A 45,912-nucleotide genomic window follows, 5' to 3' on the forward strand; every position below is an offset into this window, starting at 1 on the left:
AACTCGAAGCCCTCGGGTACTCCGTCACCTTGACACCGGCCGCCTGACCCGCACCACGACACGCCCGCTCCGCCGGGAGCTGGCACGTGTTCGCACCCGTGCGCAGGTCACCTCATTTTCGGATTAGCGGCAGTAGTTGTCGGCGACCGTAGTCGCCGGCATCGCTAGTTTCGGCGGCGGGGCAGCCGCACCACCTGGACGAAGAACTCGTCGATCTGCCGGACCGCCCCGATGAACTGGTCGAGGTCCACCGGCTTGGTGACGTACGCGTTGGCGTGCAGCCGGTAGCTGCGCAGGATGTCCTCCTCGGCGGCCGAGGTGGTCAGCACCACGACCGGGATGTCGGACAGGTCCGGGTCGGACTTGATCTTCTCGAGGACCTGGCGTCCGTCGTACTTGGGCAGGTTGAGGTCGAGCAGGATCAGGTCGGGACGCGGCGCTCCGACGTGCTCGCCGCGCTGGTACAGGAAGTCCAGCGCCTCCTCGCCGTCGCGGACGACGTGCAGCTCGTTGCCGATCTTGTTGTCCTCGAAGGCCTCACGGGTCATCAGCTCGTCGCCCGGGTCGTCCTCGACCAGGAGGACGTCGATGGGTTCTGCGGGGGTCATGCGGGGGCTCCTTCGAGATCGGTGTCGGCCGGGGCGTGCTCTTCGGGTTCTTCGTCGGGCAGGGCGGGCAGGGTGAAGCAGAACCGGGTGCCGCCGGTGTGCTCGGTGTCGATCCAGATCCTGCCACCGTGGTACTCGACGATCTTCTTGCACACCGCCAGGCCGATGCCGGTGCCGGTGTAGACGTCGCGGCCGTGGAGGCGCTGGAAGATGACGAATACCTTCTCGGCGAACTCCTCGTCGATGCCGATGCCGTTGTCCGTGACGCACAGCTGCCAGCGGCCGGCGCCCGCCCGGTCACCGTGGTCCTCACCGTCGATCCGGTCGCACGTGATCCGCACGACGGGTGCGCGGTCGGGGTGGCGGAACTTGATCGCGTTGCCCAGCAGATTCTGCCAGAGCATCGTCAGCAGGGTCGGATCGCCCGTGATCTCGGGGAGCTGCTCGGGCCGCTCGATGCGCGCCCCGGACTCGTCGACGGCGGCGGCGAGGTTGGCCACTGCCTTGTCCAGCGGCTGATCCAGATCGACGCGCACGTGGGCGTCGTTGACCCGGCCGACGCGGGAGAACGCCAGCAGGTCGTTGATGAGGACCTGCATGCGCTTGGCGCCGTCGACGGCGAACGCGATGTACTGGGTGCCCCGTTCGTCGAGCTTGTCGCCGTAACGCTTCTCGAGCAGCTGGCAGAAGGAGGCGACCTTGCGCAGCGGCTCCTGCAGGTCGTGGGAAGCGACGTAGGCGAACTGCTCGAGTTCGGCGTTGGAGCGGCGCAGTTCCTCGGCCTGGGCGTCGAGGTCCGCCTTCTGGCTGGCGAGGCGCTGGTGCTGGGTGTGGGCGGCCGCGAGCGCGAACACGATGCGCCCGCGCATGGCTTCGACGTCCTGGGCCAGGGCCCGGATGTCCTTCGGGCCCTGGGGGCGGATGTGCTGGTCGAAGTTGCCGTCCGCGACGACGCGCCGCGTCGCCGCGCGCAGGCTGACCAGCGGCATGGCGACGAGGTTGTGCACGAGGATCACCATGAGCAGGCCGGTGAGCAGGAATCCCGCCACCATCGCCACGAGCACGGAGTTGCGGATCGTCCGGGCGTGGATGAGGTCGTCGTAGCCCTCCGCGCGGGCCTGGACGAGTTCGGCGTTCTGCGCCTCGAAGAGGGTGCGCATGGCGTCGAACGTGGTCCGGCCCCGCTCGGTGCTCGCGGGATCCACGGGCTGGGGGACGCCGGGGACGACGCCCGCGACGAGCGGGTCGGCGTAGTCGGCGCGCCACGCCGCCGCCGCCGCCTCGATCTCGTCGACGGCGGCGAGCAGTTCCGGATGGCCGGCGGTGAACTCCCGCATCCGGTCCGCGGCCTCCTGCTCGATCCGCTTGCCCGTCAGGTACGGCTCGAGGAATTCGACGTCGGCGGTGGCGGCGTAGCCGCGGGCGCCGGTCTCCTGATCCAGCAGCGCCGCCTGCAGGCGGTACGCCTCGGCGCGGGCCGGCTGGATCTGGTCGACCAGTTCGTCCGTGATCTGGACCGTGCGCTGGATGAAGTAGCCGCCCACGATGGTGCCGAGAACGACGAACACGGCAAGGACCGCGAAGGCGACCTGGAACCAGCTCTGGACCGTCAGCCGCGAGCGCACCCGCTCGACCTTGGGTTCGGGCATCGACGGGTCTCTCATGACTGCTTCGTCACCTTCTCGCTCCAGCGCACGTGTACCACGGCCACGTCGTCGGCGAGTCCTCCGTGACTCTCCGCCAGCGCCTCGGCCCGGTCGATCAGGGTGTCGACGAACGCTTCGGGCGCCAGGTGGCCCTCCTCGCGGGCCAGCCGCAGCAGGCCCTCCTCGCCGAGGCGTTCGCCGCCGTCGCCGATCCGGCCTTCGAACAGCCCGTCGGTGAACATCATGATGCCGCCGCCTTCCGGCAGTTCCAGCTCGTGCACGGGCCACGTCGAGACGCCGGGCAGCAGTCCGAGGGCGGGTCCGCCGGGCGCCTCGACCCAGTCCACCCCCTGGGAACTGTGCAGCAGCAGGCCCGGATGCCCGGCGCGCATCACCCGCACCCGGCGCCGGTCCGGCGACATGGCGAGGCTGGTGAGGGTGGCGAAGTGCCGCTCGTTCGCCCGTTCGGCGACCATGATCTGCTCGAGCTTCTGCAACTGCGCGACACCGGTGACGCCGGTGACCACGAGGGTGCGCCAGGCGATCCGAAGGCTCACCCCGAGTGCGGCCTCGTCGGGGCCGTGCCCGCTGACGTCGCCGATGAGCACGTGCACCGTGCCGTCCTCGGTCTGCACGACGTCGTAGAAGTCGCCGCCGAGCAGGGACTGCTCGCGCCCGGGCCGGTAGCGGGCCACGACGTCCACGTCGCCCGTGCCGCGCAGCATCGGCGACGGCAGCAGGCCGCGTTCGAGGCGGGCGTTCTCCCGCGCCTGCAGCCGGCTGGCCTGCAGCGCGACGGCGGCATGCTCGGCCTGCTTGCGCTGGATCGCGTAGCGCACGGTCCGGCCGAACATGTCCGGCTCCACCCGACCCTTGACGAGATAGTCCTGCGCGCCGGCGGTCACCGCCGCCAGCCCCGTCTGCTCCTCGGCGAGGCCGGTGAGCACCACGACCGGAACGCCGGCGGCGTACTGCTGCACCCGGGCCAGCGCGTCCATGCCCTGCGCGTCGGGCAGATGCAGGTCCAGCAGGATGCAGTCGGGCAGTCCGTCGGCCAGCTCCGCGCGGGCCGCGGCCATCGTCTGGACCCATTCCAGGCGCATGCCCTGCGCGCTGTCCGCCACCAGTTCCTCGACGATGAGTGCGTCGCCGGCGTCGTCCTCGATCAGGAGGACCGACGGCTCCTCCCGGTCCCAGTCGGTCTCCAGAGCGACCGATGTACCTTTGCTGCTACTTCCTGGTGGTGCGCCGGCAGGCCCGTGCTGCTCGGAGAACATGGCCCCTGCCCTTCGATCTCGCGTGCCGTGATCCCGGATCCCTCACTCCGGACGACAACAGAGGAAGAATACCTATCGTTCGCCCGCCCGCCGTCGCCCGCGGACGACGAACCGGTCACCGGGCATGGCGGCCCTTGCGTGCGACGGGCTCGGGGGCGCCGGGCCGGGCCAGCAGCGCGGCGATGCCGGTGGTGAGCGGAACGGACAGAGCGAGCGCGATGCCGCCCACACACGCCCGCACCACCTCGATGGCGACGGCGTCGCCGGTGAGGACGTCCGAGATGGACCGGCCGGCGACGCTGAACAGCAGCAGCAGGGGCAGGGCGCCACCGGCGTACGCCAGCACCAGGGTGTAGACGGTGCTGGCGATGTGGTCGCGGCCGACCCGCATCGCGGAGGAGAACACCTTGCGGCGCGAGGCCGTGGGATCGAGCGCCGCCAGCTCGAACGCCGACGCCGCCTGGGTGATGGTCACGTCGTTGAGGACGCCGAGCGAACCGATGATGAAGCCGGCGAGGAGCAGGCCGGTGATGCTGACCTGCTCGAGGTACAGCTGCACGTCGGTGTTCTGTTCCTCGGACAGCCCGGTCAGGTGTGTCATCCAGATCGCGAGGTACGAGAGCAGGGCGGCGAGCAGCATCGACGCAAGGGTGCCCAGCAGGGCCGAGCTGGTGCGCAGATTCACCCCGTGCGCGAGATAGAGCACCGCGTAGAGGATGATCGCGCCGCCGACCAGCGCGACGGGCACGGCGGGTTTGCCGTCGAGCAGCGCGGGGAGCATGAACACCACGAGCACCCCGAACGCGATCAGCAGGCCGATCAGGGCGCGCAGGCCACGCCACCGGGCCACGGCCACGATGACCACGGCGAACGCCGTGATGATCAGCGCGAGGGGGAGCCCGCGGGAGTAGTCGTAGAACGAGTACTGGGTGGCGCCGGACGGGTCGACCTGCCGCACCAGCCGGATCTCCTCGCCGACGCGCAGGTCCGGCTGCCCCGGGCCGGGCCCGATCTCGAGCAGGGTGCGGGTGCCCTCGTTGGGGCCCGAATCGATGGTGACGATGCTGCGCTGGCACTGGTAGGCGTCGGTCGCTGGGGGAACGGGGTCGCCGGTGAACGGGCGGCCGGCCGAACTGCTCCCGCACGGGCCGATGTCCTGCTCGACGACGGTGCCGGCCTCGGTGACGACGGCTCCGCCGCCGGTGGTCTGGAACGGGGCCGGAATGTCGACCGCCTGCCCGCTGGGCCACAGCGCGACGGCGCCGGCGAACACGGCGACGCCGATCGCGACGAGGAGTCCGACGACGACCTTCGCAGCGGTGGGTCCGACCGGGATCGGCCCGGAGAAGTGGCCGTGGCCGTGGCCGTGTCCGTGTCCGGGGGGCTCTGAGCGAGTCACCGCATCAGGGTAACGACGAGATCGCGGCGAGGTCGCATCGCGGAAGACCGGCCGCATCCGGGGGACAAGGGCTGGTGGTGGCGGGGAGCAGGGGGGGTGTCCCCGCCACCTTCGACCTGATCTCGCACAGGGGGGATGGCGATGATCAGGGAGCCCAGCACGCTGAGGTGCCGTAGACAAACGTACTGGCTCTGTCGGCCCCCGGGGTAGTACCTACAGTGTGTCGGTCCTCACCGGGGTCGGGCCGCACGCTCGTTTTCGGGGGGAGTCGACGGCTCTGCCTGCGGTGACGCCGTTCGTTCGTCGCAACATATACTTTCGACAACGGTCGGCGTGTCGTGCATCCCGGGCGTGTCGCGAGGAGGTCACCGCGGTCACTGCTTGTAGCTGGACAGGAAGTTGCCGAAGCGTTCGATGGCCACCGCCAGGTCGCGGGCCCACGGCAGCGTCACGATCCGCAGATGGTCCGGATCCGGCCAGTTGAAGCCGGTGCCCTGCACCATCAGGATCTTCTCCTGCAGCAGCAGGTCCTGGACCAGCTTCTCGTCGTCGTGGATCTCGTACACCTCCGGGTCGAGGCGCGGGAAGGCGTACAGGGCGCCGCGCGGCTTGACGCAGCTGACGCCGGGAATCGAGTTCAGGCGTTCCCACGCGACGTCGCGCTGCTCGAGCAGCCGGCCACCGGGCAGGATCAGGTCCTCGATGCTCTGATGCCCGCCGAGCGCCACCTGGATCGCGTGCTGGGCCGGCACGTTGGGGCACAGACGGGTCGAGGCGAGCAGGTCGATGCCCTCGAGGAACCCGCCGGCGTGGTCCTTCGGGCCGGTGATCGTCATCCAGCCCGACCGGTACCCGGCGACCCGGTAGGCCTTCGACAGGCCGTTGTAGGTCAGGCACAGCAGGTCGGGCGCGAGGGTGGCCAGGGAGATGTGCTTGGCGTCGTCGTAGAGGATCTTGTCGTAGATCTCGTCGGCGAGCAGCAGCAGCTGGTACTTCCGGGCCAGCTGCACCAGCTGCTCGAGCACCTCGAGCGAGTACACGGCACCCGTCGGGTTGTTCGGGTTGATGACCAGCAGGGCCTTGGTCTTCTCCGTGATCTTCGACTCGATGTCCTCGATGTCGGGATTCCAGTCGTTGGACTCGTCGCACAGGTAGTGCACCGGCGTACCGCCGGCCAGGGACGTCATCGCCGTCCACAGCGGGTAGTCCGGCGCCGGGATCAGCACCTCGTCGCCGTCGTCGAGCAGGGCCTGCATCGTCATCGTGATCAGCTCGGAGACGCCGTTGCCGAGGTAGACGTCGTTGATGTCGAGCTTCGGGAAGCCCGGCACGAGCTCGTAACGGGTGACGATGGCCCGGCGCGCCGACGCGATTCCCTTCGACTCGGAGTAGCCCTGGGCGTTGGGCAGCGCCGCGATCATGTCCTGCACGATCGTCTCGGGTGCCTCGAACCCGAACGGCGCCGGGTTGCCGATGTTGAGCTTCAGGATGCGGTGCCCCTCCGCCTCGAGCCGCGCGGCATGCGCGTGCACCGGCCCCCGGATCTCGTACAGCACGTTCTGCAGCTTCGCGGACTGCTCGAGCTTGCGGGTGATGCGGTGATGAAGGTGGCCCTGTTCTCCTGTACTCACGGCGTCCATGGTGCCACCCGGCCGCAACCGGGTTTCAGCCGGATTTCGCCTGCATCGCCGCGTCCACCGCGACGATCGGCCCGAAAAGTGCAATCATGACCACTTGTGACCGTTGCGTCGGGGTGACGCGCGGGTGGATTGAGGAGTCGCACGGTATGGCACAGGGAACTGTGAAGTGGTTCAACGCCGAAAAGGGTTTCGGCTTCATCGAGCAGGACGGCGGTGGACCCGACGTGTTCGTCCACTACTCGGAGATTCAGGGCTCCGGCTTCAAGTCGCTGGACGAAGGTGCCCGGGTCGAGTTCGAGATCGGGCAGGGACAGAAGGGCCCGCAGGCCCAGGGAGTCCGTCCCATCTGAGCGGGTCGTCCCGACGGTTCGACGGCGCTGCACCTACGGTGCGGCGCCGTCGCTGTATTCGGACCGGTCACAACTTCGTGGGGGTTCGTCTCGTTTGTCCTACTATTCGGTAACATCCCGGCGCGTTGCGGACATATGGGATGTAAGAACCGTGATGTTCGGGGGACGGGCGAGACAACCAGGGGGTTGGTGTACATGGTGGGGGACGGGAGCGCGGGGGCGCGCTGGAAGGACCGGAAACGGTACCTGTGGCTGTGCGGGCTCGCCGTCCCGCTGAGCCCGTTCGTCGCGTGGCTGTTCGTCGAGTACCTGCACCTCGGTGTCTTCTGGGCGTTCGGTGCGCTGCTGATCGCGGTGATCGTCCCGCTCGTCGACCGATTCACCGGCGTCGACAAGGCCAACCCGCCGGAAGAGGTCGTGCGCGAGCTCGAGGAGGACCGGTACTACCGCTGGTGCACCTACCTGTACCTGCCGCTGCAGTACGCGGGGCTCGTCTTCGCCTGCTGGGTGTGGACCGTCGCGCCGATGGGCTGGCCCGAGCGGTTCGCGATGGCCGCCACCGTCGGCGTGGTCGGCGGCGTCGGCATCAACGCCGCGCACGAACTCGGGCACAAACGCACCGACCTCGAACGCCGGCTCGCCAAGATCGCCCTCGCCCAGTCGGGCTACGGGCACTTCTTCGTCGAACACAACCATGGTCACCATCTGCGCGTCGCCACCCCGGAGGACGCCGCGACGGCGCGGTTCGGCGAGACGTACTGGGAGTTCCTGCCGCGCTCGGTGTTCGGCGGCCTCCGGTCGGGCTGGCGGTACGAGCGCGAGCGCCTGGCCCGTCGCGGGCTGCCCTGGTGGAGCCCGCGCAACAACGTCCTGAACGCCTGGGCACTGACCGTCGTGTTGTACGCCGGGCTGATCGCGGTCTTCGGATGGTCCGTCGCGCCCTGGCTGGTGGTGCAGGCCGTGCTGGCCGTGATGTTCCTCGAGGCCGCGAACTACCTCGAGCACTACGGTCTGCTGCGCGGCACGCATCCGAACGGCACGTACGAGCGCGTCGCGCCGCGGCACAGCTGGAACAGCGACCACAGCTGCAGCAACCTGTTCCTCTACCACCTGCAGCGGCACAGCGACCACCACGCGAATCCGCTGCGGCGCTACCAGACGCTGCGCACGATGGAGGAGGCGCCGCAGCTGCCCGCCGGCTACGCCGTCATGATCCTGCTGTCGTTCGTTCCGCCGTTGTGGCGCAAGGTGATGGACCCGCGACTGCTCGACCACTACGACGGTGATTTGTCGAGAGTGAACGTCGACCCGCGCCTGTGGGAATCGCTTGTCACTCGGCGCGACATGTGAGCAAAATCCGCCGGAGAACTGTTGGACGCGACCTGTACGCTATCGTTCGCAGTCGCGAGTCCGCGGCTCGAGGATTCAGTGGGTAGCACACACGAGGCAACTCGATGTGCAATGACGCGATCAGGGGTGTCTACGGATGGAATGGCATCGCGCCCGGTTCGGCCGGAGGTACACCGGTCGGCGCACGAGCGTGCTGGCCGCCGCGGCCCTGTGCTTCGCGTCGGTGTTCATCGCTCCTACTCAGGCCACGGCCGCTCCCGTACGTGCCGGGGTCCCCGCAGTCGTCGAATCGCTCGAGCACATCAACGGCAATCTCTGGAATTTTCGGGTGTATTCCCCCTCGATGAACCGAGCGATCCCGCTGCTGATCATTCGTCCCGCCGATACCTCGGTCCCCCGTCCGACGCTGTACATGCTCAACGGGTCGGGCGGTGGTAAGGACGGTTCGAACTGGCTGAATCAGACCGATGCCCTCGAGTTCTTCGCCGACAAGAACGTCAATGTGGTGGTTCCTCTCGACGGTGAGTCCAGCTACTACACCGACTGGATCGAGGACGATCCGAGGATGGGACGCCACAAATGGGCGACCTTCCTGACCCGGGAACTCCCGCCGGTGATCGACGCTGCTCTCGGCACCAACGGCGTCAACGCCATCTCCGGAATGTCGATGTCGGCCACATCCGTCCTGAATCTCGCCATCCAGGCACCGGACCTGTACAAGGGGGTGGCCGCGTACAGCGGCTGTGCCCAGACCAGTGACCCGCTCGGACAGGCCTTTGTCCGCACCGTAGTCGAGCTCCGCGGTGGCGGCGACCCCACCAACATGTGGGGGCCGTACGACGGACCGGGCTGGAGGGCAAACGATCCGTACCTTCATGCCGAGAAGCTGCGGGGTCTGTCGCTGTACATCTCGACCGGCAGCGGCCGCCCAGGACCGTACGAGACTGCACTGGCAGAAGCGGCGCAGACCTCGGAGCTCATGGATCAGACCCTGGTCGGCGGCATCATCGAGGTCGCGACCAACGTCTGCACCCGCCACCTGGCGGACCGGCTCGACGAACTCGACATTCCCGCGACTATCACCTTCCGGGGTGTCGGAACCCATTCCTGGGGTTACCTGCAGGACGAGCTGCATGCGTCGTGGCCGCAGCTGGCCGCGTCGCTGGGATTGGCGCCTTAGCACAGGTCCAGCAGCAGCACTTCCTTCTCTCCTCGTCCCCTCCGGGGGACGGCGGTCGGTTAGCCTTTCGTTGGGTGGGGATCCAGGGAGGGGCTAAACAAATGCATTCTGGGCACGATCGGGGTGGTCCGAAGGCAGTTTGTGCCGGCGGAACTGAGGGATCGACGAAGACCTTCCCCCTCTCATCGGCACAGCGCGGCATCTGGTTCGCCCAGCATCTGCTCGGCGACGTGCCCATCGCGATCGCCCAGTACGTCGATCTCCGTGGCGACTTGGACTTGTCTGCGCTGACAGCCGCCGGCGCGGCGAGTGCACGCGAAATCGGCACAGGCATGCTGCGGATCGTCGAACGGGACGGTGAACCGTTCCAACTCGTCGACGAGACCCTGACTGACCGGATCACCCACCTAGACCTGAGGAACGAGGCGGATCCCGAGGGCGCCGCCCACGCATGGATGCGCCGTGAGTACTCCACCCCCGTCGACATGCTGCACGACCGGCTCATCGAGACGGTGACACTGCGCATCGCCGACGACCGGTGGTTCCTGTACTCCCGAATTCACCACATCGCGCTCGACGGGTTCGGAGCAATGACCTTCACGAGCCGCCTTGCCGAGCGGTACACGGCCGCCGTCGAGGGCCGCGAGCCCGGGGCGGTCACCGTCAGTGCCCTGCCCGCGATCGTCGAGGACGAGGCGCGGTATCGCACGTCCAGCAGGTTCGAAACCGATCGCACATACTGGGCCGAGCATTGCCGAGGTCTGCCACCATCGATCAGCCTCGCCGGTCGCGCTGCCGACATCGGGCCGCATTCGGTGGTGGTCGGTACACCAATACCCGATCGGGTATCCACCGCGCTCGACCGCGTCGTCGAACCCGACTCCGGGGTAACGTTTGCCGCGGTTGTGGTCGCGGCGTTCTCCGCCTACCTGTCGCGGTTGACCGGGGAGGCGGACGTCGTGCTCAGCCTGCCGGTCACTGCACGAGTTACGGCGAAGCTACGGCGATCGGGCGGTATGGTGTCGAATGTCGTGCCGCTCCGCCTCGACGTGTCCGATTCTGTCACGCCCACCGATCTCGTCCGACAGGTGCAAGTCGCACTCGCAGGCGCACTGCGCCACCAGCGGTACCGGCACGAGGATATGAGACGCGATTCCGGCGCGGGCAGCGGCCGGCGCGGTATGTTCGGACCCGCGATCAACATCATGATGTTCCACACGGACGTTCGGATGGGGAGCGCGACCGGCCGATTCCACGTGCTGACCACCGGACCCGTGGAGGACCTCGCGGTCAACATCTACCCAACGGAGGCGAATCGGCCGGCGCGCGTCGACTTCGAAGCCAACCCCAACCTGTACACCGAGGCCGAGCTGCGTGGTCATCACGCACGCTTCCTCGAGTTCCTCCACGAGTTCGCCGCATTCGGAGAAGACGCTGTCGGCGACCTGGAGATCCTGCACCGGGACGAGCGCCGCGATCTCGTACCGGCTCGCGGTCCCGAAGCCCAGCCGCCGCGCCTGCTCACCGACCTGTTCACCGACGCCCTCCGTCGCAATCCGACAGGGACAGCAGTCCGTGCACCAGGGGTGCAACTCGACTATCGGCAACTCGACGTCCGGTCGAACCAGCTTGCGCGACAGCTTATTCGACAGGGTGCGGGGCCGGAGAACTTCGTTGCACTCGCGTTGGACCGCTCTGTCGACGCCGTCGTCGCCGTGTGGGCGGTGGCCAAGACCGGGGCGGCATTCGTACCGATCGACCCGAGGCTGCCGTTTGCGCGCATCGAAATGATGATCTCCGATTCGGGCGCACGGCTCGGGATCACGAGTCGTCGATGGGTCGATATGCTACCACCCGGGCCGCAATGGGTTGTGCTCGACGACGACTCGGTCCGAACGCATCTAGCCGACTTGCCGGAAGAGGAGATCGGCGACGGTGAGCTGCTCCGTCCGGTACGGCTCGGCCACCCTGCTTACCTGATCTATACGTCCGGTTCGACGGGTCTGCCGAAGGGTGTCGTTGTATCAAACCACGGCCTACGGGCCTTGGCAGACGAGATGAGGGACAGATTTGCGACGACGAAGTTGTCTCGCGTGCTGCACTTCTCGTCGCCGAGCTTCGACGCCTCTGTGCTCGACTACCTGTTCGCCTTCGGTGCGGCAGCAACGATGGTGATTGCACCGGCCGAGCTGGCCGGCGGTGCCGAACTGGCGGCGCTGCTCCGGGAGGAGCAGATCACGCATGCATTCGTCACACCTGCTGCGCTCGCAACGGTCGCCGCCTTCGAACTCGACGCACTCGAGACCGTCGTCGTCGGGGGCGACGTGTGCCCGCCGGAGCTGGTGGCGCGATGGGCAGTCGGCAGACGCATGTTCAACGCGTACGGTCCGACCGAGTCGACGGTCTCGGTGACGATGGAGGGGCCCCTCCGTGTCGGTGCAACCATCGGCATCGGTGGCCCCATCCGGGGTGTCAGCGCGTTCGTACTCAATGCGCGCCTACAGCCTGTGCCGGTCGGTGCGGTGGGGGAACTGTACGTCGCTGGACCCGGAATCGCGCGTGGGTATCACGAGCGCCGGGCCCTGACCGCGAGCCGGTTCGTCGCCTCTCCGTACGGGGCACCCGGCGACCGCATGTACCGCACCGGTGACGAGGTGCGCTGGCTCGCCGACTGCGAGGGGTACCGCCTCGACTACGTAGGGCGCGCCGACTTCCAGGTCAAGATCCGCGGATTCCGAATCGAACTCGGCGAGATCGACGCCGCACTCTCCGCTCAGGACGGAGTTGCGTTCGCCACCACCGTCGTCCACGAAACCGAGGCCGGGACAAAGATCCCCGTTTCGTATGTACAGATGGAACCCGATGTACAGTTCGACGCCGCGGCGTTGTTGGACGGCATCGGACGACGCCTGCCCGCGCACATGATACCGGCGACGGCCATGGCACTGGACCGGATTCCGCTCACGCCTGCAGGAAAGCTCGACAAGGCGGCATTGCCGCCGCCGACATTCGCATCTGCCGCTGAATACCGGTCCCCGACAACGGAGGCCGAACTGGCGCTGACCACCGTGATCCGAGATCTGCTCGGCCACGAACGCGTCGGGGTCGACGAATCCCTCTTCGCGCTCGGCGGTGACAGCATCGTCGCGATGCAGATAGCCGCCCGCCTAAAGGAACTCGGATTCCAGGTCACGGCACGGCAGATATTCGAGCACAAGACTGTCGCAGCGATCGCGGCGGCTGCCGAGCCGGTCGTCGCCGGAAGTGCGCCCGTGTTGGAGGAACTCGATGGTGAGGGTGTCGGACCGATCCCGCTCACCCCCATCATCCACTCGATGCTCGATCGAGGTGACTACTCCTCCTTCGTGCAGGCAGTGTTGCTCACGCTGCCAACCGGAATCACCGAGCACTCACTCGGGGACACCGTCGCCGCGGTACTCGACCGACACGACATCCTGCGCTCGTGGTTCCGGCGTGACGGTGCGGGTGCAGTGTTCGAAACCACCGATACAGCATGGGAACCGTCGGACCTGATAACTCGAGTCCCCTTCGCTGGCGCTCTCGACAGTGCTCGGTTCGCTCGCATCGTCGCCGAGGAATGCGACTCTGCAGCTCGACGGCTGGACCCGGCATCCGGAATCATGCTGCAACTGGTGTGGTTCCGACCCGAGGATCCCGAAGTCCCGGGCCGACTGCTCCTCGTCGCGCACCATCTGGTAGTCGACGGCGTGTCCTGGCGGATCTTGTTACCGGACTTCGCATCTGCCTGGATACAGGTCACCGCGGGCGGCACCCCGATGCTGCCCGAAGTCGGCACGTCGATGCGCCGATGGGCGCACGGCGTGCAGGAGGCCGCCCGCTCCGGAGTCCACCGCAAAGAACTCGACTACTGGCGCAGTGTCCTCGACTGGCCGGACCCCTTGCTCGGTACCCGTGCACTCGACCCTCTGAATGACACCATGCGGTCTGCGGGGCGAATCACGGTCCACATCACTCCCTCTGTCACCGAGACGGTGCTGAACCGGCTGCCCGAGGCGTTCGGTTGCGGCGTCCAGGACGGACTGCTCGCCGCCTTGGCTCTTGCACTGGTGCAGTGGCGCCGCGATCGCGGCGTCGAAGAGCGCTGTGCACTACTCACTGTCGAGGGTCACGGTCGTGATGAGGACGCTGCAGTTCCCGGAGCCGACCTCGCGCGTACCGTGGGTTGGTTCACCAGCGCCTACCCCGTCCGTCTGGAAGTTCCCGACGTGAGTGTTTCCGACGCGCTCGACGGCGACCGCGCCGCCGGCGCCGTGGTGAAGGCGGTCAAGGAGCAGCTCGCCGCCGTTCCGGCCCACGGTGCCGGTTTCGGGGTGCTGCGTTACCTCGACGGCGAAACGGCTCAACTGCTCGCGGCGAATCCCGTTCCGCAGATCGGGTTCAACTACCTGGGCAGGCTTACTGCTGCGCACCTTCCCGACGACCTGCGAGCCGTCGGCTGGCTGCCTGACCCGTACACAATGGAGCTCGCGCCCAATCGTGCCTCCGACTTGGCGCTGGCATCCGTTGTCGACATCAACGCGATGGTCGTAGACGGCGCCGACGGACCGTACCTGACCGCCTCGTTCGATTACCCGCCCGAAGTGTTGCGCGACGGCGAGGTATCCGCGTTCGCAGACCTGTGGCGTCGCGCGCTGGAGGGACTCGCTGCCCATGTGCACCGGCCGGGCGCCGGTGGATTGACACCGTCCGATCTTCCGCTCGTGTCGCTCGGCCAGAACGAAATCGAGCGGTGGGAGCACCGTCATCCCGACCTGCGGGACGTGTGGCCGCTGGCGCCGCTGCAGGCCGGACTGTTGTTCCATTCCACCCTCGCCGCCGAATCGGTCGACGTGTACACCGCGCAGCTTCGGTTCGACCTCGAAGGTGAGGTAGACCCTGCGCGGCTGTGCGCCGCGGCGAACGGTGTGATCGCCCAACATCCGAACCTGCGGACTGCCTTCGTCTACACCGATTCCGGCACGCCCGTTCAGTTGGTCCTCGACACAGCGGAGGTTCCTTGCCGGCAGGTCGATCTCGATACGCACGGTCCCACCGCCGACACCGAGGTGGGGCGCCTGCTCTTCGAGGAACGCGTCGCTGCCTTCGATCTGACTCGCCCACCGCTGGTGCGACTGCTGCTGATCCGCACCGCCCCCCGACGGTACGTGCTCGCCGTGACGAACCACCACATCGTTCTGGACGGCTGGTCGATGCCGTTGCTGGTGCGCGAGTTGCTGATTCGCTATGCCACCGACAACGGCCAGGCGGGCCCGCCGGCGCCCCTGTATCGGACGTACCTGGAATGGTTGGCCAGCCACGACCGAGAAGAGTCGGTGCGTGCGTGGACGCGTTCCTTGGACGGACTCGATGAACCGTCGTTGCTGGCTCCTCATGCCTCCAGGACGCAGAGCGAGGTGCCCGCAGAGATCGACGTCCCGCTGTCCCCGGCGCTGGTCGAGGCGCTCGGTACAGTCGTTCGGGACTGCGGCATAACGATGAACACTGTCGTGCAGGCGGCGTGGGGTCTGTTGGTGTCGCGGGTACTCGGCAGCGACGACGTCGTCTTCGGCGCCACCGTTTCCGGTCGTCCTCCTCAGCTACCCGACGTCGAGAACATGCTGGGCCTGTTCATCAATACGGTTCCAGTGCGGGTGCGGGTCGATTCAGAGGAGACGCTGCGCGAATTCCTCGCTCGTTTGCAGGTCGAGCAGGCTGCGTTGCTCGATCACCACTACCTCGGGCTGAGCGACATCCAGACTCCGACGGGGCTGGGAAGCCTGTTCGACACGCTTACGGTGTTCGAGTCCTACCCGATCGACAAGTCGGGGTTCGACGAGAACACCGATATCGGTGGGATGCGGGTGACCGCTCTCGACGGCTGGGACGCAACGCACTATCCGATCACTCTGACCTCGTTCCAAGAGCCGCAGTTGCGTTCACGTATCGGCTACCGGGCCGATGTCATCGACCAGGAAGCGGTCATCGCCCTCGCCGAGCGCCTCGTCCGGATCCTCGACGCCATCGCCGGTAACTCCGACGCTCCGGTCGGCAGCGTCGACTTGTTGACGCCCGGGGAACGTCGATTGGTACTCGAGGGATGGAACGACACAGCCGAGCCGCTCGGCAACGCGGGCGTGCTCGAGGGTTTCGCCGCGCAAGTGGCACGGACGCCGGATGCGGTAGCGGTGGTGTACGAGGACGAATCGTTGTCGTACCGGGAATTCGCCTGCCGCGTCAACCGATTGGCGCGATATCTGATCTCACGCGGCGCCGGCCCGGAGGAGGTGGGGGCGTTGGGGACGAGTCGATCGATCGAGATGTTGGTCGGCCTCTACGCGATCCTCGAATCCGGCGCCGCGTACCTGCCACTCGATCCGGAGCATCCGACCGAGCGTACGGGCTATGTGCTCGACTCCGCGAAACCCGTTCTGGTGTTGAGTACGTCGACCGACCGCGCCGCGTTGCCGAGGTCGGCGGCGGCAGTGGAACTCGACCACTTGGACGTGTCGGGATTCGCGTCGTCACGGGTGAGCGACGACGAGCGGCAGGCGCCGCTGCGGCCGGAGAATACGGCGTACGTCCTCTTCACGTCCGGTTCTACAGGTCGACCGAAGGGTGTGACGGTGAGCCATCGGTCCGTGGTGAACCAACTGGAGTGGATGCGTGATCGGTACGGTCTCGACGAGCACGACACCGTTCTGCAGAAGACGCCGATCACGTTCGATGCCTCGGTATGGGAGTTGTTCTATCCACTGCAGGTCGGATCCCGATTGGTGGTGGCAGCACCCGGAGGCCATCGTGATCCCTGGTATCTGATGCGGATGGTGGAACGGTGGCGCGTCACCATTTTGGAGTTCGTGCCGTCGATGCTCGCGGAGCTCCTCCGCGATGCCTCGCTGCATCTACCGGCGTCGCTGCGGTTCGTGTCGGTGGGCGGTGAGGCACTGCCGGCAGGGCTGGCGACGCACCTCGCCGAGCGGACCGGTGCGGTCCTCGACAACACGTACGGACCGACCGAGACGACTGTCACCGCGACGGTGTATCGCTGCTCCGCCCAGGTTTCGGGTGTCGTGCCGATCGGCAGCCCGGTTCGGAACACCCGTACGTTCGTTCTGGACGGCCGGTTGCGTCCGGTGCCCGTCGGGATCGCCGGCGAGTTGTATCTCGCGGGCGCGCAGCTCGCGCGTGGTTATCACGGCCGGCCGGACCTGACCGGCGAACGGTTCGTAGCCAACCCATTCGGTCCTGTGGGTTCGCGCTTGTATCGCACCGGTGACCTGGTGCGGTGGAACAACGACGGCGAACTCGAGTTCCTCGGCCGGACGGATTCCCAGGTGAAGCTCCGGGGTCTTCGGATCGAGTTGGGTGAGATCGAGGCTGCCCTGCAGCGTCACGAGGACGTCGCGCAGGCGGCGGTACTGGTCCGGAACGAAGGGTCCACTGGGGAGTACCTTGCCGGGTACGTGGTGCCTGCGATCGGGACCGTCATCGACGAGCAGGCCGTCCTCGCCGCCGTCGCGGCGGAACTGCCGCACTATATGGTGCCGTCGGCGCTGGTGATCCTTCCGGAGCTGCCGACGACCGCGTCCGGAAAGATGAACCGCAGAGCTTTGCCGGTTCCGCAGTTCGCGGGCACAGCGGAATATGTACCGCCGCGTACCCCTGTCGAGCACAGGCTCGTCGATATCCTGACCGAGGTGCTCGGTGCTGAGCGCATCGGGCTCGCCGACAAGTTCTTCGACCTCGGTGGGAACTCGTTGGTCGCCACCCGGGTGATCGCCCGGATCAATGCCGAATTCGGTACCGACGTGGGTGTGCGGGAGCTGTACGACGCCTCTGACGTGGGCTTACTCGCCGGGGTCGTGGAGCTGGCGCAGGCAGATGTGGACAGCCGCCCGGTCCTGCAGGCTGTGGAACGTCCCGAGCGAATTCCTTTGTCTCCCGCGCAATCGAGGATGTGGTTTCTCAACCGGTTCGACCCGACGACCGGCGCGTACAACGTTGCGGCCGCCCTCCGGTTGTCCGGAGCCCTGAACGTCGACGCGCTACGGTCTGCCGTGGTGGATATCGTCGACCGGCATGAGTCGCTGCGCACGGTCTATCCCGAGTCACCCGACGGTCCCTACCAGGTCATTCTTCCGACCGCCGAGGTGATCGCGGGCCACGACGTCCTCGTCACGGCGCCGGAATCCGTTCCGGAAGCCGAACTGCAACAACGGGTACAGTCCGCGGTGGCGCACGGCTTCGACGTCACCGAGCAGATACCGATCCTGCTCGATCTGATGCGGTGCGCGGACCGCGACGAGTACGTACTCGTGATGGTGGTGCACCACATCAGCATCGACGGCTGGTCTATCCAGGTGCTCGCCCGCGATCTCGTACACGCCTACTCGGCGCGCATCTGCGGTGAGGCACCCTCGTGGCATGCACTGCCGGTCCAGTACTCGGACTACGCACTGTGGAAGCGCTCTGTCCTCGGCGACGAGGACGATCCCGAGTCGATCGCTGCTCGCCAGATCGCCTATTGGAAAGCCGAACTGACGGGGACGCCCGAGGTCCTCGAGATTCCCACCGATCATCGTCGACCACTCGTGCCCAGCTACCGTGGCGGGACCGTCGAGTTCGGGATGGACCGCGAATTGCACGGTTCGATCTCGGCTCTGGCGCGAGCGACGAACGCGACACCGTTGATGGTGCTGCACACCGCACTCGTGGTGCTGCTCGCACGGCTCAGCGGCACACACGACATCGTCGTCGGCTCCCCTGTCGCCGGTCGCGGGGAGCAGGTGCTCGACGAGGTCGTCGGCATGTTCGTCAACACCGTAGTGCTGCGTGCTCTCGTGGATCCGGGGCAGTCGTTCGTCGACCTGCTCGAGCGAGTGCGCGCCACCGCACTGTCCGCCTACGCCCACGCGGACGTGCCCTTCGAACGGATCGTCGAAGTCGTCAATCCCGGACGGTCCACATCCCACCACCCATTGTTCCAGACCATCCTGGCACTCGAGGACGAGCGAGACCGCAGTGTCGAACTTCCGGGGCTGCGCATCGCCGAACTGCCCGTCGAATTCCACATTGCGAAGTTCGATCTGCAACTGGTGGTGTCGGAGTCGTACGACGAAGACGGAGCCCGGACCGGCGCCCGGGCGACGCTGACCTACGCCCGGGATCTCTTCGAACACTCCACCGCCGAGACGTTCACCCGGCGCTTCGTGCGGCTCCTGCGGGAAGCCGTAACCGAACCGTCCACGGCAGTCGGTGCTCTGGAGATCATCGATCCCGCCGAACGGTCGCAGGTCCTGTGCGAGCCCGGTGACGCGCCGGTACGCACGCTGCCCGAACTGCTGGCGGATGCCGTGCGATACCCGAATGCGACAGCGATGGTGTTCGTCGATTCCGTAGCGGATACGACGACCGAACTGACCTACGGGGACCTCGACAGGCGGTCGAATGCGACAGCTCGGTTACTCGTCGCTCGCGGCGTCGGCCCGGAACACTTCGTGACGGTCGCGATCCGCCGCTCCATCGAGTCGGTGCTCGCCCTATGGGCGGTCGCGAAGACGGGTGCAGCATTCCTGCCGGTGGATCCGACTTACCCCTCGGACCGGGTCGAACACATGCTCACCGACTCCGGCGTGAACGTCGGCATCACGACCTGCGCGGATCGTGACTCGTTGCCCGCCAGTGTGAACTGGCTGGCGCTCGACGATCCGGGGACGGTCGCCGCGATCACTGCACAGCCGGACCATGCACTGACGGATGCGGATCGTTCCACACCGCTTCGGCCCGAGAACCCCGCGTACGTGATCTACACGTCCGGCTCGACCGGCACGCCGAAGGGCGTCGTCGTCGGGCACGCTGGACTCGCGGCGTTCGTCGCCGAACAGCAGAAGTGGTACGGCGTGGACTCGGCATCGCGCACGCTGCACTTCGCGTCCCCGAGTTTCGATGCGTCGATCCTGGAGCTGTTGATGGCCTACGGAGGAGGTGCGACGATGGTCGTCGCTCCGGTCGACGTCTACGGCGGGGCGGAGCTGACCGCGATTGTGCGGGGCACCGCTGTGACCCACATGTTCGTCACCCCGGGCGCACTCGCGACGATGGATGCCGAGAGCCTGGACTGCGTGGGAGTTATCGTTGTCGGTGGCGAGGCCTGCGAACCGGCGCTCGTGCGCCGGTGGGCCGCGGGGCGCCGAATGTACAATGCCTACGGTCCTACCGAGTCGACCATCATGGCCACCCACCACGGGCCGATGAGCGTGGACGCTCCGGTGCTCATTGGTGCGCCCATTGCCGGAACTGGGGCTCTGGTGCTCGACTCCTGGCTGCAGCCGGTGCCCCCAGGGGTCGCAGGCGAGCTGTACCTGCGTGGTCGAGGGTTGGCCCGCGGCTACCACGGCCGACCGGGGTTGACGGCCGAACGGTTCGTCGCCGACCCGTACGGGACGGCGACGCGGCCTACCGGACCGGCGATCTTGTCCGCTGGACGAAGCCGGGATTGCTCGAGTACCTCGGTCGCACGGACTTCCAGGTCAAGGTCCGCGGACACCGGGTCGAGCCCGGCGAAGTGGACGCCGTCCTCGCATCGCACCCGAGCGTCGATACGTCGGTTACGGTCGGTCACTCCGATACTGGTACCGTCGTGTCGTACGTGCTCCCTGCGCCGGACAGCACGGTCGAGCCGGCAGCGCTCGCGGCGTACGCCGGACAGCTACTGCCGGCGTACATGGTTCCATCGGCGATCACGGTCATCGACACGCTGCCTCTCACCCGCGCCGGTAAGATCGACACGGCGGCGCTGCCCGCCCCGGCCTTCCTCGGTCACGAGTACGTGGTGCCGCGGACGGCGTCCGAATGGCTAGTTGCGCAAGCATATTCGGACGTGATCGGCCTCGAACGGGTCGGGGCCGAGGACGACTTCTTCGCGATCGGCGGTAACTCGCTGAGCGCGACCCGGGTCGTCGCGCGGTTGAACGCGGAGTTGGGCACCGCGCTGGGCGTGCGGGAACTGTTCGAGGCTCCGACCGTCGCCACTCTGGCGGCGCGGGTGGATGGCGCAGATCGCCGGGAGAACCGGCCGGCGCTGGTGGCCGGCTCTCGGCCCGAGCGGATCCCGCTGTCGCTCGCACAACAACGGATGTGGTTCCTCAATCAGTTCGATCCCGACTCGGCGGCATACAACATCCCGTTGGCGGTGCGTCTGACCGGGGCCCTCGACGTCGAAGCACTCCAGGTGGCGGTCGGGGATGTGCTGGAACGGCACGAGGTGCTGCGCACCGTCTTCCCCGCCACCGACGACGGCCCGTACCAACGGATTCTACCGGTCGGCCGTGTGCACATCGACCTCAGACCGCGAGTCGTCGAAGATGCCGGGGGGGTGCACGACGCACTCGTGGATCTACTGATGTGTGGATTCGACGTCTCGCAGGAAGTTCCCCTTCGTGGCGCGCTGTTCCGCCTCGGGCCGGACGAATACATGTTGGCCCTGGTAGTGCATCACATCAGCGGCGACGGCTTCTCCACTGTTCCCCTCGCCCGCGACGTGCTGGCTGCCTACTCTGCCCGACGCGACAGAGCTGCGCCGCAATGGGAAACGTTGCCCGTGCAGTTCGCGGATTATGCGCTGTGGCAACGGACCGTCCTCGGCGAAGAGAACGACCCGGCCTCCATCCTCGCCCGGCAACTGTCCTATTGGGTCCGGAAGTTGGCCGACGCTCCCGCCCTACTCGAACTTCCGACCGATCGTCCGCGTCCGGTGCAGGCGTCGAACCGCGGCGCCCACCTGGACTACGCGATCGGCCCGGAGTTGACCGCTCGGCTCCAAGACCTTGCCCGGGACCACGGTGCCACATTGTTCATGGTGTTGCATGCGGCATTGTCGGTGCTGCTTGCCCGGTCGAGCGGGAGCACCGACATCTCCGTGGGCTGCCCCATCGCCGGCCGCGGTGAACAAGTTCTCGACGATCTGATCGGCATGTTCGTCAACACTCTGGTGCTGCGAACCGAGGTCGATCTCGCACAGCCCTTCACGGACTTGTTGGCCTCGGTCCGCGCGACCGATCTGGCCGCCTTCGGTCACGCGGACGTTCCGTTCGAACGCGTAGTGGAGGCCGTCGATCCGCCGCGTTCACAGGCATACTCGCCGCTGTTCCAGGTGGTGCTGTCGCTGCAGAACCTCGGCGTCGGTCAGCTCGAGCTGCCGGACCTGCAGGTGGAGGCCATCGATCCGGGAGTGGACGTCGCCAAATTCGATCTGGAACTGACCGTGCGCGAGGAGTGTGGCTCCCTCGCGGTCAACCTCACCTATGCGACGGATCTGTTCGACGCCTCGACAGCCAACGACTTCGGGGAGCGGTGGGTGCGGGTGCTCGAATCGGTCGTCAGTGACCCGTCGATCCCGATCGGCGACATCGACCCGATGGACCCGGCCGAAAGGGATCGAACCCTGGCGGTCGCTGCCCCGACGCCGGTGCTGGTGCCGGTGCGAACGCTGCCCGAGATCCTCGTGAGCGGTGTCGTCAGGAACTCGGCGGGTGTCGCGCTGTCGTGCGGTCAGGTTCAGCTCACGTATCGAGAGCTGGACGCCCGGTCCAACCAGCTCGCCCGCATGCTGATCAATCGGGGCGTCGGTCCGGAGAAGTTCGTCGCGGTCGCATTCCCGCGATCCGTCGCCTCCGTCGTGGCGCTGTGGGCGATTGCCAAGACCGGTGGGGCGTTCGTTCCGATCGATCCGAAGCTGCCGGTCGAGCGCATCGAGTACATGGCGACCGACGCCGGCACGATCCTGGGCCTCACCAGTGCCGAGACCACCCCGCTACCCGACGCGACGACATGGCTCGCCCTCGATTCGCAGGCAGTACAGGAGGAATGCGAAAAGCATTCATCCGAACCGATTTCGGACGACGAGCGCGCCGCGCGGATCCGCCTGTCGAATACGGCATACATGATCTACACGTCCGGTTCGACCGGCACACCTAAGGGCGTCGTCGTCACTCACCGGGGTTTGGCGGCGTTCTCCGCCGATGCCCGTCGCGAGTTGGGGCTGAGCCCGGCTTCACGTGTGCTGCGGTTCTCGTCGGCGAGTTTCGACGCGTCCGTGTTCGAGACGATCGCCGCATTCGGCGCCGGTGCGACGATGGTCATCGCGCCACCCGACATCGTCGGGGGAACCGAGCTGAGGGACGTGCTCCGCGCCGAGCGAGTCACTCACATCATCACGGCACCGGCCGCCCTGGGAACGGTCGGAACCGAGGGGGTGAGCGACCTGCAAGCGGTGGTCGTCGGTGGCGACGTGTGCCCGCCGGAACTCGTCGCCGAGTTCGGACCGGTGTGCCGCTTCTTCAACAGCTACGGCCCGACTGAAACCACGATCATTATTACGATCACCGAGGCTCTCCTGCCGGGCGATCCCGTCACGATCGGCTCCCCGATCGAGGGCGCCGGAGCCGTGGTTCTCGACGCCCGTCTGCATCCGGTGCCTGTCGGTGTGATCGGGGAGCTGTATCTGTCGGGGGCGGGCACGGCCCGCGGTTATCACGCCCGCAGTGCCCTCACGGCGGAGCGCTTCGTGGCTCATCCCTTCGCCGGTCCGGGGGAACGGATGTACCGGACAGGTGATCTGGTGCGCTGGACGCGGGACGGCGAACTCGAGTTCGTGGGACGGCGCGACGCACAGGTCAAGGTGCGGGGTCTGCGGATCGAGCTCGGCGAGATCGAGACGGCGCTGAGTGGGTGCGAGGGCGTTGCGCAAGCGGCAGTGGTGCTGCACCACGTTCCACGCGTCGGTGATCAGATCGTCGGTTACGTGGTTCCGACGGCCGGCGCCGTCCTCGACCCCGATTCCGTCCGGGAAGCGCTCCGGCGGACCTTGCCCAACTACATGGTTCCGTCGCATGTGATGGCGCTCGAGGCGTTGCCGGTCGCGACGTCCGGGAAGCTGGACCGGCGGGCGTTGCCGGTGCCGGTGTTCGAGGTCCGTGAGTTCCGGGCGCCGACGAATCCGGTGGAGGAGATCGTGGCGCGAGTGTTCGAGGAGACGCTGGGGGTCGAGCGTGTCGGTCTGGACGACGATTTCTTCACCCTGGGCGGGAACTCGCTGATCGCGACCCAGGTGGTGTCCCGCCTGGGGGCGGCGCTCAATACCCGGGTGCCGGTGCGGGTGATCTTCGAAGCGCCGTCGGTGGAGACGTTGGCGGCGGCCGTTGAACATCAGGCCGGAGAGGGAGGCGAGGTTCTGCTGACGCGGCGGGTGCGTCCGGAACGGATTCCGTTGTCGTTGGCGCAGCAGCGGATGTGGTTCTTCAACCAGTTCGATCCGGAATCGACGGCGTTCAACATTCCCTTCGCTCTCCGGTTGTGCGGTGATCTGGATGTCGACGCGTTGCAGGCGGCGGTGACCGACGTGGTCGACAGGCACGAAGCGCTGCGGACATCCTTCCCGAATTCGGATTTGGGTCCGTCGCAGGTGATCCTTCCGGTGTCGGCGCTTGCAGTGGACGTGACCCCGGTTCGGGTCGATCCGAACGAGGCGCACGCTCGGGTCTTCGACTTCGTGGCCCGTGGGTTCGACGTGGCGTGGGAAGTTCCCTTGCGCGTGAGGCTCTTCCAGCTCGGTGACCGAGAGTTCGTGCTGGCGCTGGTAGTACATCACATCTCCAGCGACGGTCGCTCCGGGGCGCCCCTGGCGCGGGACATTGTCGCCGCGTATACCGCGCGGCATGAGGGTCACGCTCCGGGCTGGGCGTCGCTTACGGTGCAGTACGCGGACTACACCCTGTGGCAGCAGGAGGTCCTCGGCAGCGAGGACGATCCGGACTCGCTGATTTCCAGGCAGTTGGGCTACTGGACGAAGGTATTGGCGGGTCTTCCCGATCTCGTCGAACTGCCGACGGACTATCCGCGCCCTCCGGTGCAGTCCGGACGTGGCGGGGCAGTGGACTTCATGCTCGGCGCCGACCTCGCCGAACGGGTGCATCGCCTTGCCCGGGAACACAACTCGACCTTCTTCATGGTTGCGCATGCAGCGTTGGCGGTGCTCCTGGCACGGTTGAGCGGTACCGACGACATCCCGATCGGCACTCAGGTCGCCGGCCGTGGTGAGGCGGCACTCGACGAGATGGTCGGCATGTTCGGGAACACGCTGGTGCTTCGGAACCGGATCGACAGCGCGGCGTCGTTCGCGGAGATTCTGGCCGACGTCCGGGAGGTCGATCTCGCAGCGTTCGGGAATGCGGACGTCCCGCTCGAACGACTGGTGGAGGTTCTCGATCCGAAACGCTCGACCGCCTACTCGGCGCTGTTCCAGGTGTTGTTGGTGGTGCACAATTACACACACGCGGAGGTGTCCCTGCCGGGGCTGACCATCTCTCCGCTGGAGCCGGGCGTCGTCGGCGCCAAACTCGATCTCGAACTCGACCTGGCCGAGGTGTTCGATAAAGGGGGGCACCGACGCGATGTTTCGGCTTCGTTCACGTACGCGGTCGATCTGTTCGAAAAATCGACGGTGAGCGGGTTCGCCGAGAAGTACGTCGCGATCCTCGACGCCGTGACCCGCGACGTGGCCGTCGCGGTCGGGGACATCGAATTGCGCAGCGCCGTCGAACGTGACGCGATGGATCGGTGGAACGAGACCATCGTCCCGTTGGCGGACGCGACGTTGCTGTCGGCCTTCGATGCGCAGGTCGGGCGGGCACCGGATACGACGGCCGTGGTGTTCGAAGACCGGACCCTGAGCTACACGGTGTTCTCGTCACAGGTGAACCGGCTTGCGCGGTATCTGATCTCGCGGGGTATCGGGCCGGAATCCCCTGTCGGGCTGTGTATCGGCAGATCCGTGGACATGCTGGTCGGGATCTATGCCGTCCTGCAGGCGGGTGGGGCGTACGTGCCGTTGGATCCGGAGCACCCGCCGGAGCGCACGGCGTACATCCTCGGGGTCGTCGAGCCTGCCGTGGTGCTCACGACGGAGATGGACGGCAAGGCGCTGCCCGACTCGGTCGAATCGATTGCCATCGATTCGCTCGAATTGTCGGCGTGGTCGGACGGTCCAGTCGGCGACGACGAGCGCAACGGTGTTCTCCGACCGGAGAACACGGCGAACGTGATCTTCACCTCGGGCTCGACTGGCCGGCCGAAGGGAGTCGCGGTCTCGCATCGCTCGGTGGTCAACCAGATGGCGTGGATGGGTGAGCGGTACGACATCGGACCGCAGGACACGGTGCTGCAGAAGACGCCGATCACGTTCGACGCTTCCGTGTGGGAACTGTTCTTCCCGTTGCAGACCGGTGCCCGCCTGGTGATCGCGGCGCCCGGCGGCCACCGGGATCCGGCATACCTCGTCGACGTATCCACGCGTTGGGGGGTGAGCATCCTCGAGTTCGTGCCCTCGATGCTTGCAGCGTTCATGAGCGATGCGGCGCTGACGCTGCCCGACTCGGTGCGGTACCTGTCCGTCGGCGGGGAGGCGTTGCCGACCGAGCTGGTCGACCGGGTGCGAGCGAGGTGCGGCGCTGTGGTGGACAACACGTACGGACCGACTGAAGCAACGGTCACCTCGACGGTGTTGCGGTGCGGCGATCACGACGGGCCGACGGTTCCGATCGGCCGTCCGATCCGCAACACCGGTGTGCTGGTTCTCGATGTGCGCCTGCATCCCGTCCCCATAGGAGTACCCGGAGAGCTGTACCTGTCGGGTGCGCAGCTCGCTCGCGGGTATTTCGGCCGAGCGGACCTGACGGCGGAACGCTTCGTGGCCCAGCCCGGCGGGTCGCCGGGCGAGCGAATGTACCGTACCGGGGACCTCGTGCGGTGGCTGCCGGACGGGAACCTGGAGTATCTCGGGCGCACCGATTTCCAGGTCAAGGTCCGTGGTCTGCGCATAGAACTCGGCGAGATCGAAGCCGCGCTGCGGACCGAGCAGACGATCGACCAGGCGGTAGTGTCCGCTCACGAGAGCGAACTCGGAACGCAGCTCGTCGGTTACGTGGTACCGGCGGCCGGCGCCGTCCTCGACCCCGATTCCGTCCGGGAAGCGCTCCGGCGGACCTTGCCCAACTACATGGTTCCGTCGCATGTGATGGCGCTCGAGGCGTTGCCGGTCGCGACGTCCGGGAAGCTGGACCGGCGGGCGTTGCCGGTGCCGGTGTTCGAGGTCCGTGAGTTCCGGGCGCCGACGAATCCGGTGGAGGAGATCGTGGCGCGAGTGTTCGAGGAGACGCTGGGGGTCGAGCGTGTCGGTCTGGACGACGATTTCTTCACCCTGGGCGGGAACTCGCTGATCGCGACCCAGGTGGTGTCCCGCCTGGGGGCGGGGCTCAATACCCGGGTGCCGGTGCGGGTGATCTTCGAAGCGCCGTCGGTGGAGACGTTGGCGGCGGCCGTCGAACTGCATGCCGGCGCGGGCCGGGTGCCGCTGGTGGCGCAGATGCGTCCGGAGCGGATTCCGTTGTCGATCGCGCAGCAGCGGATCTGGATCCTGAATCGGTTCGAGCCGGGCTCACCAATGTACAACCTTCCTGTAGCGATCCGGTTGTCCGGTGATCTGGACGTCGACGCGTTGCAGGGGGCGGTAACCGATGTGCTCACGCGGCACGAGACGTTGCGGACGGTGTATCCGGAGATCGACGGGGACGGGTGGCAGGTTGTGCACCCGGCCGCGGAGACCGGGGTCGACTTGGCGGTCGAGGCGGTACCCCCATCGGGGGTGCACTCGCGCGTGCTCGAGTTGGTTTCGTGCGGCTTCGACGTGAGCGTCGAGGTGCCGGTGCGCGTCGCGTTGCTGTCCGTCTCGGCGAACGAACACGTTCTGGTGCTGGTCGTGCACCACATCGCAGCCGACGGGTTCTCGGTGGCGCCGTTGACCAGGGACGTGATGGTCGCCTACGGCGCGCGAACCCGTGGAGAGGCGCCGTCGTGGGCACCATTGCAGGTGCAGTACGCGGACTATGCGTTGTGGCAGCGGGAGGTGCTCGGTGACGGAGACGACCCGGAGTCGGTGATCGCGGAGCAGATGAACTACTGGAGGGATCAGCTCGCAGAGTTGCCGGAACAACTGGACTTGCCGTCGGACCGGCCTCGGCCGGGGGTCGCATCGGGCCGGGGCGCAACGGTGGCGTTCGACGTGCCGGCCAAAGTGCACGCTGGGCTGGCGCGCCTGGCACGAGAACGCGGGGCGACTCTCTTCATGGTGCTGCACAGCGCGCTGGTGGTGCTTCTGGCGCGGTTGTCGGGTACCGACGACATCGCGATCGGTACGCCGGTGGCAGGCCGGGGTGAGGCAGCCCTGGACGACCTGGTCGGGATGTTCGTCAACACACTGGTGCTACGGACACGAATGGATCCCGCCGCTGCATACACCGCGTTGCTTGCCGACACGCGGGAGACGGACCTGTCGGCGTTCGCGCACGCGGATGTGCCCTTCGAGCGGTTGGTAGAGGAACTCAACCCGGTCCGCTCGCAAGGGCGGCATCCCCTCTTCCAGGTGATGCTGACCTTCCAGAATCTCGAACGGGTACTGTTCGAGATTCCTGGCCTCGTAATAGCCGGCTACGATACTGACTGGACGACGGCCAGATACGACCTGCACCTGACCGTGTCCGAGGCCTTCGGCGAGGACGGGGAGCCCGGCGGGATCACCGCGGCGTTCGCATACGCGACGGATCTGTTCGACCAGACGACCGTGCAGACATTCGCACAACGATTCGTACGCATCCTCGAGTCGGTGGTGGGCCACCCTGACGTTCGTCAAGGAGATATCGACATCCTTGTGCCCGATGAACGGATCCGGGTGCTCGAGCATTGGAACGCACCGCTGGCAACGCTGTCTACGGCGGCCGGCGCGACGCTCGTGGACCTGTTCGAGGCGCAGGTGACGGCCACCCCGGACGCCGTAGCGGTGGAATCCGCGGACGAGACCCTGACATATGCAGAGTTCGACGCGCGGGTCAACCGCCTCGCCCGGTACCTCACAACGATTGGAGTGGGACCGGAAAAGCTTGTCGGCCTTGCTATCCGTCGAAGCATTCACCTGATGATCGCCATGTACGCCGTCGTCAAGGCTGGGGGAGCCTATGTGCCGATCGATCCTGACCATCCTGCGGAGCGGACGCACTATGTACTCGACTCCGCCGATCCTGTGGTAATACTGTCCACGACGCGGGAGCAATTCGGCGCCGCAGGAGGCCGATCCGTTCTGACTGTCGACGACCTCGACATGTCGGGGCTCTCCGGCGAGCCCATCCACACAGCCGAGCGGGCAGCACCTTTGCGTCCGGACCAGACGGCATATGTCATCTACACCTCCGGGTCGACGGGCCGACCCAAGGGCGTAGCGATCCCGCACGCCGCAGTGGTGAATCAGTTGCGTTGGCGTCAGGACGATTACGCGTTGACGGCGACGGATGCGCTTCTGCAGAAGACGCCGTTCACCTTCGACGCTTCGGTCCGGGAGTATTGGTGGCCGCTCGCATTCGGGGCTCGACTGGTGATCGCGTCACACGACGGGCACCGGGACGCGTACTACCTGGCGGAGATGATCGCCCGGCACCGGATCACGGTGATGCACTTCGTGCCGTCGATGCTGTCGGTGTTCACCTCGTCGGCGCGTCCGCACGAGGTCGAGTCCCTCCGTCTTGTGTTGTGTGGTGGGGAGTCGCTCACCTCGAATGAGATCGAGAATCTGCGGGCGGTCAGCCGAGCCGAGGTTCGCAACGAATACGGGCCGACGGAGGCCACGGTGACCGCCACTCGGAGCAGGGCGCTGGAGACAGGCACCACGGCGGTGCCCATCGGTCGTGCGGTGCCGAACATGAAGGTGTACGTGCTGGATTCTGGTCTGCACCCGGTTCCGGTGGGTGTCGCCGGTGAGCTGTACCTGTCGGGTGTTCAGCTTGCCCGCGGATACGTCGGACGGGGCGATCTGACGGCCGATCGATTCGTGGCGAATCCGTTCGATGCCGGCTCCGGAAGCAGGATGTATCGCACTGGCGATCTGGTGCGGTGGACCGCGGACGGCGAGCTCGAATACGTCGGTCGTTCGGACTTCCAGGTCAAGCTACGCGGTCAGCGCATCGAACTCGGCGAGATCGAGGCCGCGCTGCGTGTGGACGAGTCGGTCGCTCGGAGCGCCGTGGTCCTTCGCGACGACGGCGCCGGGCAACGCCTGGTGGCATATGTCGTGGCGAGAAGTGGACGAGACGTGGATACCGATGCCCTCCTCGAATGCGTGCGCGAGGTGCTGCCGTCGTACATGGTGCCGTCGACGGTGGCAGTGCTGCCGGAGTTCCCGCTGACTGTCAACGGCAAGCTCGATCGCAAGGCATTGCCCGATCCTCACGTCGATATGCTCCCGTCGCGCGAGCCGACGACACCGACCGAACAGGCGGTGGTTGCCGCGTTCGCTGACATCCTCGGGATCGAAGATGTCGGTGCCGACGCCGACTTCTTCGAACTCGGTGGGAACTCGCTGGTGGCCCTGCGCGTCATCGGCCGGCTACAGGACGAACTCGGTGTGAAGGTGCCCCTTCAGTGGCTATATTCCGAACCTACCCCCGCATCCATCGCCTCTCGGTTGGACGAGGAGGTACAGACCTCGGACGAGATCGGGCTCGAAGTCGTACTGCCCATACGGGACAAGGGCACAAAGAAACCCCTGTTCTGTGTGCATCCGATCATCGGACTGTCGTGGTGCTATGCCGGCCTGGCGCAGCATCTGGACCCGGAACGCCCGATATACGGATTGCAGACTCCGGCCGCACTGGAGGACGATTACTCTCCACTCTCGATCAGTGAGATCGCCGAGCGTTACATCCGCGAGATCCGTGCGATCCAGCCTTTCGGGCCGTACCACCTGCTCGGCTGGTCTCTGGGCGGTGTGATCAGCCATGAAATTGCGGTTCGCCTCGAGGAAGACGGGGAACGCGTGGCCGTGCTGGTGATGATGGACAGCTACAACCTCGACGAGGCATCGAGTGCCCTCGACGAAGGGGAAGCGATTCCGGTTCAGGATCTCCTTGGCGGATTGGGCATCGACGGCGCTGTCGCCGCCGATCGGACTGTATCCGACAAGGATGGTCTGATCGCGATCGTTGCTGACGCTCTGGGCGTTTCGAAAGACGTGGTCGGACCAATCCTGCACCGGCTGACTGCGAATGGGGAACACGATCGTGCGCTGTCCGTGGCCCACCAGCCCGGCGTCTTCGGCGGCGACGTCGTCTTCTTCGTTGCGCAGCAGGGCGCGCCCGACGACGACCAGCCGCTGGAGGGATGGCGGTCGCACGTTCGCGGCACGATCCGGTCGCAGTTTGTGGAGTGCACGCACTGGCAGATGGTGTCCCCCCAGGTGCTCGAGCTGGTCGGATCGGTGCTCCGCGACCGCCTCTGACACGGCGGGATCCGCGTTACGGTCCCGAGCATCGGCACACCGCTCGGTGTGCCGATGCTCGTTCTCTCAGAAGGGTTTCCGGTCGGTGACTGGAAGTCCGGTCATGCCGACATGGCCACGAGCACCCGTCGCTCGCCCGTGTACGGACGTCGGGCATGAGCTGCCAACACGTTGTCCACGAGAGCGAGATTGCTGGTTTCCCAGTCGATGTCGTAGGCCTGCTTCCAGCCCATCTCCCGGACGTGCAGGACGTACTCGGCAGGTATGGGGGAACCGTCGCGGAATGTCACGGATTGGGGCAGATCTGCTTCGGTGAACATCTGCGTCATAATCGTACGCACGTCCTCGGGAAGCCCGGCGGGATGCCATTGGTCGACCTGGTTGAACCACACCTCTTCCCCGGTGACCGGATGGTGTGTCGTTGCAGCCCGCTCCTGGGTAACGCGCAGGCCTGTGGAGGTCCACGTCCAACTCGACCTCCCCTCGGCGAGAAACGCTTCGACCTCGTCGCGGTTGTCCGTTTCGAACGTCTGCTGCCAGCTCTTGCCCAATCCGCGCCCGCCGTGCAGATTCTGGGCGTACCGGAGCCCACCGGCGAACGCGTCCCGCACTTCCGGGTCGATCAGTTGGAGCCAGTTCGCGGCATCCGCTAGGGGCGTGGCTCCCCCCGTTTCGGCGGGCTGCTCGCAGTAGAAGAGCAGTCGGGAGGGCCAGGCGGACGCATAGCTCAATTCGTTGTGCATGGAGATCGATTGGTCGGCTGGATACTCGGTGGAGGTGTAGATGTTTCCACCGAGATTCGACCGTGGCGTGTTCCCGTGCGTGTAGGCGGCACGATTCGGCAGGAAGAGGTCGATCGCGCCGTCGAGTGTGTCCCGAGTGATGTCGAATCCCTTGAAGAGCAACGCCCGGTGCTCTGTGAGCAGACCGTCCACGTCCAGCCCGTTGCCGATCAGGTCGCTCAAGCCCTGGGGGGTGGGAGCAACGTCGTATGCGGTGGGGAGAACGACGAGTGGCTGCCATTGTTCGCCTTCGGTCATCATTGATCCTCGCTGATCGTCGGTGGTGCTTCGGAAATCATTGACGACCTGGCTGAATCGGCCAGGCGCGTTGGGGGTGCAGTTGTAGGCGGGTCGACTACTGGCACCCGGTCGGAGGGGAGCGCGTCGCGTCGAGTTCCGCGAGAACCAGCGACGCGGTGAGCCGATCGGCCAGCATCTCCAGATGTGAGGTAAGAGCGGGCCGGCAGATGTCCTGCAGGACTATGTTGGTGACGTTCGGCCCCTCGGCGCGGCCATTGGTGTACGGGACGACGACGTCATCGTGGGTGGTGAGCACGTTCGTGTAGCGCACCCCCTCCGCGAACGGGCCATCTTCGTTGAAGGTCCGGAGGAAGCTCGAACCGGGGCGCATTTCCTGGCAGGCGGGACAAGCCGCTTCGAACGCGGGGCGCGCGGATCCGGACTCGGCGATCTCCTGGGGAAGGTCGAGAGTCGGGAAGACATCGGCGCCCTGCCACAGTGGAGCGAGACCGACCACCTGATCGACCTTGGTGGCACCGCCGACGTGCCGAACCCAGTAGGCCGATACGAGCGTGCCTTGCGAGTGTCCGAGCAGATCGACTTTCCCGGCACCGGTTTCGGCGAGAACGTGGTCCACGAAATCGGACAGCTCCTGCGCGCTGCGTGCGATCGGTCCCAGTCCGCCGACCGCCGAGACCGGCCACGGCGCGGCCGGTGCGCCGAAGGTGAGTGCGAACACGCAATAGCCCTCGTTTGCCAGCAGCGGGGCGAACGTCTGCCAGGCGATCTGCCTATTTCCACTGCTGTTGTGCACGAGCACCACTGGTTCGGGACGGGTCTTGCTCGGACGGCAGGTCCAGTCGTTGGAGCCAGGGGCGGATCCCCCGGGGTTCGCCAGTTCGACGATCGAGGGGTCCGGAAGGTCGTACGGCACGGGCAGGGCAACCGGCGCTGCACCGGCGGGGGCGGGCAGAAGCACGCCGAGTGCCGCCGCGGTCAGCAGGGCAGCGAGCCGAACAGTCATCAACACATCCTAGAAGCAGGGGTAGGTCAGCGAAACTCGAACGATAGGATGCAGAAGTCGATTCGAGATGGGGTGGATATGCGGCGCTTCGAGGTCCTCACTGCGGCGGCCATTTTGTCGGCCTCCGCGTTCGGGTGGACGGCGTCGCCGGTCGGGGCGGCACCCGGCCTTCCCGCCCCGACCGACCTCCCGGTCTCGGCGCAACCCTTCGGCCTCGCTCGCATCGTGAGCACGACTGCTGTTGCCGATCGTCAGTTCAATGTGGTCGTGCATTCGCCCGCCATGGGCAAGGACATCACCCTGCGGGTCATCCGGCCCGCCGACCCCTCGGTGCCGCGACCGACGTTGTACCTGCTCAGCGGGGTCGACGGTGCTTCCGACGCGCGCAGTTGGACAACGGAAACGGATGCAGTGGAGTTCTTCTCCGACAAGAACGCGAACGTCGTCATCCCCTACGGCGGGGCCTCGAGCTACTACACGGACTGGATAAGCGACGACCCGAATCTGGGCCGCAACAAATGGACCACGTTTCTCACCCGTGAGCTGCCGTCGCTCGTCGATGCCGAGTTCGGTTCGACGGGGCGGCACGGTCTCATCGGGTTTTCCATGTCCGGTACGTCGTCTCTGAACCTGGCGATCGCGGCACCCGGTCTCTACGAGGCGGTTGCGAGCTTCAGTGGATGCGCCATCACCAGCGACCCGATCGGACGTGCCTTCGTCGCGGCGACAGTGGTCAACTTCTTCGGGAATCCGTTGAACATGTGGGGTCCGTTGGACGATCCGACGTGGATCGCCAACGATCCCTACGTCAATGCCGAGCGGTTGCGCGGCACGAAGCTGTATCTCTCCAACGGAAGTGGCCTGCCGGGCCGCCACGACGCCCTCGAATCCCCATGGATCGAAGACGAGGGCGAACTCGTCAACGTCGTGGTGGAGGGCGGTCTCATCGAGGCTGCGACGAACGAGTGCACGCGCAGGATGGCCGGCCGGTTGGACGAACTCGGCATCCCGGCGACCGTCAATCTCCGTTCCACCGGAACCCACAGTTGGGGGTACTGGCAAGACGAGCTGCACGCGTCGTGGCCGATGTTCGCGGACGCTCTGGGAGCATAGGCGTGGTGGCCTTCGGCGCCCTCCCGGGCACGACAGCGCCCCTCGCCGAATCGGCGAGGGGCGCTGTCTGTGATCACCCGACTACGCGCGCCGGCCAGGGGCCTTGGCGCCGGACCTGAAGCCCAGCGCGCCCGGCTTGGCCTGCGGCGGAGCCGGTGCCTCCGCGCCGTTGGTCGACGGCACCTCGGGGGCTGGTGCCTTCTCCGGCGGTGCATCCGGATCGGGCGCCTCACCCGGTGGTGCGTGCGCCGGTTCCGGTTCCTTCGCGGGAGCCTCGGGCTTCTCCGCCGGAGACTTCTGCGCGGCGGCCTTGCGGGCGCCGGGAGCCTTCGCTCCGCCCTTGAACGCCAGGCCACCCGGCTTCGCCTTCGGCGGCTCGGGAGCCGTCGCGGGTGCCTCCGAGGCGGGTGCCTCCGTTACGGGAGCTTCGGCGGCCCTTGCCGTGGCGGGAGCCTCGGCCGCCGGTACCGTGGCGGTCGGAGCGGCCTTCTTGGCGCCCGGGGCCTTGAGCCCGCCCTTCATCTGCAGTCCGCCCGGCTTGGCCTTCGGAACCGACGGCGCGGCGGGTGCCTCGGCGGCCGGTGCCTGCGCAGCCGGGGCCTCGGCCGGTGCGGCCGCGGCCGGAGCCGTCTTCTTGGCGCCCGGGGCCTTGAGCCCGCCCTTCATCTGCAGTCCGCCCGGCTTGGCCTTCGGGGCCGCGGGGGCCTCGGCCGGAGCGGATTCGGCAGCGGGAGCGGCGGTGGCCGGAGCGGCCTTCTTGGTGCCCGGGGCCTTGAGTCCGCCCTTCATCTGCAGTCCGCCCGGCTTGGCGGCCGGGGCCGCGGGAGCCTCGGCCGCGGCACCGTCGCCGGCTGCGGGAGCCTTCGCGCCCGGCGCCTTCAGGCCGCCCTTCATCTGCAGCCCGCCCGGTTTCGAGCCGGGAGCCTTGGCGGCGCCCTTCATCTGCAGGCCGCCGGCCGGGGCCGTCTTGGGGGCCGCTGGGGTCGCGGCCGCCTCCTCGATCTCCTCGACGCGCTCCTTCTCCACCGTCTCGGCGGTCGCCTCCGAGGCCACGGCGGCCTCCGGGGTGCCGGCGGTCGCCACCGGTTCCGCGACGGGCTGCTCACGCGGGATCACCTTGATGTTCTCGCTGAGCGTCGCGGGCTCGAGACGGGTGATGGAGTCGAGCATGAGCTGGGCGACGTCGACGACCTCGACGCCCTCGCCCTCGCCCTTCTCCTGACGCGCGGTGACACCGTCGTTGAGCATGACGCGGCAGAAGGGGCAGCCGGTGGCGATCTTCGACGGATTCGTCGACAGTGCCTCGTCGACGCGGTCGATGTTGATCCGCTTGCCGATCTTCTCTTCCATCCACATGCGGGCACCACCGGCACCACAGCACATGGACCGTTCGCCGTGCCGCGGCATCTCGGTGAGCTTCGCGCCGGACGCGGCCATCAGCTCACGCGGTGCGTCGTACACCTTGTTGTGGCGGCCGAGGAAGCACGGGTCGTGGTAGGTCACGTCCTGGCTCACCGACGCCACCGGCACCAGCTTCTTCTGCCGCACCAGGCGGTTCAGCAGCTGGGTGTGGTGCACGACCTCGTAGTTCCCGCCGACCTGGGGGTACTCGTTGTTGAGCGCGTTGAAGCAGTGCGCGCAGGTGACGACGATCTTGCGCCTGGAGTCCTCGACGCCCTCGAACACCGAGTTCAGGGTCTCGATGTTCTGCATCGCGAGCTGCTGGAACAGGAACTCGTTGCCCGCGCGACGGGCCGAGTCACCGGTGCAGGTCTCCTCGGCACCGAGAACCATGAACTTCACGCCGGCGGTCGCGAGCAGCTCGGCGACGGCCTTCGTGGTCTTCTTGGCCCGGTCCTCGTAGGCGCCGGCGCAGCCGACCCAGAACAGGTACTCGTAGTCGGCGAAGCTGTCCGCATCCTGGCCGAACACCGGAACGTCGAAGTCCAGCTCGGAGATCCAGTTGAGCCGATCCTTGGCGTTCTGGCCCCACGGGTTGCCCTTGTTCTCGAGGTTCTTGAACAGACCCGCGAGCTCGGACGGGAAGTCGGACTCGATGAGCACCTGGTAGCGGCGCATGTCGATGATGTGGTCGACGTGCTCGATGTCCACCGGGCACTGCTCGACGCAGGCACCGCAGTTGGTGCAGCTCCACAGCGTCTCCGTGTCGATGACGGGCGCGAGCTCACCCTCGACGGTCTCGCCGACCAGCTTGCGATCGGCCTCGGCCAGGGCTGCCGCCGGGACCTTCCCGAGCTTGGCCTCGTCCGCGTTGCCCTCGGCGTCGACCAGGCCGACCTCGTCGCCGCCGAGGTCCTTGCGGCCACCGGCGAGCAGGTAGGGAGCCTTGGCGTAGCCGTGGTCGCGCAGCGAGGTGATGACCAGCTTTGGCGACAGCGGCTTACCGGTGTTCCAGGCCGGGCACTGCGACTGGCAGCGACCGCACTCGGTACACGTGGTGAAGTCGAGCCAGCCCTTCCAGGAGAAGTCCTCGATCTGGCCGGCACCAAAGGTGTCGGTGTCCGGATCGGCCGTCTCCATGTCGATGGCCTTGCCCTTCGACGTCATCGGCTTCGCGGCGCCGAGGGCGACGCCACCGTCGTCCTCGCGCTTGAAGTAGATGTTGAAGAACGCGGCGAAGCGGTGCCAGGCGACACCCCACGTGATGTTGCGGCCGACGACGTACAGCCAGATCATGCCGGACATCAGCTTGACGAACGCGAAGATCGACACCATCACCGCGCTCGCCGGCAGCAGCTTGGCGAGGTTCATCGTGAAGAAGTCGGTCCACGGGTTGGCATGGCCGTAGGTCGCGATCTTGCCGGCCTTGACGAAGATCATGCCGAGGCCCTCGATGAGGACGACGGTCTCGACGAAGTACGCGGCCCGGAAGTCGGAGCCGGCGAAGCGCGAGAGCCGCGCGGGCTTCCGCGGGTGGTTCAGCTGCCGGATGATGATCAGCGCCGTGATTCCGATCACGGTTCCGAGGCCGAGCAGTTCGTCGAGCAGGTGATAGACGGCGGTGTTGCCGATCAGCGGCCAGTGGAACGCCGGGTCGAAGGTCTGGCCGTAGGCCTCGAACCAGACGATCGCGCCGAGCATGAAGCCGACCATCACCAGCCAGTGGGCCCAGCCCACGGTGCGGAACTTGCTCATCCGGGTGTGTGCGACGAACTCGACGAGCATCTGCTTGAAGCGCGGGAAGAACGGCCGCCACCGATCCGGAGCCGGCTGGCCGATCCGGACGACGTTGACCATCTTCATCGCGCCACCGATGAACGAGTACCAGCACACCAGACTGAGCAGCACGCCGATCGTGCCCAACGTGATCGTCAGGGCATTCATAGGTGGCCTTTCGTGTCGGGGGCGGCAGCGGGCCGCCTGGTTTGAGCCCACGCATCCTAACCCGAATTAAGTTACCAGCCGGTAGCTATAGAAAGTTACCGGACGGTAGTCTAGTCTCGCGGTGCTGCGGCGCGGTGCTGGGCAGGGGTCGACCGCGTGGGGGGCGGCCGAGTTGCCGCATCGCGCCGTGGCGTGAGTGTCCGTTCACGCTAAGCGTTAAACCTTTCGACTGATTGAGGCAGGCAAACCTAACGTGCAGTTGCTGGTCACGCTTCGGCATATGTATTCGCGAGTCCGGCAACGGAGTGGCAACGGATTAGGTACATTCCGGACGCGAGGATCTGTGTGATGTCGGTTATGATGCTGCGCAAGATGTGCTTCGCGTACCTATGAGCAGGGCTTTCGGTGCGTCGAGTGCATTTGGTGTCAGAACTTGGGGGGCGTCCGTTCGGGGGCGTGCGCCGAAGTCACAGAACGGAATCGAATGAAGTTCAGGAAGCTCGCCGCCGTCGCGGCGATGACCATCGCCGCCGTCGGCGTCACCGCCGGCACGTCGTACGCCGCACCGGCGGTCACGGCACCGGAGAAGATCAACTACGAGACCAAGGCGGAGGGCGACTCCGTCGTCACCGTCATCGACGCCGGCTCGTTCGCCGTGTCCGGCGACGGCAAGAGCGTCGAGCTGCAGGACAGCGACGGCAACGCGGTCGTGAGCCTGCCGCTGGCCATCCAGCTCGGCGACCTGCAGCTGCCCTTCGAGCGGGAGATCAGCGAGGACGGCAAGACCCTCACCCTGACGCCGGTCGTTGCCGAGGACAAGCTGACGCCGGTTGCGCCCGAGGACAAGGTCGCTCCGGGCCTCAGTCCGGTCAGCCTCAAGCTGCAGGACGTCGCGTCACCCGAGGAGAACCTCAAGGCGCAGGAGAACTTCGCCTCTCAGCTCGGCATCGCCTCCGCCGTCGGCGGCCTTACGGGCGGCATCATCGGATGCGTTATCGGCGCCGTCGCCGGTGGTATTCCGACCGCTCTGATCGCCGCCCTCCCCGGCTGCGCCGCCGGCTTCGCCATCGGTAGCGTCGTCGGCACCATCGCTGCCGGTGGCCCGACCCTGGTCATCGCCGGCATCGGCCTGATCCAGACCCTCACCGCTCCTCCGGGCACCACGCAGTGGGCCAACTAGCACCCACGACGTGACTGCGGCCCCCTCACCGTCACGGTGAGGGGGCCGCAGTCGTTCTCGAAGGGTTCGGAGAGAAGGCATGTGGAGGACGGTCGGGGGCGCCCCGATCTCGTGCGCCCTCGATCTCGACGGTGCCCTCACAGCATCGACTCCGGCCTCTCGACGTGGCGGATGTCGAGCACCCGACTTTCTCGCACCGGTCGTCCGTCGCCGCCTGCAGGCAGCGGTCCACGTTGCTTCCGTCGCTCCGGTCGTCGGACACACGCATCCTGATCTCGCGGTCGGCCACCCGAACTCGTCACCCGGCGCGACACGCCGCACAGCACGAGGGCCCGCCTCCGGTCGGAGGCGGGCCCTCGTGGACTCTCAGGGAGCGACGATCACCAGGTGCGCACGCGCAGCCCGGGGTTCTCCGCGAGGATCACGCCGATCGGGGTGGCGAAGAGTTCCGGCGCCTCACCCATCAGCCCGCTGACCACCCCCGCGACCTCGCACATGCCGAACTGACCGACGTTCGATGCGCTGGAGATGCCCAGGGCGAGAGTGCCGGTGACGATGGTGCCGCCGCTGTCGCCCTGAAGGGCGCACAAGTTGGTCGAGAAGCCGTCCTCGAGGATGCGGTGACCGACGTCGACAGTCTGGCCGACGGACGTGACCACCCCGCAGCTGTAGCCCGAGCGGATGCCGGACTTGCAGGCGGGCGCACCGGCGACCGGTTCGGCGACGCCGGTGATGGTAAGCGGCGCGGCCAGGGGCACCCGCACGCCGTTGTTCTCGAAACGGGACTGTGCCTCGCCGGTGGGCCGGATCAGCGCATAATCATGGCCGTCCAAACGGGTCTTCTCGAAGGTGCCGAGGTGCTGGCCGAGCTCCTCACCGATCAGCTGGTACACCTTCGACGCGAACTGGGTGCCGGCCGAGAGCCGGTTCGGGTCGCAGTGCCCGGCGGTGATGTTGAGCGGCCGGTCCGAGCCGTCGACGGCGTTGAAGCCGAGCGAGCAGCGTAATCCCTCGCCGGCGCCGAGCGCGGCGTAGGCGTCGCCGCCGAACAGGGCCTGCGGGGCGGCGAGGTCTGCGACGGGCTGCAGTTCGCCGGCGGCGGGCTCCGGGACGAGCGGCGCGGGCGCGAACAGCACCCGGGCACCCTGCAGGAAGTTGGGCAGCTGAATCCCGGCGACGTTCTCGGTGCGCAGCACGACATCGTTGTTCACGACGTCGATGGCGACGCCGCGAACCAGGTCGGCGACGGCGGGCGGCTGCGTGGCCAGCCAGTCGTTCAGCGCCTTCAGTTCGTCGCGCAGCTGCGTCTCGGTGCGGTCGGTGTCCTCGACGGTGAATCCGGCCTCCTCGGCGGCCTCGCGGGCGGTGTCGTAGCCCTCGCCTTCGGTCAGCCCCACCTTCGGGGTTCCCTCGGGGTCCAGCCACACGCCGGAGAATACGGCCGCGAACTTCTCCCGCGCCGATTCGGCGAAGCGGGCCAGCTCCTGGCTGCGGGCGGCATCCGTCAGGTACCGCTCGGGGCTCATCTGCAGGTCCCTGGCCAGCGCCTCCACGAGTTCGTTCGGCAGCGCCGTCGCCTCGATCGGGGCCGGGTCGGCCTGGGCGATGGCGGCGGCAGGACCGAGCAGCATGAGCGCTGCCGAACCGTAGACCGCTGCTCGACGGGCGAAGGAGCGTCGCATGGATGCCTTCCTCGTTGATCTCCGCGACGGGGCACGAAGATGCCGGCCCAGGGATGGACCGGTGCTGGATTGGACGATCATATGGGGTCGGCCGCGCGAACACCCAGCCGCGCGGCGCGTCGTCAGGCCGCGGCGGCGGTCCGCACCCGGACGCCGGTCTCGGCCTCGATGTCCCGGACCGCGATGCCCAGGCTGGACGTGCCGCCCTGCGGGGCGAGCACCAGGTTGGCCTCCACGCAGTCCGGGGCACCGGAGCTGTTGGAGCCGCTGATCACGCCGAGCGCGAGGGTGCCGGTGACGATGGCGCCGCCGCTGTCGCCGGAGAGGGTGCAGGCGGTCGTCGCGAATCCGCGAATCGTGGTGCTGGTGCCGTCGGCGCTGACCAACTGGGTCTCCACGCGGTCGGCGGCGACGATCCCGCACGTGAAGTACGACGACTGGCCCGACTTGCACACAGGTGCGCCGGCGACGGGCGCGGCGGTGCCGGTGACGGTCAGCGTCGAGCCGTTGCCGCCGCGCACCACGGGGCGGTTCAGGCCGGCGTCCACGCCTGCCTGGTCGAGGCCGATGATGCCGTAGTCCAGGGTGCTGCCCACACCGACGGTCGAGCGGGTGAACGACCCGATCTTCAGGCTCTCGTCGATGTTCTCCCGGTTGGGCAGGTAGACGGTGGAACCGCCCTCCTCGCGGGCGATCTGGTCGCAGTGGCCGGCGGTGACGTTAACGGCCGCGCCGTCGGCGTCGACGGCGTTGAAACCGAACGAGCACACGCCGATGCGGTCGAGCGGCGTCGAACGGATGTCGCTGTCGGCGGTGATGTAGGTGTCACCGCCGAGCGGGCCCGGCTCGTTCGGCGGCTGGCCGGGGGTGAGCATGACCTGGACGTTGGCGATGAGCGTCGGCAGGTTCAGGGCGCGGCCGGCCGGGCTGTTGGCGATGTCGACGATCAGGCGGTTGTTGAACACGTCGATCGACGTCGCGTTCACCTGGGAGGACAGTTCGCGGGGGAGCGCGGCGACCCAGCGGTTCAGCTCGGCGAGGGACTGCTCGAGCCCGTCCGCGGACACCGGCGCGACGGTGACGTGGTAGCCGTCGTTCTCGGCCTGCCGGGCGGCGTCGGGGTTGGTGACCGCGACGACGGGCCGGCCGTCGGTGCCCAGCCATGCCCCCGCGAAGTCCTCCGGCCGTTCGGCACGGAAGCTGCGCGCGTAGTCCGCGAGTTCCTGCGCGCGTTCGGATCGCGCGAGGTACTCGTCGGCGCTGATCTTCAGGTCGCGGCTGATGGCCTCGACGAGTTCGGCGGGCAGTTGATCCGCGGGCAGCTGGTCGGCCGGGGCGGCGTGGGCGGTCGCAGCGAGCGGCCCGGCCAGCAGCAGTGCCGACGCCGCCGCGACGACGACACGGCGAACGGTGGTACGAGCAGCGGCGCGCGACGCCGACGAGTGACGCATGGGGGCCCTTCGAGAATGGGTTGACGGGTTTCGTGCGCGGTCGTGCCGCGGAAGCGGACACAACCGTGTGACAGCGTACGGGACGGGGAGGGTCACCCTGCCGCCTCGGAACCGGTCGTGTCCGTTGGGTCCGGTTCCGTGGTTTCGGGGGGCGTCGACGTTGACGTCCCGGTCGGCGCGACGGTCGTGGGGGTCGTCGTCCGGGCGGGCCGGTCCCGTTCGCGGGTGGCCTCGCTCGTGGTCGGTGCGACCGTGGTCGACCGCGTGGTGGTGGACGGGGCCGGCCGGGACATCGTGGCCCGGACCGACGTGGTCGGCGGCGCGGCCTCGGCGGCGGTGCCGGGGGCGGGGGTGAGCGCCACGAGCCCGGAGTCGACGGTGGCCGGCGCCGCGTCCGGGGCGGTCGTCGTGGTGGTGGTACTGGTCGGGGTGCCGGTGCTCGGGGGCACCTGCACCGCGCTCGACAGCGACTCGTAGGCGGCGCCCGCCTCCCGCACGGGTGTGTCCGCGGGGGTGTCCCGCAGCGAGAACACCAGGGCGCCCATCCCGACGAGCAGCGCGACGGCCGCCGCGACGGCGCCGCCGACGACCAGCCGGTTGTGCGGAGCCCGGTCCGGGCCCCCGGGCACCGCGTCCGCCTCGGTGCCGACCGCTGCGACAGTGCCGGCCTCTGTGACAGTGCCGGCCGCCTCGACGGGGGCCGTGGCCGCGACGGGCGGCTCGACGGGGGCGACGGGGTCGAGCTGGGTGCGCGCCGCGGCGCCGGTGCGGACCGCCGGCATGATCCGGGTGGCGCCGAGCATGTCCGCGGAACCGGCCGCGGCGGCGAGCGCCGCGCCCCGCACCACCGCGTGCTGCGGCTGCGGCGGCAGCACGCACCGCACGCCCATACCGGCCTTCACTGTCTGCGCGACGAGTTGCGCCGCCGACGGGTCCACCGGCTCCTCGGTGCTGATCACGACGGCGTCGAGGTTGCTGACGAGCCAGCCGAACGCGCCGAGCGCGGCCGACAGCTGCGCGGGTACCGACGGGGCGTCCCCCTCGGGGTAACGGAACGAGCGGCCCGCGGCGACACCGGACCGCACGAGCGTCACCGTCGATCCGCCGGCGTCGAGGTGATAGACGGCGACGAGCCGGCCGCTCTGCTGTGCGACCCGGGACTCGAACCAGGCCGCGACGGCCTCGGCGTCGGAGATCAGGGTGACGTGCCGCAGCCCGACGTAGTCGAGAGCATTGCGCAGCACCGCCACGGTCGCCGGCGACCATGCGGTGGGATGTGCGGCGGCGACGGTCGCCGGGGCGTCGCCGACCAGGGGTGCGGCGTCGGCGAGCAGGCATTCCATCGCGGTCGCGACGAGGTCCTCCGCGCGGGAGAGGGCGCCGTCCTCGGCGCGCACCCCGGCCGGTTCGCCCACTCGGTCGACGAAGCCGGAGAAGGAGCTGCACTCGTCGGCGGCGCCGGGGTCACGGACGCCGAGCGTTGCCGTGCCGTCGGAGTGCAGGTGCAGACGGGTGAGGCGTTCGACCGGCTCGGGGTCGGGACGGATGCCCTCGGCGGAGGTGACGGCCACGGCGGACACGATGGTGCCGACTCTCAGGCCCACGCCTACGGACATGCAGAAATCCCCCCGTTCCCACTGGTTGCCGGTTGCCGAACCTCGGCGCCGTGCCCGAGCGCACGGAGCATCGAGATGAGCTCCGATCGCGAGCCGGCGCCGAGCCGCCGCCGGATGCGCGCGACGTGATGCTCGACAGTCTTCGCGGAAATGTACAGGCGCGACCCTACTTCGCGGTAGGTCAGGCCGGCGACGACGAGGTCGGCGACCTCCGCCTCCCGGTCCGACAGGGGGCTCGGCGCCGCCGGTGCGTCGGCCGCGGGCGTGGGCGTGGGCGCGGCGGTGCGCGGCGCGGCCGACGGGTGCCGCACGGCCCGTGCGACCTGGAGCAATGCCGTCGCCGTCGCCGTGTCGTCGACGCGCAGCGCGGCCTCGCCGGCCAACCGCGCCCCGTCCCACGGCAGGCCGATCGCGGCGAGCGATTCCGCGGCCGCCTGCACGCGCGCGGGGTCGGCATCGCCCTGCAGCACCCGCAGCCAGGCCTGCCCGGCCCGGGCCAGGGCGGCCGCGTAGGCGGTGGTCTCCGCCGCCGCCCCGAGGGCCCGGGCGTGCGGCAGCAGCTCCGCGGGCTGGTCCGCGGCGATGGCCGCCTGCACCCCGTACCAGTGCAGCGTCGCGCCCCACAGCGGCGGTTCGTCGAGGGTCGTCAGGAGATCCTGGGCCTGACCGACCAGGTGGGCGATGCGGTCGGCCTCGCCGAGCCGGACCGCGGCGAGCCACAACTCGCCGAGCGGCAGCAGGCTCAGCAGGTCCACCGAGTACTCGGCCACCACGCCCTGCGCCGCGGTCCAGGCGGCGGTCAGCGCGCCGACGTCGCCGCCGCGGCGGGCCAGGCCCACCCGCAGCCCGTGCAGGAACAGCAGGTCCCGCTGCTCGGTGGCGTGGGGGGTGAACTCGTCGGCGGCGGCCGTCGCGGCCGGCAGGTCGCCGCCGATCAGCGCCGTCCACGCCGCGAGCAGGCGGTGCCGCACGGACGGCGCCGCGGTGGCGCGGCCGAGCACGGCGCCGGCGTGGGTGAGTTCGCCGGAGTGCAGGCACAGCAGCGCGGTGATCGCCTCCGGGGTGTCGGGCAGCAGCCGCGTCCGGTCGGCCGCCCCGTGCACCGAGAGGGCCCGCGTGAGGGTGTTCATCGCGACGCGCCCGTCGCCGCCGACGGACTCGCGCAGGCCCGCGGCCAGCAGCTGCGCGGCCGCCGCGGACGACGTCGGCGCCGCGGCCTCTGTGCCGAACCGGGCGGCGGTGCCCGGGCGACCCGCGGCGAGCAGCACCGTCGCGGCGATGGGCGCGTCGGCGCCGGCCCGTTCGGGGCCGAGCCACTCGTACAGATCCGCGCTGCGCCCCAGCATGCCGCGGCGCGCGGCGACGGTCGCGGCGATGCGGGTGGCGGCGGCCAGCTCGCCGGCGGGCAGGGCACCGGCCCGGTCGAGCAGACGGTCGGTGAGCTGTCCGGCGGTGGCGAGGTCGCCGGCGAGCCCGGCGGCCTCGGCGCGGCGCACGTCCAGCGCATCGGCGTCGGCGCCGGCACGGATCGCCGCGTCGTACAGCGTGCGGGCCTGCGCGGGCTCGGCCGCGTCGGCGAGCGTCACGAGAAGGGCGGCGAGGCGGGCGTCGGCCACCCCGGCCTCGGCGAGAGCCCGGGCGGCGTCCGCGGTCAGCAGCCCCGCGTCGAGGCGCAGCGCCGCCAGCCGGTGCGCCAGCGTGCGGACGGCGTGGGTCCCGAGGACGGCGGCGGGCACCGCGGCGGCCGCGGGGATCGGGACGTCGCCGTCGACGGTGAGCAGGCCGCTGGCCCGCGCGGCGTCGACGAGCTCGCGGGCGCGGTCCGCGTCGACGCCGAGGACGGTGGCGACCTCGAGCGGGTCGAGGGTGCCGCCGAGGCCGGCGAGGACCAGGACCCGGGGCAGGTCGGGGTCGCCGCCGCCGAGGCGGTCGCGAACGCGGGCCGCGGCGGCCCGCCGGGGATCGGTGCCGTCGCGCAACGCCGCGAGGGCCGCGTCGACGACGTCGCGGGCGCCGCCGGTCAGCCGGTGCACCGCGCGGATCGGTTCCGGGCGCGGGGTGAGACCGAGAGTTGCTGCGCGACCGGCAATTTCGCGCGGGCTGAGGGGGTGCAGTTCGACGAGCGCCGAGTGCGCGCCGAACGCGGACAGCAGCGCCCGCAGATCGCTGCGGTGCGGCCGCGGCTCCGTCGCGACGACCACCGGCCGCTCGCCGCGCCGCACCTGCTCGGCGAGCGCGAGGACCGATTCGGCGGGCAGGGTGTGCGCGTCGTCGACCACCAGCGCCGCCGGCGCGGGGGAACGCGGATCGGTTCCGACCGTGAGGCCCCGGCCGGCGAGCGTCTGCCGCACCGAGGACAGCAATGCGGACTTGCCGCTGCCGGCGGGACCGGTGAGCAGCAGCCGCGGCGGGGTCGCGGCGACGGCGTGCGCGACGTCGCGCGGCAGGGGGGTGGGCTGCGGCATCGGTCAGTTGCCGAGGAGTCCGCCGACGCCGTCGACGGCACCACCCACCCCGTCGACGACGCCGCCGACCGCGTTGCCGGTGCCGTCGAGGACCGCGCCGGCACCCTGACCGGCGCCGCCGAGCGCGTCACCGACCTGCGAGCCGTAGTTCGGGGACGGCGCGGGCG

General features: G+C 68.1%; 17 protein-coding genes and 2 pseudogenes. 7 read left to right on the forward strand and 12 right to left on the reverse strand.

Annotated features, from left to right (window positions below):
* Positions 1 to 164: 164 nt before the first annotated feature.
* The 5 genes from G6039_RS17935 to G6039_RS17955 form a co-directional block, all read right to left on the reverse strand.
* Positions 165 to 608, reverse strand: a complete 444-nt coding sequence (locus G6039_RS17935) for a response regulator (RefSeq protein WP_006934327.1) — start codon at positions 606 to 608, stop codon at positions 165 to 167.
* Positions 605 to 2,272 carry a sensor histidine kinase gene (locus G6039_RS17940; protein ID WP_235194047.1) on the reverse strand — a complete coding sequence of 556 codons (1,668 nt, stop codon included), beginning with the start codon at positions 2,270 to 2,272 and terminating at the stop codon, positions 605 to 607. The genes G6039_RS17935 and G6039_RS17940 overlap by 4 nt, the downstream gene beginning before the upstream one ends.
* Entirely contained in the window at positions 2,269 to 3,531 is a 1,263-nt protein-coding gene (locus G6039_RS17945; RefSeq protein WP_174824771.1) for a PP2C family protein-serine/threonine phosphatase, read from the reverse strand. Before G6039_RS17945 ends, G6039_RS17940 begins: the two co-directional genes overlap by 4 nt.
* 115 nt (positions 3,532 to 3,646) lie before the next feature.
* Positions 3,647 to 4,987 carry a YibE/F family protein gene (locus tag G6039_RS17950; RefSeq protein ID WP_206531144.1) on the reverse strand — a complete coding sequence of 447 codons (1,341 nt, stop codon included), beginning with the start codon at positions 4,985 to 4,987 and terminating at the stop codon, positions 3,647 to 3,649.
* A 317-nt stretch (positions 4,988 to 5,304) separates the two neighbouring features.
* On the reverse strand, positions 5,305 to 6,570 hold the full coding sequence (locus G6039_RS17955; RefSeq protein ID WP_029545602.1) for a pyridoxal phosphate-dependent aminotransferase: 1,266 nt from the start codon (positions 6,568 to 6,570) through the stop codon (positions 5,305 to 5,307).
* 146 nt (positions 6,571 to 6,716) lie between these two features.
* Here G6039_RS17955 and G6039_RS17960 point away from each other — a divergent pair, with 146 nt between their 5' ends.
* From G6039_RS17960 to G6039_RS17980, 5 genes and pseudogenes are all read left to right on the forward strand, one after another.
* Positions 6,717 to 6,920 (forward strand): cold-shock protein, encoded by a 204-nt coding sequence (locus tag G6039_RS17960; RefSeq protein WP_003938894.1) that lies wholly within the window; start codon positions 6,717 to 6,719, stop codon positions 6,918 to 6,920.
* Positions 6,921 to 7,115: 195 nt separating this feature from the next.
* Positions 7,116 to 8,270, forward strand: coding sequence for an alkane 1-monooxygenase (locus tag G6039_RS17965; RefSeq protein ID WP_043798848.1), 1,155 nt, complete (start codon positions 7,116 to 7,118; stop codon positions 8,268 to 8,270).
* Between the two features lie 136 nt (positions 8,271 to 8,406).
* A complete protein-coding gene (locus G6039_RS17970) occupies positions 8,407 to 9,450 on the forward strand; it encodes an alpha/beta hydrolase (protein ID WP_029545598.1) in 1,044 nt (347 codons plus the stop codon).
* Positions 9,451 to 9,551: 101 nt separating this feature from the next.
* Positions 9,552 to 18,755: pseudogene (locus G6039_RS17975) on the forward strand (amino acid adenylation domain-containing protein); the annotation flags it as partial.
* Positions 18,756 to 18,878: 123 nt separating this feature from the next.
* A pseudogene (locus G6039_RS17980) lies at positions 18,879 to 30,847 on the forward strand (amino acid adenylation domain-containing protein); the annotation flags it as partial.
* 101 nt (positions 30,848 to 30,948) lie between these two features.
* Here G6039_RS17980 and G6039_RS17985 read toward each other — a convergent pair.
* Entirely contained in the window at positions 30,949 to 31,887 is a 939-nt protein-coding gene (locus tag G6039_RS17985) for a TauD/TfdA family dioxygenase (protein WP_029545594.1), read from the reverse strand.
* A 97-nt stretch (positions 31,888 to 31,984) separates the two neighbouring features.
* Positions 31,985 to 32,689, reverse strand: a complete 705-nt coding sequence (locus G6039_RS17990) for an esterase/lipase family protein (RefSeq protein WP_235194048.1) — start codon at positions 32,687 to 32,689, stop codon at positions 31,985 to 31,987.
* Between the two features lie 252 nt (positions 32,690 to 32,941).
* Here G6039_RS17990 and G6039_RS17995 point away from each other — a divergent pair, with 252 nt between their 5' ends.
* A complete protein-coding gene (locus G6039_RS17995; RefSeq protein WP_414602371.1) occupies positions 32,942 to 34,006 on the forward strand; it encodes an alpha/beta hydrolase in 1,065 nt (354 codons plus the stop codon).
* An 81-nt stretch (positions 34,007 to 34,087) separates the two neighbouring features.
* Here the strand turns inward: G6039_RS17995 and G6039_RS18000 are convergent, their stop codons facing one another.
* Complete coding sequence (locus tag G6039_RS18000) at positions 34,088 to 37,351, reverse strand: (Fe-S)-binding protein (RefSeq protein ID WP_029545589.1); 3,264 nt, start codon at positions 37,349 to 37,351, stop codon at positions 34,088 to 34,090.
* 484 nt (positions 37,352 to 37,835) lie between these two features.
* Here G6039_RS18000 and G6039_RS18005 point away from each other — a divergent pair, with 484 nt between their 5' ends.
* Complete coding sequence (locus tag G6039_RS18005; protein ID WP_029545587.1) at positions 37,836 to 38,531, forward strand: DUF8020 domain-containing protein; 696 nt, start codon at positions 37,836 to 37,838, stop codon at positions 38,529 to 38,531.
* Between the two features lie 380 nt (positions 38,532 to 38,911).
* On the opposite strand, the gene G6039_RS18010 is transcribed toward G6039_RS18005, so the two are convergent.
* The 4 genes from G6039_RS18010 to G6039_RS18025 all read right to left on the reverse strand — a co-directional run bounded on the left by G6039_RS18010 (position 38,912) and on the right by G6039_RS18025 (position 45,745).
* Entirely contained in the window at positions 38,912 to 40,213 is a 1,302-nt protein-coding gene (locus G6039_RS18010) for a S1 family peptidase (protein WP_029545585.1), read from the reverse strand.
* Positions 40,214 to 40,335: 122 nt separating this feature from the next.
* Positions 40,336 to 41,664 (reverse strand): S1 family peptidase, encoded by a 1,329-nt coding sequence (locus G6039_RS18015; RefSeq protein WP_029545583.1) that lies wholly within the window; start codon positions 41,662 to 41,664, stop codon positions 40,336 to 40,338.
* A 92-nt stretch (positions 41,665 to 41,756) separates the two neighbouring features.
* Positions 41,757 to 43,280, reverse strand: a complete 1,524-nt coding sequence (locus G6039_RS18020) for a hypothetical protein (protein ID WP_029545581.1) — start codon at positions 43,278 to 43,280, stop codon at positions 41,757 to 41,759.
* Complete coding sequence (locus tag G6039_RS18025; RefSeq protein ID WP_029545579.1) at positions 43,271 to 45,745, reverse strand: LuxR C-terminal-related transcriptional regulator; 2,475 nt, start codon at positions 45,743 to 45,745, stop codon at positions 43,271 to 43,273. Before G6039_RS18025 ends, G6039_RS18020 begins: the two co-directional genes overlap by 10 nt.
* Positions 45,746 to 45,912 lie beyond the last annotated feature (167 nt).

It is taken from the genome of Rhodococcus aetherivorans (assembly GCF_011058165.1).
Classification (GTDB): Bacteria; Actinomycetota; Actinomycetes; order Mycobacteriales; family Mycobacteriaceae; genus Rhodococcus; species Rhodococcus aetherivorans.

Coding starts and splice junctions, on each gene's coding strand:
- G6039_RS17935 (WP_006934327.1), bottom strand. CDS start 608: ATGACCCCCGCAGAACCCATCGACGTCCTCCTGGTCGAGGACGACCCG.
- G6039_RS17940 (WP_235194047.1), bottom strand. CDS start 2,272: ATGAGAGACCCGTCGATGCCCGAACCCAAGGTCGAGCGGGTGCGCTCG.
- G6039_RS17945 (WP_174824771.1), bottom strand. CDS start 3,531: ATGTTCTCCGAGCAGCACGGGCCTGCCGGCGCACCACCAGGAAGTAGC.
- G6039_RS17950 (WP_206531144.1), bottom strand. CDS start 4,987: ATGCGGCCGGTCTTCCGCGATGCGACCTCGCCGCGATCTCGTCGTTAC.
- G6039_RS17955 (WP_029545602.1), bottom strand. CDS start 6,570: ATGGACGCCGTGAGTACAGGAGAACAGGGCCACCTTCATCACCGCATC.
- G6039_RS17960 (WP_003938894.1), top strand. CDS start 6,717: ATGGCACAGGGAACTGTGAAGTGGTTCAACGCCGAAAAGGGTTTCGGC.
- G6039_RS17965 (WP_043798848.1), top strand. CDS start 7,116: ATGGTGGGGGACGGGAGCGCGGGGGCGCGCTGGAAGGACCGGAAACGG.
- G6039_RS17970 (WP_029545598.1), top strand. CDS start 8,407: ATGGAATGGCATCGCGCCCGGTTCGGCCGGAGGTACACCGGTCGGCGC.
- G6039_RS17985 (WP_029545594.1), bottom strand. CDS start 31,887: ATGACCGAAGGCGAACAATGGCAGCCACTCGTCGTTCTCCCCACCGCA.
- G6039_RS17995 (WP_414602371.1), top strand. CDS start 32,942: ATGCAGAAGTCGATTCGAGATGGGGTGGATATGCGGCGCTTCGAGGTC.
- G6039_RS18000 (WP_029545589.1), bottom strand. CDS start 37,351: ATGAATGCCCTGACGATCACGTTGGGCACGATCGGCGTGCTGCTCAGT.
- G6039_RS18005 (WP_029545587.1), top strand. CDS start 37,836: ATGAAGTTCAGGAAGCTCGCCGCCGTCGCGGCGATGACCATCGCCGCC.
- G6039_RS18010 (WP_029545585.1), bottom strand. CDS start 40,213: ATGCGACGCTCCTTCGCCCGTCGAGCAGCGGTCTACGGTTCGGCAGCG.
- G6039_RS18015 (WP_029545583.1), bottom strand. CDS start 41,664: ATGCGTCACTCGTCGGCGTCGCGCGCCGCTGCTCGTACCACCGTTCGC.
- G6039_RS18020 (WP_029545581.1), bottom strand. CDS start 43,280: ATGTCCGTAGGCGTGGGCCTGAGAGTCGGCACCATCGTGTCCGCCGTG.
- G6039_RS18025 (WP_029545579.1), bottom strand. CDS start 45,745: ATGCCGCAGCCCACCCCCCTGCCGCGCGACGTCGCGCACGCCGTCGCC.